This window comes from Aminobacter sp. Piv2-1 (assembly GCF_037625995.1).
GTDB lineage: Bacteria > Pseudomonadota > Alphaproteobacteria > Rhizobiales > Rhizobiaceae > Aminobacter.
In genome coordinates this window covers 114,979-170,127 of the sequence record NZ_JARKMU010000004.1, presented here as the reverse complement: position 1 = coordinate 170,127, position 55,149 = coordinate 114,979, and the positions used below count along the sequence as shown (strand labels likewise).

Genomic DNA, 55,149 nt, shown 5'->3' with positions numbered 1-55,149 from the left:
GCGCGCGTCCGCGTGCCGACGACGATGAACGCCATCTCCGTCGACCGCGCCAACTGGCAGGCGCAGGGCGTCCCGCACGATTTCGGCGATCCGGCCGCACGGCTGGCGGAGGCCTATGTGCGCATGGGCTGCAAGCCGACCTTCACCTGCTCGCCCTATCTGCTCGACAGCGCGCCGGGCAGGGGCGAGGCCATCGCCTGGGCCGAATCCAACGCCGTCATCTTCGCCAACACCGTGCTTGGCGCGCGGACGGCGAAGCATCCCGATTTCCTCGATCTCTGCATCGCGGTGACTGGCCGCGCGCCGCTGTCGGGTGTCTATCTCGACATGCACCGCAAGGCCCGCCGCGTCATCGACGTCGAACTGCCCGCAGCGGTGGACGACGCCTTCTGGCCGCTCATCGGCTATCTCGCCGGCAAGGCCGCACCCGACCGCATCCCGTTGCTGCGCGGGCTCGCTGCCGCCAAGCCGTCGCGCGACGATCTCAAGGCGCTGTGCGCGGCCTACGGCACGACGTCTGCGGCACCGATGCTGCATATCGAGGGCGTGACATCGGAAGCCGAGGGTGCCGCTACCGATGATGCTGATCTCGCGGCGATCACGCGGGCGGACATGCTTGCTGCATGGCAGACGCTGAATGCCGGTCCGGAAGAGGTGGAGCTGGTCGCGATCGGCAGCCCGCATGCCTCGCTCGACGAATGCCGCATGCTGGCCGAGGTTCTCGCCGGTCGCGGCCGCAAGGCGGATGTCGCCGTCATCGTCACCGCCGGCAACCAGGTGATCTCCGACGCCCGTGCCGACGGCACGCTGGCGAAGCTCGAAGCGAGCGGCGTGCAGGTCTTGCCCGACCTCTGCTGGTGCTCGATCTCGGAGCCCGTGTTTCCGACGCGGACGCGGGCGGTGATGACCAATTCTGGCAAGTACGCCCATTACGGTCCCGGCCTGTCGGGCCGCGCGGTGCGCTTCGGCAACCTTGCCGATTGCGTCACGGCGGCGCTGACCGGCTATGTGCCCGAGCGGCTGCCGGACTGGCTTTCCTAGAATGCTTTACGCAATTCCTGGCGAAAGACGCTCCCCAGGAATTGCCCTGAGGAGGTAATATGCGCAGCACCAAGACCATCCACGTGATTTCGGCCCATGCCGAGGGTGAGGTCGGCGACGTCATCGTCGGCGGCGTGACCCCCCCGCCGGGCGACACGATCTGGGAACAGAGCCGCTGGATCGCCCGCGACAACACGCTGCGCAACTTCGTGCTCAACGAGCCGCGCGGCGGCGTCTTCCGGCATGTCAACCTTCTGGTGCCGCCCAAGCATCCGGAGGCCGACGCCGCCTTCATCATCATGGAGCCCGAAGACACCCCGCCGATGTCGGGCTCGAACTCGATCTGCGTGTCGACCGTGCTGCTCGACAGCGGCATCCTGCCGATGCAGGAGCCGGTGACCGAGATCACGCTCGAGGCCCCAGGCGGGCTGGTCCGCGTGCGCGCTGAATGCCGCAACGGCAAGGCCGAGCGCATCTATGTGCGCAACCTGCCGAGCTTCGCCGAGCGTCTCGACGCCAAGCTCGAGGTCGAGGGGCTGGGCACGCTCACCATCGACACCGCCTATGGCGGCGACAGCTTCGTCATCGTCGATGCTGCGGCGCTCGGCTTCGGCCTCAAGGCCGACGAGGCGCATGACATCGCGAAGCTTGGCGTGAAGATCACCAACGCCGCCAACGCCGCGCTCGGCTTCCACCACCCCGAAAACCCCGACTGGAAGCATTTTTCCTTCTGCCTGTTCGCCGGTCCGGTGGAACGCACAGCCGAAGGCCTGCGCGCCGGCGCGGCAGTTGCGATCCAGCCCGGCAAGGTCGACCGCTCTCCGACGGGCACGGCGCTTTCGGCGCGCATGGCGGTGCTGCACGCCCGCGGCCAGATGGGACTGGAAGACAGCCTGACCGCCGTCTCCGTGATCGGCTCAACCTTCACCGGCCGCATCGCCGGCACGACCGCGGTCGGTGGCCAGCCGGCGATCCTGCCCGAGATTTCCGGCCGCGCCTGGATCACCGGCACCCACCAGCACATGCTCGACCCGTCCGACCCCTGGCCGGAAGGCTACCGCCTCACAGACACCTGGGGTGCCCGCTGATGTCGCACCAGCTGCTGGTCTAGAGATCCGCAACGAGTTCTGCAGTCGGCGTCACTGGGCTTGCCGACGCAGGCTGGCGATCGCTTCCGCCCATGCCTGCGGAAACCGACAGCGCGGTGACGGGTCGCGGCTGCTCTTGCCCATCAACGACAATCTTGTCGACGAGTTCGTTCGCAAACGAAACGAGACCGCGAATGCGGCCCGCTTCGTAAACCGGCTCGGGATAGTACCAGACAAGGTCGGGATAGAGCCTGCCCTCCAGCATGACGTTGTAGTAATTCGTCAAGCCTTTGTAGGGACAGCGGCTGACCGTTCCGCTCGGCTGCAGAATGCCAGGCAGCACATCCTCGATCGGCAGGTAGTAGCGTGTCGGCAGCCCCGTCTCGAACAGGAGGTGCGCGCGACGCGTCTCGGCAACCATGCCGCCTCCGAGATAGATCTGGACGTGCCGGCTGGACGGCAGGATATCGACGCGGCGAAACGGATCGCGGGGATGGACGAATATCTCTTCATCCTCCTCGAGCCAGCGATCCGCCTTCGGCCAGTCGAAGCTGGCGTAACCGGAGAGATCCGGGCACCCTGCCACCGATCCGTCGTAGCGCCACATCAGGTTTTCGATCCTGCCCGCCGGTGTCTGAAGGGAATAGTAGGTGGCGGTTCCCTTGAAAGGATCGCGAGCAACCTGACCACTTTCGGCCATCAGATCGGTGCGTATGTCTTCGATCGGAAAATAATAGACGGGCAGGTGGTCCGATTCATAGAGAAGCACGCCGCGGACCGTGTCGGCGATCACGGCGCCGCCGGCTTCCACGCGCAGGCGCTTTTGAACCGCTACGGGAAACAGCACATATCCCGGCTCGAATTCGAACTGAACGACACTGTCGAGTGGCGGAATATGCGGGCCGCGGCCCCTGAGATGTTGCTGGCGCATCCTTCGGTCTCCTTCATTTCGAACGGGGGCATGTCCCGAGAGCCCCGTGAGGAATTTCGCGGCGCGCGATCGGACGACCTGGGATTGTCCGGTCCGACGCGGCGCCGTCCGACCGCATGATCCTTCGACACGAAGGCTGCTTCTTCCGAAATAGCGGCATCGCCTACCACTATCCTCAGCGCAGACGCAGCAGGCTGGCACCCGGAGATTCCGGCGTTGCGGCAACGGCCCGCCTCTCTGCGGTTGGCACAAGGCGCGGCAGTCCGGGGACATCCCGGCCCGGCTGTGATACCATCGCACAGAGCTTGGAGCCCGGCGGGTTGAGGTGTCCGCGCGGCTTGAAAACGTCAGGTGCCTGGCCGGGGCAGGAGAATCGGCTGCGGCACACCTTGTCGCCTCATGGTGCCGCCGAATGGATCTTTTCCTCGCGCTGGGCCTCATCGCACTCAAGGTCGCATTCCTGATCGCGGCGCTGCTTTTGCTGCCGTTGCCCCTGACCTGGCTCGAACGCAAGATCGCCGGGCACATGCAGCAGCGGATGGGGCCGATGCGGGTGGGCTGGCACGGCCTGCTGCAGCCGCTCGCGGACGGGGTCAAGCTTCTGGCGAAGGAGGACCACATCCCGACCGACGCCGACCGGCTGCTGTTCAAGCTGGCGCCGATCCTCGCCCTTGCTCCGCCATTCGTGGTGTTCGTCGCAATTCCCTTCGGCGAAAGCGTTTCGGTGCTCGGCACCGAGATCACGCTCTATGCCTCGAACATGAACGTGGCGCTGCTTTTCATCCTGGCGGTGATCGGCATCGAGGTCTACGGCGTCATCTTCGGCGGCTGGGCCGCAAACAGCAAATACGCCGTGCTCGGCAGCCTCAGGACCTGTGCCCAGATGATCAGCTACGAGATCCCCATGGGCTTTGCGGTCATCGGCGTCGTCATGCTGGCGCAGTCGATGAGCCTGCTCGACATCGTGCGCGCCCAGGCCGATGTCTGGAACATCGTCTACCAGCCGATCGGCTTCTTCGTCTTCTTCGTTGCGGGCCTTGCCGAGGCGCAGCGCATCCCCTTCGACCTGGCGGAAGCGGAAGGCGACCTGGGTGCCGGGTTCCACACAGAATACAGCGGCATCCGCTTCGCTTTCTTCATGGTCAGCGAATACGCCATCATGCTGTTGATCTCGGTGCTCTCGGTGGTGCTGTTCTTCGGCGGCTGGAACGGCGTGCTGATCCCGCTGCCGCCGCTGCTCTGGTTCCTGATCAAGGTGGCGTTCTTCGTCTACCTGTTCATCTGGCTGCGTTTCACTTTGCCGCGCTATCGCTACGATCAGTTGATGGCAATCGGGTGGAAAGTCTTGCTTCCGCTCTCGCTGGCGAACATAATCGTGACTGGTGTTGCCTTCATCTAGGGCCATGGTGTTCCATGGCGGGACGGCGATGTCGCGTGTGGTAGACAGAGGCGGAAGATGGATCGGCTGGGCGTACTTCGCCGATCTCGGCAAAGCGCTGGCCCTGACGCTCAGCTACATGTTCTCCCGATCCGTGACCATGCAGTATCCGGACAAGGAGAAGTGGCTGCCCTACCCGCGTTATCGCGGGCATCACTTCCTGAAACGCGACGACGAGGGCGAAATCAAGTGCGTGGCCTGCGAACTCTGCGCGCGGATCTGCCCCTGCTATTGCATCGAAGTCGTTCCCTACGAGGATGAGAAGGGCAACCGGCGCCCCGCGAAATTCGAGATCGACATGAGCCGCTGCCTGTTCTGCGGGCTGTGCGAGGACGCCTGCCCGGCGGACGCGATCGCGCTCGGCCAGCAATATGAATTCTCGAGCTTTTCCTCGCGCGACCTGGTGGTTGGGCGTGACGATCTGCTCGCAAAGCCAGGCAAGGCGGCGACAGGCGGCGCCGTGGTCGCGGCGCAGCTCCGGACGGTCGAGCAGGATGTGCGCGTCGAGGCCAGCGAGCACCAGGGCTACAACTGGTGGCGCAATATCCGACGGAGGTGAAGGCGTCCAAGCTGCCAAGCCGGAGCCACAGACGGGAGGTTCAGATGTTGATCTGCGAGATATTGAAGACAAAGGCTCCCGGGGTCATTTCGGTTGCCCCGGAAATGACGATCGTGGAGGTGCTGCGGCTGTTCCGCGACAGCAACATAGGCTTCGTGGTCGTCAACCGCTCTCCCGGGGAATATCTCGGCACCCTCTCCGAGCGGGACTGCTGCAATGCGGTGGCCGAATATGGAGCCGCCGCGCCGACGATGGCGGTGACCGACGTCATGAACCGCCGTGTGGCGACCTGTTCGACACGTGACGGCCTCCCCCTGGTGATGGCGATCATGACCAAGCGGCGGACGCGTCATGTGCTGGTCCTCGACGGCAAGACTGTCGTCGGCGTCGTCAGCATCGGCGACGTGGTCAAGCACCGGCTCGACGAATCCCTGCGCAACGAGCAGGCGCTGCACGACTACATCGCCGGCACCGGCTATCATTGATACGCATCCGCGCCGGCGTTGCGGCGCCTGAAGTGTCGGTCGAATTCGCGCCTGAGTTCGTCCGGAATCAACCGCCCAGTTCCAACGGTTGCGTCCCGGATGCGGTCGCGGTGGCGACAGCGATTGCAGGATGCGCCAGCTCGACTTCGACCGGGCACGGATATTCGCCCCATCTCATCAGAGCGTTGAGGCGCAACGCGCCGTAGTTTTCCGGCACGAAGACCAGCCCCTCGGGGAAATGCCGGTTGAGCTTGAGCTTGGCCGACAGTTCGCCCCGGGCCGACCGCACCACCACGGGATCGCCTTCGGCCAAGCCGAGCCGCGCGGCGTCCAGCGGACTCATTTCCGCATATGGCTGATCGGCAATCGTGTTCAGTATATCCGAGCGTTCGGAAAGATAGCCGTTGTGGAACAGGCCGTTGCCGGTGACCAGCGCGAGCCCATCGTAGGCCCTGGCAGCGGGCACCGGAGCGAAGCCGCCAGCTTCCAGCGGAACCGGGACTGCCCCGGTGAACGCGCCATCCGGGCCCAGCGCTTCCCGCGTCAATCCCTGGTAGCCGGGAACGAGCCTGGCGATCTCGTCGACGATCTCGTCCTGCACCGACGGGTGCAGGACCTCGTCGCGAAGTGCGGCGACAAAATCGAATATCGCCAGGTTGCTTCGCGCCTCGAAGGGAGGCTCGCGGAACTTGGACACCTTCTGGACCCGGCCTTCATTGTTGGTGAAGGTCCCGGACTCCTCACCATAGCCCGAGGCGGGCAACACGACGTCGGCGAGGGCAGACGTCTCCGTCAGATATGCGTCCTGCACGATCAGAAGGCTGGCAGCGCCGAGCGCCCGGTGCACGAAACCGCGGTCGGGAAAGGACGCCAGCGGATCGCTTCCGACGATGTAGAGCGCGCCTATCCGACCCTGTTCGCAGAGATCCAGCATGGCGCCGAAATCCGCCCCCGGCGCCGCCGGGAGCTCCGCGCCCCATGCCTGTTCGAAGCCTGCACGCGCCGAACCGTCCTCGATCGCACGCCATCCAGGCAGAGCTGTCGGCAGGGCGCCCATGTCCCAGGCGCCCAGCTGGTTGGCACGGTCGAAGAGGAACTGCATGGCCGGATCCTTGCCGAGGGCCTGAAGGAGTTGCAGGAGGCGATCCAGCTGCTGCAGCGTCGCGCGCTGTTCCGGCGAGCGCAGCAGGTCGACGCTGACGAGGACTGTCGCGCTCCTGCCGTCCAGAAGGGCCGCGGCAAGGCGCTGCGGTCCATCATCGCCGGCGGTCGCGCCGCCATTGGTTACGTGGTCCTGAAGTGCCTTGTCTGGCACGGCTTGGCCCGCGGCGACCGTCAACTCGGCCACCACCGCGGCAAGGGCGGCCGCCTCGGCGCCCGGCCGCACCCGAAGGACCGCACGGGCATCGGCGTCCAGGCGTGACGGCCGTGCCGACAGCATCACCAGTTGGACGCGTCGCCGCCGCGCACTGTCCCGCAGCAGATACTCGGTGACCGGGTTTTCCTCCGTCACGTTGCCGCCCACGACGAGCACCCGGTCGTTGCCGATCACTTCCTCCAGCGGGGCACGGGTGTAGAAGCGGGCCAGCGGGCCGAGCATGTCGAAAGCCGTCGACCAGCGCGAGGAGCAATCGATGCTGTTGGTGTGGAACACTGTGCGCATGAGCTTCTGGAACTGGTAGAGCACCTCGTTGGGCAGGCGCGGCGAAACCAGCCCGCCCGCGCCCATGTCCCCGACCTCCGCGAGGCGCCGGCGAAGGTAGGCGCCGGCCTCGTCCCAGGAGACGGGCACCAGCGCGCCATTTCTGCGGATCATCGGCGACCTGATGCGGTCCCGGCTGGCCACGAAGTCGAGGCCGAAGCGGCCGCGCGCGCAAAGCGTTTCGCGATTGACCCCGTGTTCCCACTTGGAGCGGACCCGCATGAACTCGCCCTTGCGGGAACCGACGGTAAGCTGGCAGCCGGTGCCGCAATGAGGACAGACCGTGTCCGTCTCGACCAGATCCCAGGGCCGCGCCTTGTAGCGATAGGGGAAGCTCATCAGCGCGCCAACGGGGCAGACCTCGACGCAATTGCCGCACTGGTCGCAACTGGCGAGGCTGCCCTCGAAGCCGGTGACCGCGGTATCCATGCCCTTCTCGACCGTGCCCAGGGCGACCGCGCCGACCACCTCCTCGCACATGCGTACGCAGCGCTGGCACTGGATGCAGCGGTTGACGTTCATGATGATGACGGGGCTGAGGCGGATGTCGTGCGAATGGAACACGCGCTTGGGATCGGTGAAGCCGCTTCGGCGCGGCCCATAGGCCATCACCATGTCCTGGAGCTCGCACTCGCCGCCCTTGTCGCAGACCGGGCAGTCGAGCGGATGGTTGGCAAGCAGCATGTCCAGCATCGAGGAGCGCGTCTCGGCGATCAGCGGCGTGTTCGTCCGCACCACCATGCCGTCGGTCACGGCCGTGGCGCAGGCCGGCTGAAGCCGCCTCTGCCCGGCGATCTCCACCAGACACATGCGGCAGGAAGCCAGCGGCGGCAGCCGCTTCAGATAGCAGAAGGTCGGAACCTCGATGCCCAGCGCCTGGGCCGCCTGCAGTATAGTGGAGCCGGCCTCCACTTCGAGCTCATGCTCGTCGATCGTGACGCGTGCCATCGCTTCCTCGCGGCCTTCTCAATGGAAGGGACATCTCCGCTCGTCGATATGGGCGGCGAACTCATGCTCGAAATGCGCCAGCGCCGCGCGCAGGCCCATCGCCGCGCCATCGCCCAAGGCGCAGAAGGTGTTGCCGAAAATGCCCTTGCAGAGCGCCTGCAACTGCTCGATGTCGCCCGGCACGCCCTGCCCCGCCTCGATCCGGCGCAGCACCTTGACGACCCAGTTCAGCCCCTCGCGGCACGGGGTGCACTTGCCGCAGGATTCATGGTGGAAGAACTCGATGATGCGGGTGGCGACCTTCACCATGCAGGTCGTGTCGTCGATCACGATCACGCCGGCCGAGCCCAGCATGGAGCCCACGGCGGCCAGGGAATCGAAGTCCATGCCGACGTCCAGTCCGCTCTCGGGGATGACAGAGGCCGACACCCCGCCCGGGATCACCGCCTTGATCCTGCGTCCCGGCAACGGCCCGCCGGCGTGGTCAGCGACCAATTCGCGCAAAGCTATGCCCATCGGCAGCTCGTAGAGGCCCGGCTTGCGCACCTGTCCGCTCAGGCAATAGAGCTTCGGGCCGGGGCTCTTGTCCGGGCCGATGCCGCGGAACCAGTCGGCGCCGCGGTTCACGATGTGCGGCACGCAGACCAGGGTCTCGACGTTGTTGATCACCGTCGGGCTGGCATAGAGCCCCGCGACCGCGGGAAACGGCGGCTTGAGGCGCGGCTGGGCGCGCTTGCCTTCGAGCGAGTCGAGCATGGCGGTCTCTTCGCCGCAGATATAGGCGCCGGCGCCGCAATGGACGTGCACGGCGAAATTGAAGTCCGACCCCAGGATGCGCTTTCCCAGATAGCCCTTGGCATGGGCTTCGGCGATCGCCTGCTCCAGCCGCCGGATCGCCAGCACATATTCGCCGCGCACGTAGACATAGGCGGTTTCGGCGCCGATCGCGTAGGCGCTGATCGCCATCCCCTCGATCAGCTGGTGGGGATCGCGCTCCATGATGATGCGATCCTTGAAGGTGCCCGGCTCGCCCTCGTCGGCGTTGCAGCACAGATATTTGGGTTTGCTCGTCTGCTTCGGCACGAAGCTCCATTTCAATCCCGTCGGGAAGCCGGCTCCGCCGCGACCGCGCAGGTTGGAGTTCTTGACCAGTTCGATGACCTCGTCGGGCGTGTGCTTGCGAAGCGCCTTGGCCAGCGCCCGGTAGCCGCCGCCGGCCTCGTAGGCCGAGATCAGATGGCCGTCCGGCACGTCCATGTTTTTGAGAAGCACCTGCTCGAACACGGCACTACGCTCCCGTCATGACGGCAGCAGGCACCTCGGCCCCCGCCGCCCGCAGTCTGTCCAGAAGGGCGTCCAGCCGAGCGATGTCCAGCTCGCCGTGATAGTCGTCGCCGACCTGCATCACCGGAGCCATCTCGCAGGCGCCGAGGCATTCGACCGTCGACAAGGTGAACAGGCCGTCGGACGTCGTATCGCCCTTGCCGATCCCCAGCACCGCCTCCATGTGGACCAGGAGAGCCTCCGCTCCGCGCAGCATGCAGGAGACGTTGTCGCACAGCTGCAGATGAAACATCCCCACCGGCTCGGTGTGGAAGAGGGTGTAGAAGGTCGCCAGCTCGTAGACCCAGATCCGCTCGACGCCGAGGACATCGGCCACCTCTTCCAGCACCGGGCCGGGCAAATGGCCATGCTCCTTCTGTGCGATCAGCAGCGCGGGCATGATCGCCGACCGGCGGTCGGGATAGCGCTCCGCCGCTGCCTCGATCCTTTCACGCATGCCCATCGCGGCCGGCTCCCTTGCTACTTGTCCACCTCGGCCATGACCGGGTCGAGGCTGCCCAGGACCGCGATCATGTCTGCCAGGTAGCGCGCATTGCTGACCCCGAAGAGGCCCTGGAGGTTGACGAAGGACGGCGCCCTGACCTTCATCCGGAACGGCTTTTCCGACCCGTCGCTGACGATGTAGAAGCCGAGTTCGCCCTTCGGCGCCTCGATCGCCGAATAGACCTCGCCCTTCGGCACCTTGAAGCCATAGGCGGCCAGGTCGAAATGCTGGATCAGCGCCTCCATCGAGCAGTGCACCCTGTCCTTGTTCACCGGGAACGCGACGGTGGGCATGTCGATCTGGAACGGCCCCTCGGGCATCTGTTCGAGGCACTGTTCGATGATCCGGATGCTCTCGCGCATCTCGTCCACCCGGCACTGCCATCGGGCGTAGCAGTCGCCTTCGTCGCGCGTGACGACCTTGAACTCGAGGCGATCGTAGACCTCGTAGGGCTCGTCGCGGCGGATGTCCCAGTCGACACCCGAGGCGCGCAGGTTCGGTCCGCTCAGGCCGAGATCGATGCCATCTTCGGCAGAGATCACACCGACCCCCTGCGTGCGCTTGAGGAATACCCGGTTGTCCTCGAGCAGCCGCTCATAATCGCGGATCCGGTTCGGGAAGATGTCGCAGAACTCCCTGATCTTCGGGAAGAACTCGGCGGGCAGGTCTTCGCGTACACCGCCGACCCGGCAGAAGGAGGTGTGCATCCTGGCACCGCTGATCATTTCCAGGAGGTCCATGACCATTTCGCGCTCGCGCATGGCGTAGAGCAGCGCGGTCATGGCACCCAGGTCCATGGGTAGCGCGCCGGTGATCAGGAGGTGGCCGGAAATCCGCGCCAGCTCGGCCATCAGCACGCGGATATACTGGGCGCGGATCGGCGCCTCGATGCCCAGCAGCTTCTCCACAGCAAGCGCGAAAGCCAGATTGTTCGAAGGCGGGCAGACGTAGTCGAGCCGGTCGGTCAGCGGAAAGATCTGGGTGTAGGTGAAGCTCTCGGCCAGCTTTTCGGTGCCGCGGTGCAGGTAGCCGATATGCGGGTCGACGCGCGCGACATACTCGCCCTCCAGCTCCAGCACGAGCCGCAACACGCCATGCGTGCTGGGATGCTGCGGGCCGAGGTTGAGGAGCACCTCCTTGAGGGCGGTGGCTTCGCCTTCCGGCCTGCTCAGTTCCGTGACTTCGGTCATCTCAAGGCACCGTCGTTCAGGCAACTCCCTTAGGGTATGTCCCTGGTGGAGAGGTCCGGCTGGGTCGGCGGCGGACCTTCGGCACCAAAGGGATTGAGCTTGTCCCTGTAGCCCCTTAGCGGGAAATCCTTGCGCTGCGGGAAGCCCTCGAAACCTTCCCACATGTAGATCCGGCGCAGGTCGGGGTGGCCTTCGAAGACGATCCCGTACATGTCCCAGGCCTCGCGCTCATGCCAGTTGGCGGTGCGCCAGACCCCCGTCACCGAAGCGACGCGCGGCGGGTCGCCGAGGCGGCACTTGATGCGGACGCGCCATTTGTTGGGCAGCGAATAGAGATGGTAGACGGCCTCGTAGCGCGGCCTTTCGGGGTAATGATCCACCCCGCAAATGTCGGACAGGAAATCGAAGCGAAGGGCCGGATTTTCCTTCAGGAACCGGCAAAGCTCGACGATCGTTTCCGGCGGGGCGGCCAGGACCTGGATGCCATGCGCGAAGCCGCGATCCTCGATCGCTCCGCCGAAGCGTTCCGCAACCAGCGCGCAGATGAGGGGCGTCTCCTCGCTCATGACGCAACGACCCGCTCCAGGGGCGTCCCGGCCAACGCCCTGGAATTCTTGATTTTCTCCTGAAGCAGCAGGAAGCCGTGCATCAGTGCCTCGGGCCGCGGCGGGCAGCCGGGCACATGCACGTCCACCGGCACGAACGTCTCCGCCCCCTGCACCACGGCATAGGTGTTGTAGACCCCGCCCGAGATCGCGCAGGTGCCCATCGCGATGACCCAGCGCGGCTCGGGCATCTGGTCGTAAAGCCGTCGTACGACCGGCGCGAACTTCCGCGTCACGGTGCCGGCGATGATCATGACGTCGGACTGGCGCGGCGACGGCCTGAAGACGACGCCAAAGCGATCCAGGTCATAGCGGGCGCAACCGGCCGAGATCATCTCGATGGCGCAGCAGGCGATGCCGAAAGTCTCCGGCCACAGCGCCGACCTGCGGCCCCAACTGATCAGGCTGTCGGCCGTCGTGAACAGCACGCTGTCCCGAATGGTGCCGCCTACCTCTCCCATTCCAGGGCTCCCTTCATCCAGGCGTAGGCGAACCCCACGAGCAGCAGCAGCACGAAGACGAACATCTCGATGTAGCCGACGAGGCCGATCTCCTTCAGCACGACCGCCCAGGGGAAGAGGAACATCGTCTCCACGTCGAAGACCACGAGCAGAATGGCGAGGACGAAGAACTGAACCCTGAAATTGCCGCCGGCGGCTTCGCCCGCGGGATCCATGCCGCATTCATAGGGCATGTTCTTGGCAGGATAGGGATTGGCAGGACGCAGCAGGGAGGAAACGAACAGCGTCGCCGCTGCCACCAGGACAATTCCGGCGGTCATGAAAAGAACCGGCAGGAATTCCATTCCAGCCATGATGCGTTGTCCAAGTCGGCGCCGACGGCTCCCGCATGGAACGGCTGCCCCCTCAGGGCCGGCCAGGCTGGCCTAAGGAAGCGACTTGGGCTTTCCTTTCGTCCATCTTCGAAGATATTCGGTTGGGTTAGGCATTGCAAACTCAATCGGTCAGCCGCCGAACACGGAGTCTTGGGCAAGCTTCAGAAACCACGCCGGAAACAGTCCTATGCCGATCGTTCCGGCGGCGGTGAGGGCGAGCGTGGCGCGGACCGAAGGCGTCAGTGCCGGATAGGTTTGCTCCCCAGGCTCACGCATGTAGATCACCATGACGATGCGGATGTAGAAATAGGCGGCAATCGCGCTCAGCAGCACGGCCACCACCGCCAGCGCGACGAACCCCCGCTCGACCAGCGCCACCAGAACGTAGAACTTGGCGAAGAACCCCGCCGTCGGAGGAATGCCGGCCAGCGAGAAGAGATAGAGCAGCATCAGCAGTGCGAGCCCCGGATGCGACTTGGCGAGGCCCCCGTAGTCGTCGATCGCCTCGCCCGAGAAATCGCCGTTCCGCATCAGGATGACCGTGGCGAAGATGCCCAGGTTCATGAACGCATAGATCAGCAGGTAGAGCATGACGCTGGCGATGCCGTCCGCCCCGCCGGCCACGACGCCGAACATGGCGAAGCCCGCATGGGCGATGCTGGAATAGGCGAGCAGGCGCTTGAAGTTGTCTTGGACCAGCGCCACGAAGCTGCCGAGCGCCATCGTTACCACCGCGATGACCGCAATGACGATCCACGCGTTCGAGGCAGCGACCAGCGGATTGAGGAAAACGCGCAGGATCACCGCGAAGCCGGCCGCCTTCGGAGCCACCGACATGAAGGCCGTGACCGTCGTCGGCGCGCCCTCGTAGACGTCCGGCACCCACATGTGAAACGGCACCGCGCCGACCTTGAAGGCCAGTCCGGCAACGATGAAGACCACCGCCAGCAGCAATCCGGGATCGCCCGCGTTGTTGGCCACGGCGGTGGCCATCCCGTCCAGGCTGGTCGTTCCGGTGAGGCCGTAGACCAGCGAGACGCCGTAGAGGAATATCCCCGTCGCTGCCCCGCCGAGGATCACATATTTCAGCGCCGCCTCGTTCGAGCGCCGATCCCTTCGCAGGAAGCCGGTCAGCACGTAGGTGCACAGCGCCATCAGTTCGAGGCCCACATAGATCGACAGCAGGTCCGTCGCCGAGGCCATGATCATCATGCCGGAAAGCGCGAACAGCAGGAGCACGTAATATTCGCTGCTCTCGATCCCTTCGATCTCGGCATATTTTCGCGACAGGAGGAACGTAAGCACGGTGGCTAGGTAGAACACGCCCTTGAAGAAGACCGCAAAGCGGTCGGAGATGAACATGCCCGAATAGGCCGGCCGCACCTCGCCGGCGAGTAGAAGCGTCGCCAGGGCAGCCGCCAGCACGATCGCGACGGACCCCCAGACCAAGAGATGCCCCTGCCCCTTCGGCAGCAGCTGCCCCAAAATCAGCAGGGCGCAGGCCCCGACGACCACCACGATCTCGGGCAGGCTCGCAAGCGCCGACTGGAGCAGCAGCGAGGCGGTCATGGGCCACTCCCCCCGCCGTGCACCCGCACGAGCAGATGTTTCACCGATGCATCGATGATCGACAGAAAAGGCTTCGGGTAGAGCCCGACCCAGAACACGAGCACGGCCAGCGGCACGATCGCCACCAGTTCACGGGCGTTCACGTCGCGAACCTTCGAACCCGCAGCCAGCCGAACCGGGCCCAGTGCTACCTTCCGGTACATCCCGAGCAGGTAGGCCGCACCCAGCAGCGCGCCGAGGACTGCCGCGGCAGCGATGGCGGCATTGGCCGCAAACCCGCCCGACAGCACCAGCAACTCACCGACGAACGAATTGGTGCCCGGCAACGCCATCGACGACAGGACGAACAGCGCGAGAAACGACGTGTAGACCGGTGCCAGCTTCATCAACCCGCCATAGGCGGCGATGCTGCGCGAGTGCGTGCGCTCGTAGATCAGGCCGACGAACAGGAACAGCGCGCCAGTCGTCACCCCGTGATTGAACATCTGCAGCAGGGCGCCCTCGAGCCCGCGCAGGTTCAGCGTGAAGATGCCCAGCGTCACGAACCCCATGTGGCTGATGCTGGAATAGGCGACCAGCTTCTTCAAATCGTCCTGCGCCAGGGCGAGCAGCCCGCCATAGACGATCGCCAGCGCCGACAGCATCAGCATCGGCGTCGCGTAATACACCGAGGCCTCCGGCAGCATCGGCAACGAGAACCGCAGGAAGCCGTAGGCGCCCATCTTCAGCAATACGGCGGCGAGGATGATGCTGCCCGCGGTGGGCGCCTGCACATGGGCGTCTGGCAGCCAGGTATGGACCGGAACCATCGGCACCTTGACGGCGAAGGCAACCAGGAACGCGAGGAATAGCCAGGACTGGACCGAGAACGGTATGGTCTGGGTGCTCAGTGCGACGATGTCGAAGGTCTGGCCGCCCTGGAAATAGAGCACGATGACGCCGACGAGGAACAGCAGGCTGCCGGCCAGCGTGTAGAGAAAGAACTTGAAGGCCGCGTAGACCCTGCCCTCCCCGCCCCAGACGCCGATGATGACATACATCGGGATCAGCATGGCCTCCCAGAAGACGTAGAACAGGAACAGGTCGAGCGCGCAGAACACCCCCAGCATCAGCGACTGCATGACCAGCAGGCTGATCATGAACTCCTTGACCTTGCTGTCGATCGCGGTCCACGAGGCGAGCACGCAGATCCAGCCCAGCAGCGCGGTGAGGAACACGAAGAGCGCGCTGATCCCGTCGACGCCGAGCGCGTAGGTGATGCCGAGCGCGGGCACCCAGGGGCGTGCCTCGGTGAACTGCATTGCGGGGGTGGTCGTGTCAAAGCCGGTCAGCATGGCCACGGCCAAGGCGAAATCGAGCACCGTAAAGCCAAGTGCGGTCCACCGCACCGTCTGGTCGTTGCGCATGAACGCCAGAACCGCCGCCCCCACCACCGGCGTGAACACGATGAGGCTGAGCAGCGGCAGCGCCATCGCCCCCCCTATTGCCACACGACGGCGAAGACGGCGGTGGCGCCGATCAGTCCGGCGATCATGGCCAGGGCGTAGTGGTTGACGACGCCGGTCTGGAGGCGCCGCAGCGTGCCTCCACCGCGCAGGATCGAGCGGGCAACGCCGTTCACGATGCCGTCGACGCCATTGAGGTCGATGCGCAGGCCGATACGCGCCATCCCATGCATCAACGGCAGAACAACGGTCTCGGAGACGTTGCTCACCGCCCTCTCCCAGGCCGCCACCGGCTTCTCAGCGAACCACATGAAAGACCGTGCGCCCTTGCGGTAGAACCAGTCCGTGTCGATGCTGATCGTGGCCTCGGGGTCGAGAGCCTTGAGGAAGATCACAAAGCCCAACGCGGTGAACAACAGCAGGCCCAGGCTCTCGGTGATGTGGACGCCGGTATAGGGCTCGAAGTCGACCGGATAGGGCAGCAGCGCGTAGAGCGGCTGAGGATACACGCCTATCGCGATGCAGAGCGCGGCCGCCATCGCCATCGCGATGAGCATGTTGCGGGGCGGCTCGCGCGCCTCAAGCCCGCGGTCCGTGCCGAAGAACATGTAGTAGGGAAGCTTGAGCCCGGTGTGCAGGAACGTCCCCGACGACGCCATCGTCAGCGCCAGCACCACCAGCGCACGCTGGTCCTGCCCGGCGGCAGCCACCACCATGGACTTGGTGACGAAGCCCGAAAAGAACGGGAATGCCGAGATCGCAAATGCGCCGATCATGTAGAGCGCAACGGTGATCGGCATCGACTTGTAGAGGCCGCCCAATTCGGTGAGCTTGCGCCGCCCGGTGACGTAGATCACGGCCCCCGCGCCCATGAACAGGAGCGCCTTGTAGAGGATGTGGGCGAAGGCGTGGCTGGCGGCGCCATTGATCGCCATTTCGGTACCGATCCCGACGCCCGCCACCATGTAGCCCACCTGGCTGACGATGTGATAGGCGAGCAGCCGCCGGCAGTCGTTCTCGAGCACGGCGTAGATGACGCCGTAGAGCGCCATCGCGATGCCGAACCAGACCAGCAGCTCGGTTCCGGGAAACGCGCGCGCCAGCACATAGACCGCGGTCTTCGTCGTGAAGGCGCTCATGAACACCGCCCCGGTCACCGTCGCCTCCGGGTAGGCGTCGGTCAGCCAGGCATTGAGCGGCGGCACCGCCGCGTTGAGCATGAAACTGGCGAGGATCAAAAGGGCGGCAGCGCCCATCTGCCCTTCGATCGGACCGAACAGCAGCGAGCCGGTGCCAATCCCCTGGAGAACGATGCCGCCGAGCAGTACGACGCCGCCGGTGATGTGGACCATCAGATAGCGAAACCCGGCGCGGATCGCAGGCCCGCCGCCCTGGGCGAAGACCAGATAGGCGGAGGCGACCGCCATCGCCTCCCAGAACACGTAGAGGGTCAGGTAGTCGCCGGCGAAGACCACGCCAAGAGCGCTGCCGACATAGACGAATGCAGCCACGTGCTGGCCGGGGCGCGTGACGTGAAGCGCATAGACCGTGCCGATCAGCGCCATGATCGTGAAGACGGTGGCAAAGACGATGCTCAGCCTGTCGACCCTGGCCACCAGGATGTCCTGGCCGATGAACCGCGCCGCACCGTAGTCGCCCGGCTGCATGGCGAGCACGGCGACGATCGCCAGTGCCGGGATCGCCACCAGATAGGCCTTGCGGATGGTCGGCGGCAGGAAGGGGATCGGCACGGCGCCGAGGATGAACAAGGCAGCGGGATGGACGAAGTCAGTCATAATAGTCCTCGCGCCGCATCAGACCGCATCGATGGCCGAGGAATTTCGAGACGAAGATCAGCAGCACGCAGGAGCCGAAGCCGTAGACGGCCGACCAGCCCGGCAAGCGGTCCCAGAGGTATTCGGCGTGTTCGCGAAAAACCAGGAAGTCGGCGATGACGATCGCGGCAAGGGCCAGGTAGAACAGCCGGCGGCGGCGGACGGCATATGCCTCGTCGCCAAAGAAATCGACGATGTACCTGATCATCCGACCACCCTTTCGGCGAGAGCGATGAAGTAGCCGGGGAACAGGCCCACGGCCACCGACAGGATGGCGGTCGCCACCAGCGGGATGGCGATCATCGGAATCTCGCGGACCGGCGCGGCATTGTCCGGCTCTGCTCCGAAAAAGGCGACATAGCTGACCGGCAGGAAATAGGCGGCGTTCAGGACAGAACTCACCAGCAGCACGACCAGGAACGCGACCTCGCCCGCCTCCACCGAGCCCAGCGCCAGGTACCACTTGCTGACGAAGCCCCCCGTGGGCGGTATTCCGATCATGCTGAGCGAGCCGACGAAGAAGGCACCCATCGTCCAGGGCAGCCTGCGGCCGATGCCAGCCATGTCGCTGATGTTGCGCTTGCCGGATGCGCAGTAGATCGACCCGGCGCAAAAAAAGAGCGTGATCTTGGAGAAGGCATGCACGGCGATGTGGATGATCCCGCCTACCATCGCGACCGGCGACAAGAGAACCGCGCCGAGCACGATGTAGGAGAGCTGGCTGACCGTCGAATAGGCGAGCCGCGCCTTGAGGTCGTCTCGGGTCAGCGCGTAGATCGACGCCGTCAGGATCGTGAACGAGACGAGGTAAGCGGTGGCCACGCCGAGCCCCAGGGCGGCGACCAGCCCGGTGCCGAAGACATCGAAGATCACCCTGAGCACGCAGAACACGCCCATCTTGACCACGGCAACTGCATGCAACAGCGCACTGACGGGCGTTGGCGCCACCATGGCGGCGGGCAGCCAGGCGTGCATCGGCATGACCGCCGACTTGGCAAAGCCGAAGAGATAGCAGAAGTAGACGGCCGTCAGCAGCGGCGCCGAGGCACCCGTTCCCGCCAGCAGTCCCCCCGGCGTGAAGTCGAGCGATCCGGCAATGCTGTAGGTCAGAGCGAGCGCGGCGAGAAGCACGCTCTTCGACGCTCCCATCAGGTAGACGAGATACTTGCGGCTGCCGGTCCAGGCCTCCTCGTCCTCGTGATGGTAGACGAGTGGATAGGTGACGAGGCTGAGCGCCTCGTAGAAGATCACCAGCGTAAACAGATTGGCGGCGAAGGCGCCGCCGACGGCCGCCGCCAGGCTGGTGGCGAAGCAGGCGTAGAACCGGGTCTGGGCGTGCTCGTTCAGGGCCCGCATGTAGCCGATCGAATAGATCGACGCCGCGATCCACAGCAGCGACGAAACGGTGGCGAACACCATGCCGAGCGCATCGACCCGGAAGGCGAAATCGACCCCCGGCAGGATCTCGAACAGCTTCAGATCGACCGTCCGGCCCGCCAACACCGCGGGGGCCATGGAGGCGACGATCGCAAACATGACCACCGCCGCCACCGGCGAGACCGCGTCACGATAGCGTTCGCGGTTCTTCAGGAAGAGCACGGCAAGGGCGGCGAGGCCCGCGACAGCGACGGCAAGCAATGGCCGGATCGATGTCACCGGGTCCAAGCCGCTACCCCTTCAGCAACGTCACATCGTCGGCCCTCAGCGTGGACTTGTTCCTCACGAGGGCGACCAAAATGCCAAGGGCGACGGCGACTTCGGCCGCGGTGATCGCGATGACGAAGATCGCGAAGATCTGTCCGCGGCTGTCGGCGTAATAATGCCCGAAGGCGATGAAATTGATGTTGACCGAGTTGAGCAGAAGCTCGAGCGACATCAGCACGACGAGGATGTTGCGCCTCAGCAGCACGCCCCCCGCCCCGATGACGAACAGGGCAACGCCGAGCACGATGCTCCACCAGAGCGGCACCATCAGCGTGGCTCCTTCTGCGCCAATACGATGGCGCCCACCAGGGCGGCGAGCAGGATGACGGAGGTGACCTCGAACGGCAGCAGATACTCGGCAAAAAGGGTCGTGCCGAGTTGCCTGAGCCCGATGCCCTCGCCCCCGGCGGGTGGCGGCGTGACCGAGAAGGCGCCGCTCCAGAGCACCAGGACCAGCATCTCGGTGCCCAGAAGGACGAGCAGCACCAGCGCCGGAAGATTGCTGCCCGGCAGGAAGCGCTGCAGCACCGCCTCGCGCACGTCGACCATCATGATCACGAAGATGAACAGGACCATGATCGCGCCGACATAGACGAAGATCTGGATGACGGCGAGAAGCGGCGCCTCAAGCAGGACGAAGATGGCAGAGACTTGCAGGAAGCACGCCATCAGCGCCAAGGCGCTGTGGACCGGGTTCCGCGCCAGGACCAGGATAAGGGCCGTGACCACGGACGCCGCGCCGAACAGAAGATACAGCCCCTGAACCATCGACGCCGCCCCTCCACGCGAGCCGTCACTCGGTGTCGGCCGGCCGCATATGAGACAGTTGCGCACTTCCGATGCGTACGTGAATTGTGCCCTAATCTTGGATGTTTCTCAAGATTGTCGGGGCGAACGCTGCGTCAGCGCCGGTTCGGCGGGCTGCCTGGTCGAAGCCTACGCGTCGAGCCATACCTTCTCCGAGACGAGCATCCTCTTCTCGGACGCCATCCAGACTTTCGGCCTCGATGCTTCGGATGATCGCAACGCGCCATGAGGCTGCGAGACTCGCGAGCCGGCCTCGCGGCTTTCGCGCTTCTGTTTGACCTTGGTCAAACATGCCGTCCAGGCACGCACCTATGCTGCAGTGAATGATTTGAAATAGGAACGGAGCGCCGGACTTGGTCGCCGAAGGAGAATTGCCGACGTTCGTGCGGCGCCTATTCCCAAGCTTCATGGGCCGGCCGCTCGGACCGATACTGACGCTATCGCTGCGTTCGCTGGCCCGGCGGCGGCCGCAGTTGTTCGACCGGCTCGGCGGGCACCGCGGGGCGAGCTACCGCATCGGTCCCAACGACCTGGCCTTCTCGTTCATCGTCGTGCCGGACGGTGCAATGGCGTCCGTCCGGGTCGTTGGCAGGGACGATCCCGCAACGGCCGACGTCACCATCAAGGGTCCGATCCTGATGCTGCTCGGCTTGCTGGACGGCACGCTCGACGGCGATGCCCTGTTCTTCCATCGGGTGATCTCGGTCAGCGGCCGCACCGAAGCCGTGGTCGCCCTGCGCAATGCCATCGAGGACGCCGAACTGCGCCCATCCGACCTGCTTGGGCTGCGCGGCACCCTGGCGCGACTGGCCGATGCAGGCGTGCTCGGCGGGCTGAGCGCGGCGCGCCATCTGGCCGAACGAACCGCCGTCCGGTCGAGGGCGGAAGTATGAGCGACCCCGGACGCATGGAACTCGTCTGCCCTGCCGGCACGCCGGCAACGCTGAGGGCGGCCGTACTCGCTGGCGCGGATTCCATCTATTGCGGTTTCCGCAACGAGACGAATGCGCGCAATTTTCCGGGCCTGAACTTCTCGACCGAGGAGCTCGCCGAGGGCGCGCGCTTCGCTCACGCGCATGGCAAGAAGGTGCTGGTCGCGATCAACACCTTCGCGCAGGTCGACCGAGTTGATCTCTGGCGCAAGGCGGTCGATGACGCGGTCGCCAGCGGCGCCGACGCCATCATCGCCGCAGACATCGCCGTGCTCGACCATGTGGCACGCAACCACGAGGTCCGGCTGCACCTGTCCGTGCAGGCCGCCGCGGCGACGCCGGAAGCGATCGGCTTCTACGCCAAGGCCTTCGGCGTGCGTCGCGTGGTGCTGCCGCGCGTGCTTTCGGTGCAGGAGATAGCTGCGCTCAACCGGCAGATCGACGTGGAAACCGAAGCCTTCGTCTTCGGTGGCCTCTGCGTGATGGTCGAGGGCCGCTGCTACCTCTCGTCCTATGCCACCGGCAAATCGCCCAATCTCAACGGCGTCTGCTCGCCGCCGGAGTGGGTGAACTATGTCGAGGACGGCAACGGCACCACCGCCCGGCTCGCGGGCTTTGCCATCGACCGCTATGCGCCCGGCGAACCGGCCGGCTACCCGACACTCTGCAAGGGCCGCTTCAAGGCAGGCGACAAGACCTCCTACCTGTTCGAGGACCCGGTCAGCCTGAATGCCGGCAGCATGCTGGCCGGCTTGAAATCGGCAGGCGTGACGGCGCTGAAGATCGAAGGACGCCAGCGCGGCAAGGGTTATGTCACGGAGGTCGTGGGCGCTTTCCGCCGCGCGGTCGACGCGGTGGAGACCGGCGGCGACGCCATCGAGATCGACCGCATCCTGGCCGGCATGTCGGAAGGCGGCAGGCAGACGGCAGGCGCTTACCGGAAAACGTGGAGATAGACGAATGTGGCCGACGAAACTGACCCTGGGACCGGTGTTTTACCATTGGCCCGCCGAGCGCCTTAAAGATTTCTATAGGCGCATCGCCGACGAGGCTCCCGTCGACCGGGTCCACGTCGGCGAGGTCGTTTGCGGCAAGCGGCTGCCGTTCTCCGATCCGATCTGGCCGGATGTCATCGAGCGGCTGGAACGCGGCGGCAAGGAGGTGGTCCTGTCCACGCTCGCTGCTCCGGCAAACGTGCGCGAATGCAAGGTCGTCAGGGAATTCTGCCATGACACCCGCATGGTCGAGATCAACGACCTGACGGCCCTGCCGAGCCGGCGCGGCCAATCCTTCATCGCCGGTCCCTTCATCAACGTCTACAACGAAGGGACGGCACGTTACCTCATCGGCCAGGGCGCCCTGACGATCTGTCCGCCGGTGGAACTGTCGCTGGCCAGTATCGGCAGCCTTGCGCGCGCCTGCCCGGAAGCGGAGTTCGAGGTCTTCGCATTCGGGCGCCTGCCGCTGGCGCTGTCGGGGCGCTGCTACCACGCGCGGCTGCACGGCCTGCACAAGGATGCGTGCCGCTTCACCTGCGAGAAGGATCTCGACGGGCTGGCGGTGGACACCGCCGAGGACCAGGAATTCCTGGCCATCAACGGGGTGCAGACGCTGTCCAACCAGGTGCAGGCCGCCTGCCCTAGCCCGGACAAGCTCGCAGCACTCGGTATCAGGCGGCTGAGGCTGTCGCCGCAGAGCTGCGACATGGTCGCGGTAGCGAAGGTCTATCGTGACCTGATCGACGGCAACGAAGACGCCGATGGAGCGCGCTTCCTGCTGTCCTGCCTCGAACTGCCCGGCAAGATGGTGGACGGCTTCTTCCACAGCAAACCCGGAGTTCAGCTGGTCGCCTTGCGTTGAGGCGACCAGCCGTCACCTCGTCAGTGGCCGCTGCCGCAGCAGCAGTCGCAACCCGAACCGTCCTTGCGGCCGACCTCGACGCGCCAGACCTCCGGCCCCTGTTCCAGGTACTCCCAGGTGAGCTGGCCGGGGAACGCCATTTCGAGCTGGTAATGCAGCGGACGTGGATCGTGGTCGCTGGCTATAACGAAGGCGGCGCCGGGTGCCAGCGAATCGACCGTGGCGAATATCCTCGGATGACGCTCCATCCGCGGAATGGTCCTGACATCGAGAACGGGGATGGTCGCAGCTTCGGCAGTTGCCATGTCTCTTCTTTCCTTCGGCCCGAAAAGGGAAGCCGGGAGAAGCGGCCGCCCTCCCCCGGAAGCGGGGACCCTAGGGCGGCGCGTGTGCAGCGAGATTGCCGAAACGCAAACAAATGCGGGAAACGGCACCTCCTTGGCATTTCGCAAAGAGGCCGGACGGCCTCGGGGCTAGAACCGTGGCCAGGCAAACGCGACAGAACTGGAAATGCCATGCCCGCAACCATCCTGGAGAAGTACGGCGAGGCGCGCCTGCCCCGCTATACGAGCTATCCGACGGCCCCACGCTTTTCGCCAGCCATCGGAGCCGGTTCCTATGGCGACTGGCTCGGCCAGCTGCCCGCCGGCGACCCGGTGTCGCTCTACCTGCACATCCCGTTCTGCCGGTCGATGTGCTGGTATTGCGGCTGCCACACCACGATCACGAGACAAGACCAGCCGATCCTCGACTATCTCGCCGTGCTGCGCGACGAGATCCGCATGGTGGCGGGCCGCATCCCGCATCGCCTGCCCGTGGAAGAGGTGCATTTCGGCGGCGGCACGCCGACCATCATGGAGCCGGCGGAATTCCTCTCGCTCATGGCGCTGCTGCGCGAACACTATGCTTTTGCAGACAGCACCGGCATTGCCGTCGAGATCGACCCGCGCCGACTGACGGCCGAGATGGCGCAGGCACTGGGCGCGGCGGGCGTCACCCGCGCCAGCCTCGGCGTGCAGAGCTTCGATCCCGTGGTGCAGAAGGCGATCAACCGCATCCAGACCGAGAAGCAGACGGCGGAAGCCACCGACAATCTCCGCCGCGCCGGAGTCGGCGGCATCAATTTCGACCTGATCTACGGCCTGCCGCACCAGACAGTGCAGTCTTGCATCGACACGGCCAACGCGGCCATCGCCATGCTGCCGGACCGTTTCGCGGTGTTCGGATATGCGCACATCCCATCCTTCAAGAAGCACCAGCGCATGATCGACGAGGCCGCCCTGCCCGATGGTGCTGCGCGCAACGAACAGGCCGAGGCGATCGCCGGGACGCTGGTCGCCGCAGGCTACAGGCAGATCGGCCTCGACCATTTCGCGCTGCCGGGCGACGGCCTCGTGCGGGTTCAGGAAGCGGGTCGGCTCCGGCGCAACTTCCAGGGCTACACGACGGACAATTGCGAGACGCTGATCGGCTTCGGCGCCTCGGCCATCGGGCGCATGAAGGACGGCTACGTACAGAACGAGGTGGCGCCCGGTCTCTACGCCCAGCACATCGCCTCCCGCCGGCTGGCAACCGCCAAGGGCTATCGCCTGACGGAAGAAGACCGGCTGCGCGCCAAGATCATCGAACGCCTGATGTGCGATTTCAGCGCCGATGTCGGCGCGATCTGCAAGGCCCACGGCGTCGACCCGTCGGCACTGCTCGCCGGCAACGACCGGCTGGCGGACTTGGCAGTCGACGGAGTGGTCACCATCGCCGACGGCGTGTTGCGCGTCAGCCAGGAACATCGCTTCGTCATTCGTGCAGTGGCCGCCGCCTTCGACGCCTATATCGACCATTTGACTCGGACGCATAGCAAGGCGGCCTGACCGCCGATCAGGAAGCGAAAAGGCCCGACGTGGGAGCGCCGGGCCCTCCGCCATCGTAGCCTTGTTCCCCTAACCTGCAAGGCTGCGATAGATGGCGGGAAGTGCTGCCGGCAGCTTCGATATGTCGCCGACCACGGCATGGCCGTTCTGGCCGAACAGCGCCGGTATGTAGGACTTCGCCTCCCGGTCGACCGTCACGCCGAACACGCTAAGGCCGCTGCGCCGTGCCTCGATCACGGCCCGGCGGCTGTCTTCGAGCGCGAAGCGGCCCTCATAGTGGTCGATGTCGTTGGGCTTGCCGTCGGTCAGCACCAGAAGCAGCTTCTTGCGGTTGGGCTGCTTTGCCAGCTCCGCCGAAGCGTGCCTGATGGCCGCGCCGATGCGGGTGTAGTAGCCCGGCTTGAGCGCCGCGATTCGCCTCTCGACCGTCGCACCCATCGGCTCGTCGAAGGCCTTGACTGTCTCGATGCGCACCCAGTCGCGGCGACGCGAGGTGAAGGTCAGGATCGCATGGTTGTCGCCGCAGGCGGCGAGCCCGTTGGCCAGGATCAGCAGAGCCTCCTTCTCGACGTCGAGCACCCGGCGGTTGTCGAACCAGGCGTCGGTCGACAGCGAAACGTCGACGAGGATGGTAACCGCCAGATCGTGTGCCTGGGGCCGGCTCATCAGGTGGATGCGGTCGCTGCCCTGGCCGCCCGCGGCGAGATCGCAACGGGCCCGCACCACCGCGTCGAGGTCGAGCTCAGCGCCGTCGAGCTGGGCGCGAAGCATCTCGCGGCGCGGCCTGAGCACCTCGAACTGACGTCGGACGCGCCGCATGAGGCGCCGCGTCTCGAGATCCGGCTCGCCGGCCTTCCCGGTTTCCGCTGCCGGTGCTGCCAGCACGCGGCAATGATTGGCAAGATAGGCGCCGGACCGGAAATCCCATTCCGGATATGTGCATTCCGCCGTCAGCGACGTGCGGTCCAGCGCTTCCGGCGGCAGGTCGAGATCGAAGCGGAAGCGCGACGCCGGCCGGCCCTTGCGCTCGCCGAGCGTCATGTCGTCGAGGTCCTCGGCAGCCTTGGCATCGTCGTCGCTGTCGTCGGAGGGCCGGTCGACGTTGACCATCTCGGCCATTGCCAGGATCTTCTCGAAGCGATTGAGGATGAAGGGGCTGCGCTCGTCCTGGCGCGTCTCCTGGTTCTCGCGGACCGCGACCTGGCGCTCCTTTTCGGCGCCGGCGACGTCCTTTCCACCGCTGACGGGCTCGTCCTCGCCACGGCGGGGCGCGGTTTCCTGGCGGAACAAGGCATCGGGCCAGAGCGGCACCGGAAGCATCGGCAGGTAGCCCGCTGGGGCGCGGTGCGGAAAGATCACCGGCAGCGCGTCGTCGGGCAATTCCGCGGCCTGCCTGAGAAGGCTGACAAGCTTGCCCTCGACCTGCGCCTCGACCGACGGCAACGGACCGCGATGGCGCGCGGCAAGCGTTGCCCCGGCCAGGCGCCGGTAGCGGCGGCCAAGCCCCGGAAAGCTCGCGATCACGCTGGCCACCGTCGCCTCCGCGCGCCGCAGCGCTGCAAGGTCGCGCAGCAAGGGACCCGTTTCCACGATGGGGTCCAGCGGCATGACCGCCATGTAGGCGGCAAGCCAGACATAGAGGTCGCGGTTGAGTGCCTTGTCGGGGAACAGGTCGATCACAGCAGGCAGCATCAGGGAGGAGCCGTCGCGCGCGGGCTGGACGAGCTTTTCCTCGCCGAGCCCCATGCGCTGGCGCCAGCCGAGGCGATGGCCCGATGTCTTGCCCCGCACGGTGGTCATCTGGACCGCCCCTTCGCCGCCGAAACCGCGGAAGCAGACCGCCAGCACCGGCTGCACGGCGGCCAAGCACACTGCATGTTCCGGATAGCGCGGCCAGGTCTGCACATGCCCGATAAGGCGGTGCCAGGCGCGGCCGACCGTCTCCTCGATCTCAAGGAAATCCAGCATGGCCGCGCCTCAGCGGATCAGGGAGTCGGCCAACTCGACCAGTGCCGTCTTGACGTCGGGCTCGTCGGTCAGCGGCTCGATCAGCGCGGCAAGCACGGCTTCGCGCATCGGTACGCCGGCGTCGACGAGGCTGGCGCAGTAGACGAGCAGTCGGGTCGACGCGCCCTCCTCCAGGTCGTGGCCCTTGAGGGCCCGGATACGCCGTGCCAGTTCGACCAACGGCGCGACCTGCCCCTCGGCCAATCCGCTCTCGGTCGACACGACGGCGATCTCCTCGGCCTTGGGCAGGAAATCGAACTCGATGGCGACGAAGCGCTGGCGGGTGCTCGGCTTCAGGCTTTTGAGCAGGTTCTGGTAGCCCGGGTTGTAGGACACGACGAGCATGAAACTCGCCGGCGCAACCAACTGCTCGCCGGTACGCTCGAGCGGCAGGATGCGACGGTCGTCGGTCAAGGGATGCAGTACCACGGCGACGTCCTTGCGCGCCTCGACGATCTCGTCGAGGTAGCAGATGCCGCCTTCGCGAACCGCACGGGTGAGAGGTCCGTCGACCCAGACGGTGTTGCCACCCATCAGGAGGTAGCGCCCAGTGAGATCGGCGGCGGCGAGATCGTCATGGCAGGAGACGGTGGAAAGCGGCAGGCCGAGTTTCGCCGCCATGTAGCTGACAAAGCGGGTCTTGCCGCAGCCGGTCGGCCCCTTGAGCAGCAGCGGCAGCCGTCGCGCCCAGGCGCGCTCGAACAGGATGCATTCGTTGCCCGACGGGCTGTAGTAGGCGGGGCTGTCGGCAACTGGGCGGACAGCAGGCAACTTGGTGGTGACAGAGGCGACGGTCATTGGGGGAACTCCACGGGAAGCAGGTATGGGGGTGCATGGCCTCGGACGCCTCCGGAGCCATGCGTTCAACATCACTCGGCTGGGTGGAGGACACGGGCAGCTTTTTCGCTGCGCTCGCGACCCGGCACCAGCACAGCCCACATGAACAGCAGCGCGGAGACGACCACGACGACGCCCGACCCGAGACGCACCCAGTAGAACAGCGCGAGCTGATCCTGGACGTCCATGTAGCTCTCGCCCAGCACGCGCTGGAGATGCACCTGGACGACGCCGGCGAAAGTCAGCGCAAAGGTCATCACCGACATGGCCGTGACCATCATCCAGAAGCTCGCGACGGAGAGCCACTGGTTGTAGGGCGCGCGGCCCTTAATCTCGGGAATGGCGTAGGCCATCATCGCCAGGTTGAGCATCACATAGGCGCCGAAGAAGGCGAGGTGCCCGTGGGCGGCCGTCACCTGCGTGCCGTGGGTGTAGTAGTTCACCGAGGACAGCGTGTGCAGGAAGCCCCAGACGCCGGCGCCGAAGAAGGCCATGACCGAGCAGCCGATCGACCACAGCAGGGCGGCCTTGTTGGGATGGTTGCGGCCCGCCTTCCAGGTCATGTGGAAGGTGAAGACCACCATGGAGAAGAACGGCGCCACCTCGAGCGTCGAGAACAGCGAGCCGATCCACTGCCAGTAGCCGGGCGCGCCGATCCAGTAGTAGTGGTGGCCGGTGCCGAGGATGCCCGAGAACAGGGCCAGTCCGACGATGATGTAGAGCCACTTCTCGACCACCTCGCGGTCGACGCCGTTGAGCTTGATCATCAGGAACGCCAGCACCGACGCCATGATCAGCTCCCACACGCCTTCGACCCAGAGGTGGATGACATACCACCAGTACATCTTGTCGAGCGCGAGGTTGGACGGGTTGTAGAAGGAGAACAGGAAGAAGATCGCCAGCGCCCACAGTCCGAAGAGCAGGATGTTGGTGACCGTGGTCTTGCGGCCCTTCAGCGACGTCATGGTGATGTTGAAAAGGAACATCAGCACCACGACGACGATTCCCACCTTGATGACGAAGGGCTGCTCGAGGAACTCGCGGCCCTCGTGGATCCTGAACAGGTAGCCGACCACGGCGACGCCCGCCGCGACGAAGAACATCCAGAACTGCACGATCGCCAGCTTGGGGCTGAACAGTTCCGTCTCCGCCTCCTCCGGCAGCAGGTAGTAGGTCGCGCCCATGAAGCCCATCAGCAGCCACACCACCAGCGCGTTGGTGTGGATCATGCGGATGATGTTGAACGGCAGAAGCTCGGACAGCGTGTTGGGCAGGACATAGATGGTGCCGGCGAGCACGCCAAAGGCGACCTGAGCCAGGAACAGCACGAGCGCGCCGTAGAAATAGGTCATCGCGACCTTTTGCGTTTGGTATTTCATGTCTCTCTCCTGGCGTTCAGCCGGCCTCGTTCGGCGGCCAGTTCTGGGTGTTGATGCGGCTCGTCCATTCGAGGAAGTCGGCGAGGTCGTTGAGTTCCTGGTCGGTCAGGTTGAACTGCGGCATCTGGCGCCGTCCCTCGATCCCCGACGGTTGCGCGGCCATCCAGGCCTTGAACGTCTCGCGGGCACCCTCGGGATCGGCTTCGCCGCCGTAGCGCTTCCACACATTGCCGAGTTCCGGCGCGAAATAGGCGCCTTCGCCCAGGATCGTGTGACAGTTGATGCAGGAGTTCTTCTCCCAGACGTGCTTGCCGCGCGCGACCGAGTCCGTCAGCGTCTTCTCGTCCGTCGAGGTCGTCCGCATGTAGAAATGGCTGTGCGCGGTAAGCCCCACGAAAATTGCGAAGAAGAAGAACGAACCGCCGTAGAAGACGTTTCGAGCCCCCGTTTTGGTGAGGCGTTCTGCCATCACGAGATCCTTTCCAGTCAGATTTCCGCGAGCGGAATTGTCCGATCGATTCATCCCGGCGGCTGGCCGCCAGTCTCCGGAAGCCGTCCCGGTTCGGAACCTTCTATGGGTTTGGTGAAGGCGTTCTTTGCGATTTGGCAAACAAAGCGGCTCAGCCGAGGCTGGCGGCAAACAAGGCCTTGGCGGCGGCCGAGACGGCAAACACCAGGCACCAGCCTGTCAGCGCGCGCCGCATCGCAGCCTGCCGCCGCAGATCCATGAAATCGAGGATGACGAAGCGGGCCTTGAAAAGGGCAAAGCAGAGGACCAGTGCCAGCCCAGCAGCGTTGCCTCCGTAGCGAACCGCAAGCACGCTCGCGCCGGTTAGCACGATCAGCGTCAGCCAGGTTCGCAGCAGCTGTCGGTTGGATCCGCCGGTCATGCCGGTCACGCCAAGTAGATGATCGGGAACATGACGATCCAGATCAGATCGAATACGTGCCAGAGCGTGGTGATGAGGATCACGTTCGACCGCTCCATCCGCCACGCGACCAGCAGAAGCACCAGCGCGCCGAACAACACGTGCAGCAGGTGGAAGCCGGTGAGCAGGAAATAGAGTTCGAAGAACACGCCATAGCCGGCGTCGCCGGCGTGGCCGATCTCGCCACCATATTCGAACAGCTTGATTGCGACGAACAGGAAGCCGAGCAGCGCCGCAAGCGCGAGCGCCAACCGCGCTGCCCCGCGCGAGGCATCCGGGCGCGCCGCGCGCGCCGCCTGCCAACCGCTGGTGAGAAGCACTGCAGTGTTAAGGGCAGCGAGTGGGGCATTGAGATGCTGCCGCGCCGCCGCGAATTGGTCCAGTTGGACGATGCCGGCGACCATGAAGGCAACGAGCAGGATGCCGAATGCGGCAAGCTCGCTCCACGCCAATATCCAAAGCAGGAAATCTCCGGCGTCCGGCGCCTCTTCTTCCTGCCGGCTCGTCGAAACCGTCATGTCCATATCGCTTCTTAGGCACGGCCACGCCGGGCTTCTTTGCGATTGCACAAGGTAGCGGGGATGAAAGAGCGGCACGATCGCGACGTGACAACTTCAAAGGAGCCCCGCGATGAGCAACGCACAATTCGGCCTGTCGGTCGCCACGCCGATCATCGTCGGCTTCGCACTGCTGCTCTATCGCATGGGCGTTCTGCAGCGCACCGGAGCGACTTCCGCAGTGCTCGCCTCGGTCGCGATCGCGGCGATCCTCTTCTTCAATCAGTAGAGCTGACTGCAGGCCGGGGCGATGAACCACTCTATGGTATCGGACGGCATCGCCGCGCTTGACCGTCTTTATGCAAGGGCGCTCCGGGTCTGCGACGACCTCGAGACGGTCGCCGACACCTTGCCCAATCCCGATCGGCGATTCTGCAGGCGGCTGGCCATCGAGCTCGACACGACAGTTGCGGTCGTCAACCGGCGCGAAGAAAGTGACTTGTTTCCCCTCTTGGCCGAGCAAGCCGGCGCGATGGTAGTCGCCAGGCTGCGCGAGGAACACGAGCAGGACCACACGGCCACTGCCGAGATCGTCCGTGCGCTCGTCAGCATTTCCCGTGGCCGCGCCATAGGATCGCATGAGGCGACCGGTTACATGCTGCGCGCCTATTTCCTCGCCGTCCGCCGGCATATTGCCTTCGAGCAAGCCATGCTCGCATCGCTGAAATCCGTCTCCGAACCCCGCTGATCGCTGGAACCTTGCTGGCAAGCCGGGCACACGCGCTCGGCTGCGCTTGCGTGCCCGCGCGCCAAGTATTCGCCGAACGCCTGCCAAAATGTCGCACCGCAACATCTGTTTGCGCTGCAACAAAGAAGGGTTGCCGACAAGCCTCTAGTCTCTGGATCGTAACAACAGGCAACGCCACGCCAGAAGGAGATTTAGAAAATGTTGACGCGACGCGAAGCACTCCTGGGTACGGCCACAGGTGCGGCAGCGGCCGCGATCCTGGGCTCGATCATCGCCACGCCCGCACTGGCTCAGGCGCGCGCAGCCGATATCGCCGGCCTGCCGCGGGTGAAGGTCGACCTCGTGGCCCCGCCCTTCGCCCACCCCCACGACCAGATCGCCAAGGACGGCCCGAAGGTCATCGAATACCGGATGACCATCAAGGAGCAGCCCATGGTGATCGACGACGAGGGCACGACGCTCAGGGCCATGACCTATGAAGGCTCCATGCCCGGGCCGCTGATGATCGTGCATGAGGGCGACTATGTGGAACTCACGCTGGTCAATCCCGAGACCAACGAGATGCCGCACAACATCGACTTCCATGCCGCCACCGGGGCGCTGGGCGGCGGGGCACTGACCCACGTCAATCCGGGCGAACAGGCGGTGCTGCGCTGGAAGGCGACCCGCACCGGCACATTCGTCTACCACTGCGCGCCGACAGGCATGATCCCCTGGCATGTCGTGTCCGGCATGAGCGGCGCGGTCATGGTGCTGCCGCGCGACGGGTTGAAGGACGAGAACGGCAAGCCGCTGAAATATGACCGTATCTTCTACATCGGCGAGCACGACCTCTATGTCCCCCGTGACGCGAACGGCAAGTACAAGCAGTACGAGTCCCTCGGCGACAGCTATGACGACACGCTGAAGGTGATGCGCGGCCTGATCCCGACCCACGTCGTCTTCAACGGCAAGGTCGGTTCGCTGACCGGCGACCGGGCTCTCAAGGCCAAGGTCGGCGAAACGGTGCTGTTCGTGCATGCCCAGGCCAACAGGGACTCCAGGCCCCACCTCATCGGCGGCCATGGCGACCATGTCTGGGAGGAAGGCAAGTTCGGCAACGCACCCGCCAAGGATCTCGAGACCTGGTTCATCCGTGGAGGTTCGGCAGGGGCCGCCCTCTACACCTTCCTGCAGCCGGGGGTCTACGCCTACGTCAACCACAACCTGATCGAGGCGGCCGAACTCGGCGCGACCGCCCATGTGATGGTCGAAGGCGAATGGAATGACGACCTGATGAAGCAGGTCCAGGCACCCGGCCCAATCCCGACCAACTGACCGGCGGGCACCTTTCACTGTCCAACTCGGCCCGCCGGCATGCCTGCGGGCCTTTTTCTTGAAACGGTAAGAACAGGAGCCGAACCATGAAACTGGGCAGCTTGCTTCTGACCACGGCAGCCGTCGGGCCGGCACTCGCGCTGGCGAGCTACCTGCCCTTCCGCGAACCCGTCGGGCCAGCGGCCACGCCTGCAATGGCGTCCCCGCAGACTGTCGCCGTCGCTCCGGGCCGGCTGGCCTACAGGCTGCCGGGCGAATTCCTCACCGCCGACCGCCCCGTCGATGCGCCGGAGAGCGAGATACGGTTTCGCCGTTCGTTCGACATCATGACCTACCAGGTCAGCGCCGCCGACTATGCGCTCTGCGCCGCGGACGGCGTCTGCGACGCGGCCGACGGGGCCGCCGATCAGGCCGGGAACCTGCCAGCCACGGGCATCAGCTTCCGCGACGCCAACGCCTATGCGCAGTGGCTGTCGGAGCGGACGGGAGAAAGCTGGCGGCTGCCGACCGACGAGGAATGGGCCTACGCGGCGGCCGAACGGTTCAGCGAAGAGGCACTGGGTGAGGACGGCGACACCATCGCACGCTGGCTGGCGCGCTACCGCAGCGAGTCCGAAGCCGCCAGGGGCCGCGATCCCGAGCCCAAGCCGCAGGGCCACTTCGGCGCCAACTCCAACGGCCTCTATGACGTCGGCGGCAATGTCTGGGAATGGACCACGACCTGCTATCGCAGGACCTCACTCGACGGGCGCGGGCGCGTCGATACCAGCACCGACAACTGCGGCGTGCGCGTCGTCGGCGGCAAGCATCGCGGCTACATGTCGTTCTTCATCCGCGACGGCAAGAGCGGCGGTTGCGCGGCCGGCTTGCCGCCCGATAACCTCGGCATCCGCCTGGTCAGGGAGCGCCCGTCAATGCTCTCGGCGATCAAGGCGTTGTGGCGCGGCGCAGCCGGCTAGCCTGGCTCACACAAAGGCCCGGATTTCCTGTCGGAGATCCGGGCCCTTCTCGTTCAAACGCAAGGCAAGTCCGAGCGTCTTCACGACGGCGCCGGGTTGGGCTGGCGAGGCCGGAGGCGCGGGCGCACGAGCATGCCGCCATAGAGCGCCGTATAGCCGAGGAAGGCCAGCGTCCAGGCCCCGGCCGAGGCGTGCAGCAACGCCGTGGTACCGGGCATGAAGGAATAGGCAACGCGCAGCGCGGCCGAAACGACAACCGCCACAAAGACTAGGCAAGTGGCATTGCTGGCATGCAGATCGCGCCCCGTATGACCGAGCGTCGCCCGAGCCATCACCGCCAGCGTCATCGCCCCGATCGCGCCCGTGCCGAAAGCATGGAGGCCTGCAGCCGGCGGCACCGCGTCGGGCAGAAGGGCCGCAAGGCCGGCCAGCATGAAGCCCGCCGGCACGAAGGCGTATGCCACGTGCAGGACCAGCACCAGCGGATCGCGCCAGCTGCGCTCGCCGGCCCACCGGCAAAGCCGTGCAATGTTGAGCCCGCCTGCGCCCACGAGAAGCAGGCCGCTCGCAATGTGGTCGGGCACAAACGTCCAGGCAGCGATTGCAAGCGCCGAGACGCCGATGGTCGCGGCGTCGAAGCGATTGAACGGCACCGGCAGCCGGCCGGGATTCTGGCGCACCAGCCAGTTGCGGGTGAAGCTCGGGATGATGCGCCCGCCGATGATCATGACGAGCAGGACTGCCGCACCGATGCCGAGCCTGCGCGCCATGTCGGCACCGCCCGCGAAGCGCACCTCCAGATGGAACATGACATTGGCAGCGAACAGGACGCTGACCGGCGCCAGCACCTTGAGGTTGCGCCAGTTGCGGCCGGCGACGATCTCGACCGCGGCCGCCGCAGCGACCGCAAGCAGGAAGGCGCTGTCGATCACGGCCGCGGCCAGCCAGCCGATTTCGGCCGAGAAGAACACCGCCAGGCGGCCAGCCAGCCAGAGCAGCGCCAGAGCCAGAAGCGGCAGACCCTGCACCGGCAGCCGGCCGGTCCAGTTGGGGATGGCCGTAAGCAGGAAGCCGGTGATGATGGCCACTACATATCCGAAGATCATCTCATGGATATGCCAGTCGACCGGAGCAAAGCCGCTCGCGGTCTCGAGCCGACCGGAAAGCATCGGCAGCCACGCCAGGATAGTGAGGGCGGCATAGAGCGAGCCGAGCAGGAAAAATGGTCGGAACCCGTAGGACAGGATCGCAGGATAGTTGCCCGGCCGGACGCGAGGAATGGCCATGATACGCTCCTTTGAAAAGCAAAGGCCGGGCAGAGCCTGTCTACCCGGCCGTTTCTGAAAATCCGTTCGGCGTGACCGCCAGGGCTCAGTTGCCCGCGGGCACCTGAGCCAGCAGCGCCTCGAATGCCTTCTTGGCCTTGCCGGTCTGCTTGACCGCCTTGGCCTGGTCGAGATTGGCCGGCTTGCCCACCACGATCAGCGCCACCATGCCCATGCCATAATGCGGCGAGCACTTGACGCCGTAGACGCCCTCCTTGTCGAGGGTGACGGAAATCTGTTCGTTCATCTTGCCCTTGAACGGCGTGGCGCCCTCGGGGATCATGTCCTTGATGCTCTCGGCGTCATGCGACTTGTCGGTGGGCACGAAGGTGATCGTGTCGCCAGGCTGCGCGACGACGAAATCGGGCTGGAATACCATTGCACCCTTCTCGCCCTTGTTGAGCATCTCGATCCTGATCTCTGCTGCCTGGGCGGCACCGGCCAGGAGGGCGGCGGCAAACGCGGCCGCAATGGCAACTGCATGTTTCATCGTGTTTTTCCTTTGTCCTTGCATGACGGCTCCAGCCGTTGGCCCTCTCTAGGGCGCGTGTGCGTCGAGAACTTTGATCCAACGCAAACTTGACTGGAATTTCAGGAATTCTGCGCCGCTTGCCGCAGTCCGCCGGCCTGTGACATTCTGGCGCTCGACAGCGGTTGGTGAATTCGAGCACTGGGTCCGCGCACCGACCAGGAGGGACACTTGAGCCGATTAGATCGCTCGCTGATTGCCGGCATGCCGATATTCCAGGGAATGGCCCCGGCCGACCTGGACCGCATACTCCAGAAAGCGCGATCACTGCGTATCGCCAAGGACCAGACCGTATTCGAACAGGAAGGCGAGGCGCATTCCTTCTTCCTGCTGCTCGACGGACATGTCCGCGTGGTCAAGACCACGCCCGACGGCCAGCAGGTGATCGTCCGCTACATCAGCCCGGGCGAGCTGATGGGCATTGCGCACGCGCTCGGGCGCACCACCTATCCGGCCAGTGCCGTCGCCGCCGTGGATTGCGTGGTGCTCGCCTGGCCGGGGAATCTCTGGCCGGAAATGGCCGCGAGCTTCCCGAACTTCGGTTCCGGCACCTACAGGACGGTCGGCGCCCGCCTCCAGGAAACGCAGGCACGCGTCGTCGAACTCGCCACCGAGCAGGTCGAGCAGCGTGTCGCCCACGCCCTGCTCAGGCTGGTCAAGCAGACGGGGAGGAAGACCGAGGAAGGCATCCTCATCGATTTCCCGATTTCGCGGCAGGATATCGCCGAGATGACCGGCACGACGCTGCACACGGTCAGCCGGCTCCTCACCGCCTGGGAGGAGAAGGGACTGGTCAAGAGCGGCCGTCAGAAGGTGACCGTGGTTGAACCGCACCGGCTGTTCGCGCTCGCCGAAGGCCAGGCCGACAAGGGCTGACCTTCGGCCCCTACTTCATCACCTTCGTCAGATCGTCGATCAGCATGTCCTCGTCCAGGGAATGCTCGCGCGCGGCGTCCATTACCGTATGGAACGAGGCTATCGGGCAACCGACGCAAAGCAGGCCATGACCGAGGATGACCCTGATCGTGCCTGGCCATCGCCGCATGATGACATCCATCGTCATGTCGTAGTCGAAACGTGACTTCATCGTCGTTCACCGCTTTTGAAGCCAGACGATGAACGAAGCGGCGCGCCGTTTCGTTGCGCGCCGACAAACAGGCAAGCGATCGCGCGGCACCTCAGCCCAGGGGCATGACCTGCATCGGCAGGCCGGCACGTGCGCCCTCTCCCGCTACGGCGGACATCGGCTCCTGCCCCTTGCACCGACGACGCGTTGCAGGCCATCTAGGCCGGACAGAAAGAGGCAACGCATGAAGTTCGAAGTCACCGACGCGCCATCGTCCGAAGACCTCAGCACGGTCGGCGACCACCTGACCGACTTCAATGCGGCGGATGTCGGACCGGCCGACAAGCGCCCGCTGGCAGTGTTCGTTCGCGGCGAGGATGGTTCAGTCGTCGCCGGCATTTCCGGCTACACCGCCTGGGGCTGGCTCTATGTCCAGTGGCTGTGGGTGGACGAAAGCCTGCGCGGACAGAACGCGGCTTCGCGCATGCTGCAGGCGGCCGAGGACGAAGCCGCGGCGCGCGGCTGCCATGGCGCTTACATCGACACGTTCAATCCGACTGCGCTGAAGGTCTATCAGCGCCAGGGCTACAAGCCGTTCGGCGAGTTGCCAGACTTTCCGAAGGGCCGCACGCGTACCTTCCTGGCGAAGCCCCTGCAGCAAGCCTGAAAAGGAAGCATCGGCGGCCATCGGGCCGCCGACGGTCGTCCATCTCGATCGCTTCGTACGGCCCGCAGATCAGTCGGCGATACGACCGCCGGTCATCGGTTGCGGCACGCCCGTCGTGCTCGGGAAGCTTATCGGCAGGCCGCGCAGGACGCGCGCGGCGAGAAACGCGAAGCATTCGGCCTCCACCGCGTCGCCGCGCCAGCCGATGGTGTCGGCCGAGACCGCGTCGACGCCGGCGCGCTCGCGCAGCATGGCCATGAAGGTCGGGTTGTGGCGGCCGCCGCCGGAGACGAAGAGTTTGGTCGGGCGCTGCGGCAGAAGGTCGAGCGCCTTGCCGACGCAAGCAGCGCTGAAGGCGGTGAGCAGGGCAGCACCGTCCTCGTTGCTCAGGCCGTCGGCCATCGCGGCGGTAAAGTCGAAGCGGTCGAGCGACTTGGGATAAGGTGCGGCGAGATAGGGATGCTCGAGCAGGCGCGCGAGCCGCGCCTCGTCGACGGTGCCGGCGGCAGCGAGCGCCCCGCCCTTGTCCATCTCGCCCAGGCCCCTCGCCTTGACGAAATCGTTGATCGGCGCGTTGGCGGGGCCGGTGTCGAAGGCGACGAGATCGGACTTGCCGTCCCACCAGGTGACGTTGCCGACGCCGCCGAGATTGAGGATGGCGCTGTCGCCGCGCGCGCCGGCCGTGCCGAGCAGTGCGGCGTGGTAGGCCGCGGCCAGCGGCGCCCCCTGCCCTCCCGCACGGATGTCGGCGGTGCGGAAGTCGTAGACCACCTTGGTGCCGAGCAGCGACTGCATCAGCTGGCCATCGCCCAGCTGGCGGGTCTCGCCGCGCAGGCCGCCCTCCTGCGGGCCGCGATGCAGCACGGTCTGGCCGTGGAAGCCGACGACGCCGATGTCGGCCATCGTCATGCCGGCGCCCTCGACGACCTGCCTGACGGCGGCCGATTGCGCCCGGGTCAGCGCTTCCTCCGCCTCGGCGAAGATCGCCGGCTCGGGACCTTCGAAATTCCACACGCGGGCTTCGGCCTGCGCCTGCTCCAGCATCGGCCGCACCGACGCCTCGTAAGGCACGAGCGAGTAGGGACCGAAGGCCTCGATGCGCTCGCCGTCGGTCTTGAGCAGCGCGACGTCGATGTTGCCGTCGAGCACGGTCCCGGTCATCAGCCCGACCGACCAGATGGGGTTCATGTTCAAGCTCCGTTGATGATGTCGCCGGTTCGGCAGCGAAGATCGACGATCCCGCTGTCGAAATGGCGGGTCGGGTGGATGCGGTTGGTGAGCAGGGTCCAGGCGCGGCCGGCATCGAAATCGATCCATAGGCCGGTGCCAGTGAAGCCGGTATGGCCGATCGTTCCAGGGCTGCAGCGGTCGCCGCCGGACCAGCCGGCATAGGGGTGTTCCCAGCCGTGGGTGCGCTTGTCCGACAGCGGCGCACGTATCAGGCCGATGGCCTCCGGCGAAGCGCCGCTGCCGTCGAGCAGGCCCTGCGCGAAGTCGAGCACCGAGGCAGCCGTGCCGAACAGCCCGGCATGGCCGGCGCCCTGAAGGGCCGAGCAATTGTCGTCGTGGACTTCGCCCGACAGCACGCGGTGGCGCCAGGTGCAGTCCTCGGTCGCCGCCGACCGGTCGGAATCGGCAGCAAAGGCAAAGCCCGGGCCGGCATCCATGTCGCGGATCCACCGGCCCGACAGGCGCTCCATGGCAAGGCCGAGCAGGATGAAGTTGATGTCGGAATAGACGGGTTGTGCCAGCTTGCGCCATTCGCGCTGCAAGACGAAGGTGCGCAGCAAGTCCGGATCGCTGCCATAGGTGTAGATCGGCTCGACTGCGGGAAACGGCGTCTGGTGGCCGAGGCACTGGCGGAAGGTGACCTGCCGCTCCCAGGCGTTGGGGTCGTACTGGCGCAGATCCGGAAGCACCGTAGTCAGCGGCGCATCGAGATCGATGCTGCCCGCCTCGGCCAGCGCCAGGATGTGCGGCGTGGTGAAGATGACCTTGGTCAGCGACGCCAGGTCGAACCAGGTGTCGTCGCGCATCGGCCGCTCATGGGGAACGCGCTGCGCAAGACCGATCGACCTGGTGATGCGCTGGCCATCCTTGTCGACGATGCCCAGTACGCCGCCGGGGATGCGCCCGTCCTCGACGGACTGCGCCAGCAAGGCGAAAGCACGGTCGAAACGGTTGGGCAGGTCGTCCGTTGCCATCTCCGTCCCCTCAGGCCTCGGCCCGCACCTTGTGGTCGCCGCCGACCTCGAGCCATTTCGCAGCCGGCGGCTCGTAGCCAACGGGGCGCACCAGCGACGGAACCTGGCGGGTATCTAGCTCGAAATGCTGCTTGCGGCGATCGATGGTGGGCACGGCGGCGATGAGCTTCTTGGTGTACGGGTGCTGCGGGTCGGCGAGAACCGACTTCGCGTCGCCGATCTCGACGATCTGTCCGGCGTACATGACCGCGACGCGATGCGCGATGCGCTCGACCACCGCCATGTCATGGGAGATGAACAAGTAGGCGAGACCGTATTCGCGCTGCAGGTCGACCAGCAATTCGAGTACGCGTGCCTGCACGGAAACGTCGAGCGCCGAGACCGCCTCGTCGAGCACCACGACCGACGGGTTCAGCATCAGCGAACGGGCAATGCACAGGCGCTGGCGCTGACCGCCGGAGAACTGGTGCGGATAGCGCGCCAGGCTGTCCTCGGGCAGGCCGACACGCTTGAGCAGCGTTATCATCCTGGTGCGGACCGTTGCATCGATGCGCTGGCCGGTGGCGATCACCGGCTCGGCCAGGGTCTGCTCGACATTGAGGCGCGGGTTGAGCGAGGCATAGGGGTTCTGGAACACCATCTGCACCGGCAGCCGGCTCTGGCCGGGCCGTGCCGCCTGGGCCTCCACCGAAAAGGCGCCGCGCGTCGGCGAGACGAGGCCGAGCACGGCGCGCGCCGTGGTCGACTTGCCCGAGCCGCTCTCGCCGACGATCGCCAGCGTTTCGCCGGGCATCAGGTCGAAGGCGATGCCGTCAACGGCGTGCACCGCCCCGACCGGCTTGCTGAACCAGCCGCCCTTCAGCGGATAGCGCACGACGAGGTCGTCGACTTCGAGCGTCGGCTTGGGCAGCGGCGCAGTGGCGCGCGCACCGTCCGTTCTCGTCGCCACGCCGCTGGAGAAATGCGGCACCGCGTGCAGCAGGTGCTTGGTATAGGGGTGCTGCGGGGAGTCGAGGATCTGGCCGAGCTCGCCCTGCTCCACCACCCGGCCGTCCTGCATCACCATCACGCGGTCGGCGATGCCGGCGACGAGGCCGATGTCATGGCTGATGAAGATCATCGACATACCAGTCTCGCGCCGGAGCTCGGCCAGCAGCGCCATGATCTGCGCCTGCACGGTGACGTCGAGTGCCGTCGTCGGCTCGTCGGCGATCAAAAGGCGCGGGTTGCAGGCCAGCGCCATGGCGATCATCACGCGCTGCAGCATGCCGCCGGACAACTCATTGGGGGTCGCCTTGAGCCGCCGCTCGGCATCGGGGATGCGCACCCGCTCGAGCGCCTCGCGGGCGGCGGCCCTGGCCTGGTTGCCCGTCAGGCCGCGATGCAGCCGGAACGACTCCTCGATCTGGGTGCCGATGGTCAGCACCGGATTGAGCGACGTCATCGGCTCCTGGAAGATCACGCCGATCTCAGCGCCGCGGATGCCGACAAGCTCCTGCTTGCCGGCGGCGGTGACATCAAGCACGCTGCCGTCGGCGCGCAGCAGCTCGATCTTGCCGCTGGTGATGCGGCCGCCGGCATAGTCGATCAGGCGGTTGCTGGAGAGCGCGGTCACCGACTTGCCCGATCCGCTCTCGCCGACGATCGCCAGAACCTCGCCGACGCCGACATCGAAGCTGACGCCATGCACCACTTCCTTGGCGCTGGCTGCCGGACCGAAGCTGACGTGGAGGTCGCGGACCGAAAGGATCGGCTTCATCTCGTTTCGCTCCATGTCACGCCCTCCTCGTCTTGGGGTCGAGGATGTCGCGCAGCGCATCGCCGAGCAGGTTGAAGCCGAGGATCGACAGCATGATGGCGACGGCCGGGAAGGCCAGCAGCCAGGGCGCCTGCTCCATCAGGTTGCGGCTGTCGCTCAGCATCAGGCCGAGCGATGAGGCCGGCGGCTGGGTGCCGAGACCGAGGAAGCTGAGGCCGGCTTCGGTGAGCAGCGCCCAGGCGAGCGCCAGCGTCACCTGCACGGTGAGCGGCGCCACAAGGTTGAGCAGCAGGTGCCGGGTCAGGATGTAGGAGCGGCTCGAACCGAAGGTGCGGGCGGCGTCGACGAAGTCTCGCGCCTTCAGCGACAGTGCCGGTCCGCGCACGACGCGGGTGAAGATCGGCGTGTAGACGATGCTGATGGCGGCGACGCTCGTCCAGGTGCCGGGGCCGACGATGGTGACGATCAGCAGCGCCAGCAGGATTGCCGGAAACGCCAAGAGCACGTCCATCAGGCGCATCATCACCGTGTCCCAGCGCTTGCCGTACCAGGCGGCGGTGAGGCCGAGCACGGTGCCGGCGAGCGTTGCCAGAGCGACGGAAAAGAAGGCGACGGTGAAGGACTGGCCGACGCCCTTCATCAGGCGACTCATCACGTCGCGGCCGAACAGGTCGGTGCCCATCCAGTAGGAGGACGTCGGCGCATGCAGGCGGTCGATGCGGTACTGCATCAGCGGGTCGTGCGGGGTCAGGCCGACCGCGCCCAGCAAGGCGACGAACAGGTAGACCAGCACGATGGCGCCGCCGATGCGACCGCTGGGATGCGAAAAGATGGCCTTCACGACACGCATCAACGGCCCTCCAGGCGAATCCGGGGGTCGAGCGCGGCGTAAGCGAGGTCGACGAGCAGATTGACGATCATGAAGTTGAGGGCGATGAACAGCACCGCACCCTGGACCAGGGCATAGTCGCGCTGCAGGATCGCCTCGAGCACCATGCGCCCCAGACCCGGCAAGGCGTAGATCTGCTCGACGATGACGGCGCCGCCGAGCAGATAGCCGAACTCGATGCCACTCAGCGTGACCACGGGCACGAGCGCGTTGGGCAGTGCATGGCGCCAGATGACGCGGCGTTCGGGGGCGCCCTTGCTCCGCGCCGTGCGCACGTAGTCGTCGCTCAGCACGTCGAGCATGGCCGAGCGCGAGACGCGCGTGACCGAAGCAGCGAACGCCAGGCCAAGCGTGATCGCAGGCAGGATCATCTGGCCGAGGTTCTGCAACGGATCCTGCCAGAAGGGCGTGAAGACACCCATCGTCGGCAGCACGCCGAAGCCGGCCGAGAGAATGTAGATGAGGACGAGGCCGACCACGAAGCTCGGCGTCGACTGGCCGATCATGGCCGCGATGCGGACGCCGAGGTCGGCGGGACGTTCGTTGCGGGTGGCGGCGTAAACGCCTGCGGGAACGCCGATCGACAGGGCGATCAGCATCGACAGCAGTGCAAGTTCAAGCGTCAGCGGGAAGCGTTCGAGGATGACCGTCAGCACCGGCTTGCCGTAGGTCACGGAGATGCCGAGATCGCCGCTGAACAGGCCGGTGAACCAGCGCCAGTATTGGACCGGCCACGGTTGGTCGATGCCGAAATAGATAGCCAGCGAATCCCGCTGCTGCGGGGTCAGGAGGCCTGCCTCGGTTCCGAGCATGGCGGTGATGGAATCGCCCGGCACGAGCCGTATGGCGATGAAGACGACGACCGAGACCCCGACCAGGACCAATGGGAAGGCCTGAAGGCGACGTATCACGTAGTTCATGTCATGCGTCCCATCTGGAGTTAGGGAACCGTGCCGGTTCTGGAGCGGTGTCGGCCAACGCCGGACTTGCGCCGCAGGGCGGTCGCCATCTTGCCGATGGCGACCGCCTTCGGGCGACGACAGGGAGAGCGCGCCGCCCGAAGCTCTTGCTACTGCTGCACGGTCACCTTGCCGAGGCTGAACAGCGAGCCGGTCGGCATCGGAACGAAGCCCTGCACGTTCTTCTGCTGCGCGGTGTAGCCATAGCCGGTGTAGAGCCAGACCCACGGCGACTTCTCGGCGAGCTGCTTGTCGAAGTCGGCGAAGATGACCTTGCGCTTTTCCGGATCAGTCTCGGCGCGGCCATCCTGCAGGAGCTTGTCGAGCGTGTCGTCGGCGAAGTTGGAGACCTTCTGCAGGTTGCCGCTCTTGGTCCAGTAGCGGTTGTACATGGTGTAGGGGTCGGGACGGCCGCCGTTCAGCGCAACCGCCATGTCGAAGTCGCCCTTCAGCCAGGTGTCGACATAGACGTTGAGCTCCATCATCTTGATGTCGAGCTTCACGCCGATCTCGGCCAGCTGCGACTGCAGCACCTGGGCCTCGGCGGCTGCCGTGGGCGGCTCGGCGGTCGCGGCAATCACGGTGGCGGTGAAGCCATCGGCGAAGCCGGCATCGGCCATCAGCTTCTTGGCCTTCTCGACATCCTGCTTGTAGCAGAACAGCGAGTTGGGATCGGACGCGAAGAACGGCATCGTCAGCGGGCCGGTGACCCGGCCTTCGCCGAGCGAAGCGGTGTCGAGCACGGCCTGGCGGTCGACGGCGCAAGAAATCGCCTGGCGCACCGCCAGCTCGTTCATCGGCTTGCGCGCCGGGTTGAGCTGGAGCACGTGATAGGCGAGCAGCGGCGCCCGGTTGAGCTGGAGCTTGGGCTCCTTGGGCACCAGCGTCGCGATCAGCGGATCGTTGAGCAGGGCGAAGTCGACCTGGCCAGTACGCATGGCTGCGAGGATTGCGGTTTCGTCCGGCAGGACACTGATCTCGATGCCGTCCACGCCGGTCGCACCACCAGCCCAGTCCTTGTTGGCGACGAGCACTTCCTTGGAATTGGGATCCCACTTCTCGAGCTTGAACGGACCCGAGCCGATCGCCTTGGTGCCAATCGTGCCGGCGGCGATCTCGCTTGCCGGAACGATCGACGAATTGGTGTCGGTCATGGCGGTCAGGATCGGCGCATCGGGCTGCTTCAGCTTGAACACGACGGTCCCGGCGTCGGGCGTGTCGATGGCCTCGATGGAGAGATAGTTGGCGCGGTTTGCGGCACCCGTCTTCTCATCGAGGATGCGCTCGAACGATGCCTTGACATCGGCCGAGGTCACGGCGGAGCCGTTCTGGAACTTCGCCTTGTGGTCGAGCTTGAAGGTGAGCTGCTTGCCGTCGGCGGAAAACTCCCAGCTCGTGGCAATGCCGGGAACGATCTTCAGGTCCGCGTCGAGGCGCACCAGCGGCTCGTAGATCAGTTCGAGCAGACGCAGTGACGAGAACGCCGTCTGCTTGTGCGGGTCGAGGCCGGTCGCGTCCTGCGCCCAGGCCATGCGCAGCGTGGCCGCGTCGGCATGCCCCGCAACGGCCGAGAGGCCGATCATCGTGGCAGTCGTCAACCCAAGGAAATACTTGAACTTGCTGGTCATTTCATCCTCCCTGTTGCTCTCTCCCGTGGCACGGCCGGAATAGCCGCTCCCGGATCACTCGGACGCTTGTCTCGCGTCCTGGATTGCTTGTCGCAAGAAGCCGTTCGACCCCTTCAGCGCTGATCGCGCATCGGCAAGGTTCATCCCTGTCATGACGATGAGGATCGCCAGCTTCACGTCATTTTCGGTCTGGGCCAGTGCCAGTTGCGCCTCTTCCAGGGTGCAGTCGGTCGCCTGCATGACGATGCGGGCGGCGCGTGCCACCAGCTTCTTGTTCGACGCCTTCAGGTCGACCATCAGGTTTTCGTAGGTCTTGCCGATGCGGATCATGCTGGCGGTGGTCAGCATGTTGAGCACGAGCTTCTCGGCCGTGCCCGACTTCATTCGCGTCGACCCGGTCAATGCCTCGGGGCCGACGACCGGCGAAATGGCGATGTCGGCTATGGCAGCGATTGCCGACTGAGGATTGCACGACAGGGCGACGGCGGTCGCGCCGATCTCTTTTGCATAGTTAAGACCGCCGATGACGTAGGGCGTGCGGCCGCTCGCGGCGATACCCACCACGACGTCTTTGGCCGACAGCCCGATCTCGGCCAGCGCCTCTGCACCCTTGGCCTGGCTGTCCTCGGCACCTTCCGTCGCCTTGAGCAGCGCGCTGTAGCCACCGGCGATGAGACCGACGACCATCGTCGGCGGAACGCGGAATGTCGGCGGGCACTCGGAAGCATCGAGCACGCCTATGCGGCCGCTGGTGCCGGCACCCATGTAGATCAGACGCCCGCCCTGACGGAAGGCAATGGTGATGCGGTCGACGCAGGCGGCGATCTCGGAGATCACCTTCTCCACGGCAAAGGCGACGCTCTTGTCCTCCTCGTTGATCTTCCTGAGGACGTCGACCGTCGACAGAAGGTCGATGTCCATGGTGCGCGGGTTCCGCTCCTCGGAAACCAACCGTCCCAACTCCGAAATCAAGGCTTGTTCCGACACGCTCGCCACCTGCCCGGTTTCTGAAATCGCAAGTGCCTCTCAGAGCCGGATCCCTTGAGGCCTTCTTAATTTTCTAGAATGTAATATTCCTATTGTCAACACAAATTGGAATGGAATATTCCTCTTCGGCAGGCGCTCCCGCCTACCGGTCGAGCCGCCGCGCCAGGATGATCGCCCCCGACACCGCGTCGCCATCAGCCGGCTTGAGGCGACGGCGAACGTCGGGCGCGAGCCAAGGCTCCAGCGGGCTCGCCAGTCCACCAAGGAGGGTCACGCGCGGCGCACCCTTGTCAAAGAGCGTGCGCACTAGGGTGTCGATCTGCTCGGCGGCAGCCTGAACGATGCGGCGGCCGGCCGCGTCGCCCTGGTCGGCATGGCGCATGACCGTCGGCGCGAGCGCGGCGTAGTCGGTGGCGGTTGCCCGATCCATCCAGGCCACCGCCTCCATCGGATCGTCGTGGAACCGCTGCATGACCTCGGTCAGCAGCGCCGAACGGTCGTGCCGGCCGTCATGCGACCGGAGCGCGAGTTGCACCGCCTTCAAGCCCAGATCGGCGCCGCTGCCTTCATCCGAGATCGGGAATCCGTAGCCGCCAACCCTGAGGTCCCAACCCTCGACGAAGCCCAGTCCGATCGAGCCGGTGCCGGCGATGACGATCGCCCCGTCCCTGCCGGAATGGGCGCCGAGGCAAGCGCCCATGCCGTCGCTGGTGAAGTCGATTGCCGCAAACGGATGCTCGATCGCCTTCAGCGCCTCCAGTGCGCCCTTGCGGCCAATGCCGGCAAGGCCGATGCCGGCCAAGGTGCGCGCCAGCTCGGCGTCACCGAAGCCGGCCTCCTCGACGGCCGCGCCAAACGCACGCGCGATCGACGCCCATGCGACATCGATGCCGAGCCGCGTCGTCGCCGGACCCGACAGGCCCTGGCCGAGCACATTGCCGGCCTCATCGACGATGCGGGCACGGCAACCGGTGCCGCCGCCATCGACGCCGAGGAAAAAGCGAGGCACGGCGCTGGTCATCCTGCTATCCGCTCGATGGTCGCGCCGCACATGCGCAGCTTGCGGTCGAGGCTCTCGTAGCCCCGGTCGAGATGGTAGACGCGGTTGACGATGCTTTCGCCGTCCGCGACCAGCGCGGCAAGCACCAGCGATACGGATGCGCGGAGGTCGGTGGCCATGACCTGCGCCCCGCGCAGCGGAGTTCCGCCGCGCACCAGGGCCGTCGTGCCTTGCAAGGTGATGTTGGCGCCGAGGCGAACCAGCTCGGGAACATGCATGAAGCGGTTTTCGAACACCGTCTCGCGCAACAGCGACGCGCCCGGCGCGCAGCACATCAACGCCATGAACTGCGCCTGGAGATCGGTCGGAAAGCCGGGATACGGCTCGGTCGTGATATCGACCGGCGACAACGGGCCGTCCCGCGAGACGATCAGGCCACGGTCTCCGGGCCAGACGCTGACGCCCGCCGCTTCCAGCACCTGCACGACCGACGCGAGGTGCTCGAGACGTGCATTCGTCAGCTCGAGCTGGCCGCCGGTGATGGCAGCGGCAATCGCATAGGTTCCGGCCTCGATGCGGTCGGGAATCGTGTGGTGGCTGGCCGCGCGCCAGGAGGTGCCGCCCTGGACGAGGATGCGGTGCGTCCCTGCCCCTTCGATGTTGGCGCCCATGGCGATGAGGCAGGCGGCAAGATCCATCACCTCGGGCTCGCGCGCGGCGTTGACGATCTCCGTCTCGCCCTTGGCCGTGGTCGCGGCCATCATCGCCGTCTCGGTCGCGCCGACCGACGGCGAGCCGAGCACGATGCGTGCCCCGGTCAGGCCCTCTCGCGCAGCAGCGACGATCGAGCCGCCCTGGATGCCGATGTCCGCCCCGAGCTGGCCAAGGGCCTTGATGTGCATGTCGACGGGCCGCGCGCCGATCGCGCAGCCGCCGGGCAGCGATACCTGAGCCTGTCCGAACCGCGCCAGCAACGGCCCGAGCACAAGTACCGTCGCACGCATCTTGCGCACCGTGTCGTAGCTGGTCTCCTTGGAAAAGGCGGCGCTCGCATCGATGACGACGGAACGGCCCTGGCGCGTGACCCCTGCCCCGTGCTGGGCAATGACGCCGAGCATGTTCTCGACGTCGCTCACCGCCGGCAGATTGGTCAATTCGAGCGGTTCGGGGCTCAGCAGCGAGGCCGCGATCTGCGGCAGCGCCGCATTCTTGGCGCCGGAAATGGCGACTGCTCCCTGCAGCCTCTGGCCACCGACGATTCGCAACTTGTCCATGTTCAAGATCCGTTCAGCAGCCGGTCGAAACCAGCCGAACTGACAAGAGAGTTGATCGGATTATTCTTCCCTGTCAACATCGGATGGAATATTCTATTCCCATCTCTTCGCTGGACGAGAGGGCTCGAGGAGCTTCATGTCGGTTCTCACGAAAATCCTTGCGACGCTCGACACCATGGCGCCCGCCGACCGGCAAATCGGCCAGTTCATCGTCGACAATCCGGACGAGATGCTGCGCCTGTCTTCCGTCGCGCTTGCCGAACAGACCGGCCGCAGCCAGTCCAGCGTGGTGAAGTTCGCGCAGAAGCTGGGCTATCCGAGCTACCAGCAGCTGAAGCTCGCCGTCAGCGAGGCCAAGGCCCAGCAATGGCAGGCCCCTCCCGGCATGGTGCACGGCAGCATCGACCGCGCCGACGGCTATGTCGCCGTGCAGCAGAAGCTCGTGGCGGGCAAGCTGGCCGCCATGCAGCAGACCATGTCGGTGAACAGCGAGCAGACCGTGGCCAAGGTTCTTGACCTGCTCGACCAGGCCGACCGGATCCACCTCGCCGGCGTCAGTTCCTCTTCGCTGGTGGCACGCGACTTCGCCATCAAGCTGATGAAGCTCGGCCGCAACGTGCTGCACGACAGCGACAGCCACGTGCAACTGGCGAGCGCCGCATCGCTGGGGCCGCGGGACGTGATGCTCGCCCTTTCTCATTCCGGCACCAGCATCGAGACGCTGCGCATCGCCGAACTCGCCAGCGAAGGCGGTGCGACCGTCGTGGCCGTTGCGTCGCTGAGGGACAATCCGCTGAGCGCGATCGCCGACGTCGTGCTGCACACGGCAAGCGACGAGGACGACGTCCGCTCGTCATCGATCACCGTCCGCGACGCCCAGCTGGCCCTGACGGACCTGTTGTTCATCCTTTTGGTGCAGCGGCAGGCCGACGCCGGCGATCACATCCGTAAGAGCGAGGCCGCCGTGGCGGCCCTCAAGCTGGACGGAAGATTGCGCTGAGCGCAGTACCTATTGGCGCATCAGTTCCAGCTGCCGATAGAAATCGACCCCAGCCAAGGCCGAATAGCTCTCGCGAAACAGGCCGTAAAGGTTGTCGAGGACGACCCGGTGCTCGATGTTCGGCTCGAGTGAATGCGTAGCGCAGACCATTTCCGCCGCCGCCTCCTCGATCGAGGCGAAATGGGCGGAACCCACGGCACCCAGCAGTGCTGCACCGAGTACACTGCATTCGCGTTCGCGCAGCAGCCTCACCGGACGATCCAGGACGTCTGCGATCGTCTGCGCAAAAAGCGAGGATCGCGTGCCGCCGCCGGTGAGGCGCAGGTCGGTGATGCCGGATTTGAGGTCGGCATCGAAGGCGTCGACCATCAAGCGTATTTCGCAGGCGAAACCTTCGAGCATGGCCCGGATGAGGTCCGCGCGCGCGTGTTTCAGCGTCAGGCCGAGAAACGCCCCGCGGGCGGTGGCGTCGTAGTGCGGTGTGATCTGCCCGGCGAAGAAGGGGTGGAACACCAGCCCCTGGCTCCCGACCGGCGCCTTGGCCGCCTCCGCCATCATCTGCTCATATCCGGACGCCGGACCTTCGAACTGGTCGCGCCACCATTGCAGGCAGGCGCCGACGGCAAAGCAACCGCCTTCCAGGTCCCACTTGCCGGGAATGGCGTGTGCCCCAATGTAAGTCTGCTCTCCGACCGCGAGGTCGGGATGGTCGAGGTGGGCCACCATCATCGCCGAGGTGCCTATGGTGATCTCTGCCATGCCTTGCCGCACCACGCCCGCACCCAGCGCGGCGCATTGCTGGTCGCCCGCGCCACGGCAAAGTGCGGTGCCGGCGGGCAGTCCAGTCAACGCCGCCGCCTGCTTCGAAATCACACCGACCGCGGCACCCGGCGCGCCCAGCGGCGGAAGCTTGGCGAGATCGATGCCAGCGGCCTTGCAGACCTCGTCGCTCCACCCAAGCCGGTGTATGTCGAGCATGCCGTTCAAGGTCAGGCTGGACGGGTCGCCTTCGAACCGCTCGGCTCCCAGCAGGCGAAGCAGATATTCCTGTCCGTTGCAGATCCACCTCGTGGCGTCGAGAAGTCTGGGTCTGTGCGCAGCCAGCCAGGCGATCTTGGCCACGGCCCAAGAAGCTGCGATCGGCATACCGGTGAGCGAGCGGAACCTTGCCGGCGAGATGTTCGCCGCAATCATCGCTTCCATGTCTTTGGCACGCGCGTCATTCCAGACGATGGCAGGCGCCAGCGGGCGGAACTGCTCATCGAGCAGAGCAAAGGTGCCGCGCTGGCTGGACAGCCCTACCGAAACGATCCGGCCGGGATCGATCCCCGCCATGGCCTGGCGGCTGGCTTCGCACAAGGCGCGCCAGACGACGTCCATGTCCTGTTCGACCCAGCCAGGCTGAGGAAAGATGCAGGGATAGTCGCGGTCGCCGCTGGCGACCATGAGGCCGCGCCTGTCGAACAAGGCGACGGTGACGCCGGTCGTTCCGGCGTCGATGCCGACGAACAGCGGCTCGCCACTCATCCGTGCACGCCGGGGGTACTGGCTATCCAGGCGCTGAGCAGCGCGAAATAGCGGCTGCGCCTTTCGGCCTGCTCGTGCGTGAGCGTTGCGACCAGCCTGATCTTCAACGCGATAAGATCCTCCTCGGGTTCAAACAGTTCGAGCGGCACCGACGCAAGCTCGGTATTGGTCTCGCCGGACCAGTTCGAATTTACCGGAAAACCATATTTCTCGAGGCCGTCCTGCCAGGTCGCATCGAGCTCCAGGCCGCCCTCGTCGCCGACCCGCACGAAGTGATGGAAATCGCAGACCTCGCCCTCCCCGATCATGTCGTTCAGTTCGGCCGGAAAGGATGGGTTGGGCGACAGCTTGGAATCGAAATAGGTGAACATGGTCACGACCCCTGCCTCATAGCCGGCGCGGCGCAGCAGGTTGCGCAGGAGCACGTGCTTGCCAGAGCAGGAACCGCTTCGCTGCTTCATCACGACCAACGGGTCCCGCGTGCCGACCGAGCCGTAAGGTATGTTGCGGACAGCGTGATATATGGCGGCAAGCCGGTTCGGCGTTTCGCCTATGCCTGCCAGGAATTCATCATACGCGTCCAGATTCATCGGTATTCTCCAATTAAACAGAAAGGTGGCGGAGCATCCGCTCGCGATCGGCAACGTCGGCCGCGGTAAGCTCTGTGACGCAGCGCCCGCGATCCAGTACGTAGGCCCGCTGCGCGGTTGCTCGGATGAGACTGAAATTGTTCTCGACCAGGATGATCGTCAGACCATGGTCGCGGTTGAGGCGCTGCAGGATCTGGCCGATTTCCTGGATGATGTTCGGCTGTATGCTCTCCGACGGCTCATCCAGGATGAGCAGTTGCGGATTGCCCGCCAGCGCCCTCGCAAGCGCGAGTGCCTGCTGCTGGCCTCCGCTCAGCGTTCCGCCATGCTGGCCGAGCCGCTCGCGCAGGATCGGAAACATTTCGAACACGCGATCCAGCGCCCCAGCCCCTCCACCGATGCGCTCGCCCATCCTGAGGTTTTCGGCAACCGTCAGGAACGGGAAGATCATCTTTCCCTGCGGCACGTAGCCGAAGCCGGCGCGCGCACGCTTCTGCGGAGCGTCCGAGGCAACCGAGACGCCTTTGAAACGGATGTCCCCGGCGCGCAGCGGCAGCAGCCCCATGATCGTGCGCATCAGCGTCGTCTTGCCGACGCCGTTGCGGCCGACGACGGCGACCATCTCCCCCTTGTACACCTGCATGGAGACGTCGTTCAGGATATCGCCGCCGCGATAGCCGCTCCGTACATGGTCGACACTAAGCAACGGCTCAGCCATGAGCGTCCCCCAGATAGATGCGCTGAATGTCCGGATCGCGTTCGATTTCCGCGATGCTGCCGTGCCGGAAGACCCGCCCCTGGTGCAGCACCGTCGTCGGCGCCTCCAGGCCGCGCACGAAACCCATGTCATGTTCGATGACGATCGCGGCGATGCCGCGGTCGCCGAGCTCCTTGATGAATTGCGCGGTCCGCTGGCTTTCCTGCGGCGTCATGCCGGCGGTAGGTTCGTCCATCAGCACGACGCGTGGCGCGTTGCCGAGCGCCATGCACATTTCCAGCCAATGCTGTTGTCCGTAGCTCAGCTCCCCCGCCGGGCGGGCTGCGTTGCGCGCCAGCTCGAGCCGATCGAGACCCCATGCGGCCACCTCCGACAGCTTGCCGCCGGGACTTGCGATGAACATGTTCTGGGCGACGGTGAGCGTCGGGAAGATGCGGGTCGTCTGATATTTCATGCTGACGCCGCGCTGAACGCGGCGAAACGGTTCATCACGGCTGATATCGGAGCCGTCGAGATGGATGCTTCCCGAGTCCGGCTTTATCAAGCCCATGATGAGCTTGAAGAATGTCGACTTACCCGCACCGTTTGGCCCGATCAGGCAGCGGCGCTCGCCAGCCGCCAGCGAGAAGTCGATTCCATCGGCCGCCACGATGCCGCCGAACGCGCGGCGGACTGCCTTGAGTTCCAGCAAAGACATCATTTCCTCGCGCGGGAGAGACGGGCAATGCCCCGAAGCAGCGTAATGACCATGCCGTTGGGCGCTGCCATCATTCCAAACAGCAGGATCGCGCCCATCACGACAAAGGCGAGCTCGCCGCTGTACACCGCAAGCGTGTCGGACAGCGCCGACAGCGCGACGGTACCGATCGCCACCGATGTCAGGCTACGACGGCCGCTGACAGCGACCCACAGCACCGGGAAGGTGGAGGCGAGCAGCCCGACCGACGTCGGCTGGATGAAATTGCCCCAGCTGGCGTAGAGGATGCCGCTGAGCCCGGCCAGCAAGCCGGCGATCACGAAGATCGTGAGCTGATAGCGGCGAATGTCGTAGCCCAGCAGCTCGGCGCGCTCCTGGTCTTCCTGGATGGCCATCGACACATGTCCGAAATGGCTGTTGGCGAGCATCCGCAGTCCCGCCAGGGTCAAGGCTACCAAGGCAAGCACGAGATAGAAAAGCGGCAGGCTGAAGCCGTCGAAGCTGAATGGGCCGACCGTGATCGAGGGAATGTTGGTCATGCCGTTGAAGCCGCCGAGCTGGGCATCGCCGATCCGCCATTCCAACCCGGCGGTCTGGCCGAGAAAAGTCTCCAGCATGAGCGTGAGGACGAGTGTCAGCACCGGGATGATCCAGGCGCTGACGCGGCCATAGAACAGGAAATAGCCGAACGCGGCAGCCGCCAGCGCCGTCAGGCCGAGAGCGCAGACCGCCGCGCCCACCGTGGCAGCACCCAGGCCCCAGTTGATGGCGAGAACGCCATAGGCATAGCCGCCGATGCCGAAGAAGGCGACCTGCCCAAAGCTGAGCACCCCGCAGTAACCCCACAGAAGTGCCAGTCCGAGCGCCAGTGGAACGTTGATGAGGAAACTGGTGAAGTTGAGCGCCGTAAAGACGGAGCCATAGATGGGGAACGTCGCAGCGGCGCCAAAGACGAGGACGAACAGCGACCAGTACCAGCGGCCGCCGAAGACGGTCAGTTGACCGTCGAGACCTGTCCTCTCCAGAAAACTGCGCGGCGAAGCCGAGGTGCCGGGCGCGGCAAGGGAATTGTAGCTGCTCATCGGCTTTTCTCCGCGCGTGCCCTGCGCCGGTTCAGAAAGGCCGCCTGAATGTAGTGGGACAGACCGTCGGGCAGGAAACGCATCATCAGCAACGCGGCGAACATCAGACCGATGCGACCGGCGAAAGCACTGAATTCCGATGACAGCGGTGTCTGGACCAGCGCCAGCAGCGACGAACTCGCCAATGCACCAATGAGCGGATTGGCGCCGCCGCCGATCACGACCGTGATGAACGCGGGCGCTATGAAAGAGGACCCGAACAAGGGAACGATGGTCGTGGTCGGGGCATAGAGCGCCCCGGTCAGGCCGGCCAGTGCCGCGCCGAGGGCGAAGCTGAACATGTAGATCCGGCTGGTGTTGACGCCGAGGGCACGTGCCATGTCCGGATTCTGCATCGTTGCGCGCATGTCGACACCGAGGCGCGTGCGGTAAAACAAGAACCAGAGCGCGCCCAGCACCACGAAGGCGAGGCCGGCGATCACCAGGAGATAGGTCGCGTAGGAATAATCGCCGACCTTGAAACCGCCCAGCGGCATCTTTATGCCCTGCAGAAATGGACCGAACAGCAGCAGCGTGCCCTGGCTGATGATCAGGCTGAGCCCGAAGGTCGCCACCAGCGCATTGAGCTTGTTTCCGTAGAAGCGGCGGATCACCAGCCGCTCGATGACCGCTCCGAAGATGCCGACCGCGAACGTGGCGAGCATTACGGCCAGAACGAATGGAACGCCGTTGTGCACGGCAATCGTCGCCGTATATGCGCCCATCATGATGAACTCGCCATGCGCGAGATTGATGATGTTGAGCATGCCCAACACGATGGTGAGGCCCATCGCGGCGAACATCAAAAACGAGATGTTCACCAGGAACTGATAGCCGAGATTGAACAGATCACTGGTCATAACTGGTTCCCGTCGCGACGGTCGCCAAGCGACCGTCGCGGGTGACATTGCAATCAGATGAATTGCTTGAAGGCCGGATCGTCGGCAGGCGTGTACTGCTTGAATTCCGGGTTCTTCACGAGATTCACCCCGAGCCTGCGGGTCCACCAAGGCTCGATGGACGGCCATTCCTGCACGAAGGTGATGTTGTGGCTCTCGTCGCACGAAGCCATGCGGATGTGCTGGCTCATGTGATGCGTCGCCGGGTCCATGAACATCCATCCCGCGGGCGCCTCGATACCGATGCCGCTTTCCAGCACCTCCATCACCGCCCCTTGCTCCGTCGTCTTGGCGAGCCGGCAGGCGACCGCATAGAGGTGCGTCGCGACATAGGCGCTGTGCGCCTCCTGCTGGATGTAGGGCTCGTCCGGGAACATGGCGCGGAAGCGCTTGACGAACGCCTGGTTACGCGGCGTCGGTATCTCCTCCATGTAGCTGACCGCCACGTTCATTCCCGCAAGGGCCGGCGCGGCAAATCGCTTGTGCTCGTAGCCCTGGGCAAGGTTGATGCTTGATCCCATTGGCCGCTTGAGGCCCGCGGCGTTGGCTTGCGGGTAGAAATTGGCGTGGTTCTGACCGGTGATGTACATCATCAGCCAGTCGGCCTTGGCCTGTTCGATGCGGGCGATCGTCGAGGTGAAGTCGGTGACGCTCAGCGGAATGAACTCCTGCCCGACCACCTCGCCGCCGAGCAGCGGGGCCATCGCGCGTGTCCACATGGCGCTGAGTTGCCCGAAATTGTAGTCAGCTGCCGGAATGTAGATGCGCTTGCCGAACTTGCTGATGCAGTACTGCATCGCCGGGATGATCTGCTGCTCTGCAACGGCACCCGTGCAGAACGTGTACTTGTCGGCGACGCCGCCCTCGTACTGGTTGTTGTACCAGTACATCTTCTTCATCTGGTCGATCACCGGCCGCATCGCTTCGCGGTTGGCGCTTGCGAAGGCGCCCATGATGACATCGACCT

General features: G+C 65.4%; 57 protein-coding genes (2 of these 57 cut by a window edge). 16 read left to right on the top strand and 41 right to left on the bottom strand.

Annotated elements, in window-relative coordinates; genetic code table 11:
- Positions 1–1,041: the 3' portion of a cis-3-hydroxy-L-proline dehydratase gene (gene lhpI / locus AmiPiv_RS09105; protein WP_340037063.1), read on the top strand. Its footprint begins 651 nt before the window's first position; only the last 1,041 of its 1,692 coding nucleotides appear in the window; its start codon lies beyond the left edge, outside the window; its stop codon occupies positions 1,039–1,041.
- Positions 1,042–1,100: 59 nt separating this feature from the next.
- A complete protein-coding gene (locus AmiPiv_RS09100; RefSeq protein ID WP_340037062.1) occupies positions 1,101–2,129 on the top strand; it encodes a trans-3-hydroxy-L-proline dehydratase in 1,029 nt (342 codons plus the stop codon).
- Positions 2,130–2,148: 19 nt separating this feature from the next.
- Here AmiPiv_RS09100 and AmiPiv_RS09095 read toward each other — a convergent pair whose 3' ends face one another.
- Positions 2,149–3,060 carry a DUF427 domain-containing protein gene (locus AmiPiv_RS09095; RefSeq protein ID WP_340037060.1) on the bottom strand — a complete coding sequence of 304 codons (912 nt, stop codon included), beginning with the start codon at positions 3,058–3,060 and terminating at the stop codon, positions 2,149–2,151.
- A gap of 412 nt (positions 3,061–3,472) precedes the next feature.
- Between AmiPiv_RS09095 and nuoH the strand changes: the two genes are divergently transcribed.
- The 3 genes from nuoH to AmiPiv_RS09080 are packed head-to-tail and all read left to right on the top strand — an operon-like array spanning position 3,473 to position 5,542.
- A complete protein-coding gene (nuoH, locus tag AmiPiv_RS09090; protein WP_340037059.1) occupies positions 3,473–4,459 on the top strand; it encodes an NADH-quinone oxidoreductase subunit NuoH in 987 nt (328 codons plus the stop codon).
- Positions 4,460–4,487: 28 nt separating this feature from the next.
- A complete protein-coding gene (locus tag AmiPiv_RS09085) occupies positions 4,488–5,057 on the top strand; it encodes an NADH-quinone oxidoreductase subunit I (protein ID WP_340037310.1) in 570 nt (189 codons plus the stop codon).
- A gap of 44 nt (positions 5,058–5,101) precedes the next feature.
- A complete protein-coding gene (locus tag AmiPiv_RS09080) occupies positions 5,102–5,542 on the top strand; it encodes a CBS domain-containing protein (RefSeq protein ID WP_340037058.1) in 441 nt (146 codons plus the stop codon).
- Between the two features lie 67 nt (positions 5,543–5,609).
- Here AmiPiv_RS09080 and nuoG read toward each other — a convergent pair whose 3' ends face one another.
- The 14 genes from nuoG to AmiPiv_RS09010 all read right to left on the bottom strand — a co-directional run bounded on the left by nuoG (position 5,610) and on the right by AmiPiv_RS09010 (position 19,971).
- A complete protein-coding gene (nuoG, locus tag AmiPiv_RS09075; protein ID WP_340037057.1) occupies positions 5,610–8,192 on the bottom strand; it encodes an NADH-quinone oxidoreductase subunit NuoG in 2,583 nt (860 codons plus the stop codon).
- A gap of 18 nt (positions 8,193–8,210) precedes the next feature.
- Positions 8,211–9,476, bottom strand: coding sequence for an NADH-quinone oxidoreductase subunit NuoF (gene nuoF, locus AmiPiv_RS09070; protein WP_340037056.1), 1,266 nt, complete (start codon positions 9,474–9,476; stop codon positions 8,211–8,213).
- A gap of 4 nt (positions 9,477–9,480) precedes the next feature.
- A complete protein-coding gene (nuoE, locus tag AmiPiv_RS09065; protein ID WP_340037055.1) occupies positions 9,481–9,978 on the bottom strand; it encodes an NADH-quinone oxidoreductase subunit NuoE in 498 nt (165 codons plus the stop codon).
- Positions 9,979–9,995: 17 nt separating this feature from the next.
- Positions 9,996–11,210, bottom strand: coding sequence for an NADH dehydrogenase (quinone) subunit D (gene nuoD / locus AmiPiv_RS09060; protein WP_340037054.1), 1,215 nt, complete (start codon positions 11,208–11,210; stop codon positions 9,996–9,998).
- Positions 11,211–11,239: 29 nt separating this feature from the next.
- The gene (locus AmiPiv_RS09055) at positions 11,240–11,776 is read right to left on the bottom strand and encodes an NADH-quinone oxidoreductase subunit C (protein ID WP_340037053.1); all 537 of its coding nucleotides are present in this window, start codon (positions 11,774–11,776) and stop codon (positions 11,240–11,242) included.
- Positions 11,773–12,276 (bottom strand): NuoB/complex I 20 kDa subunit family protein, encoded by a 504-nt coding sequence (locus tag AmiPiv_RS09050; protein ID WP_340037052.1) that lies wholly within the window; start codon positions 12,274–12,276, stop codon positions 11,773–11,775. The genes AmiPiv_RS09055 and AmiPiv_RS09050 overlap by 4 nt, the downstream gene beginning before the upstream one ends.
- Complete coding sequence (locus tag AmiPiv_RS09045) at positions 12,264–12,629, bottom strand: NADH-quinone oxidoreductase subunit A (RefSeq protein ID WP_340037051.1); 366 nt, start codon at positions 12,627–12,629, stop codon at positions 12,264–12,266. The genes AmiPiv_RS09050 and AmiPiv_RS09045 overlap by 13 nt, the downstream gene beginning before the upstream one ends.
- 150 nt (positions 12,630–12,779) lie before the next feature.
- Complete coding sequence (locus AmiPiv_RS09040) at positions 12,780–14,219, bottom strand: NADH-quinone oxidoreductase subunit N (RefSeq protein ID WP_340037050.1); 1,440 nt, start codon at positions 14,217–14,219, stop codon at positions 12,780–12,782.
- Positions 14,216–15,691 (bottom strand): NADH-quinone oxidoreductase subunit M, encoded by a 1,476-nt coding sequence (locus AmiPiv_RS09035; RefSeq protein WP_340037049.1) that lies wholly within the window; start codon positions 15,689–15,691, stop codon positions 14,216–14,218. Before AmiPiv_RS09035 ends, AmiPiv_RS09040 begins: the two co-directional genes overlap by 4 nt.
- Positions 15,692–15,699: 8 nt before the next feature.
- Complete coding sequence (locus AmiPiv_RS09030) at positions 15,700–17,460, bottom strand: Na(+)/H(+) antiporter subunit D (RefSeq protein ID WP_340037048.1); 1,761 nt, start codon at positions 17,458–17,460, stop codon at positions 15,700–15,702.
- Positions 17,453–17,707: a hypothetical protein gene (locus tag AmiPiv_RS09025; RefSeq protein ID WP_340037046.1), complete on the bottom strand. Its 255-nt coding sequence runs from the start codon at positions 17,705–17,707 to the stop codon at positions 17,453–17,455. The genes AmiPiv_RS09030 and AmiPiv_RS09025 overlap by 8 nt, the downstream gene beginning before the upstream one ends.
- Entirely contained in the window at positions 17,704–19,164 is a 1,461-nt protein-coding gene (locus AmiPiv_RS09020; protein ID WP_340037045.1) for a monovalent cation/H+ antiporter subunit D family protein, read from the bottom strand. The genes AmiPiv_RS09025 and AmiPiv_RS09020 overlap by 4 nt, the downstream gene beginning before the upstream one ends.
- Positions 19,165–19,168: 4 nt before the next feature.
- A complete protein-coding gene (gene nuoK, locus AmiPiv_RS09015) occupies positions 19,169–19,471 on the bottom strand; it encodes an NADH-quinone oxidoreductase subunit NuoK (protein WP_340037044.1) in 303 nt (100 codons plus the stop codon).
- Positions 19,471–19,971 (bottom strand): NADH-quinone oxidoreductase subunit J family protein, encoded by a 501-nt coding sequence (locus AmiPiv_RS09010; RefSeq protein ID WP_340037043.1) that lies wholly within the window; start codon positions 19,969–19,971, stop codon positions 19,471–19,473. The genes nuoK and AmiPiv_RS09010 overlap by 1 nt, the downstream gene beginning before the upstream one ends.
- 422 nt (positions 19,972–20,393) lie before the next feature.
- On the opposite strand from AmiPiv_RS09010, the gene ubiT reads away from it, so the two are divergent.
- The 3 genes from ubiT to ubiV are packed head-to-tail and all read left to right on the top strand — an operon-like array spanning position 20,394 to position 22,802.
- Positions 20,394–20,903 (top strand): ubiquinone anaerobic biosynthesis accessory factor UbiT, encoded by a 510-nt coding sequence (gene ubiT / locus AmiPiv_RS09005; protein ID WP_340037042.1) that lies wholly within the window; start codon positions 20,394–20,396, stop codon positions 20,901–20,903.
- A 14-nt stretch (positions 20,904–20,917) separates the two neighbouring features.
- Positions 20,918–21,898 (top strand): ubiquinone anaerobic biosynthesis protein UbiU, encoded by a 981-nt coding sequence (gene ubiU / locus AmiPiv_RS09000; RefSeq protein ID WP_445206935.1) that lies wholly within the window; start codon positions 20,918–20,920, stop codon positions 21,896–21,898.
- Between the two features lie 4 nt (positions 21,899–21,902).
- A complete protein-coding gene (gene ubiV, locus AmiPiv_RS08995; protein WP_340037040.1) occupies positions 21,903–22,802 on the top strand; it encodes a ubiquinone anaerobic biosynthesis protein UbiV in 900 nt (299 codons plus the stop codon).
- A gap of 20 nt (positions 22,803–22,822) precedes the next feature.
- On the opposite strand, the gene AmiPiv_RS08990 is transcribed toward ubiV, so the two are convergent.
- A complete protein-coding gene (locus AmiPiv_RS08990) occupies positions 22,823–23,107 on the bottom strand; it encodes a DUF2249 domain-containing protein (protein ID WP_340037039.1) in 285 nt (94 codons plus the stop codon).
- A gap of 210 nt (positions 23,108–23,317) precedes the next feature.
- On the opposite strand from AmiPiv_RS08990, the gene hemN reads away from it, so the two are divergent.
- The gene (hemN, locus tag AmiPiv_RS08985; RefSeq protein ID WP_340037038.1) at positions 23,318–24,670 is read left to right on the top strand and encodes an oxygen-independent coproporphyrinogen III oxidase; all 1,353 of its coding nucleotides are present in this window, start codon (positions 23,318–23,320) and stop codon (positions 24,668–24,670) included.
- A 69-nt stretch (positions 24,671–24,739) separates the two neighbouring features.
- On the opposite strand, the gene AmiPiv_RS08980 is transcribed toward hemN, so the two are convergent.
- From AmiPiv_RS08980 to AmiPiv_RS08955, 6 genes are all read right to left on the bottom strand, one after another.
- The gene (locus AmiPiv_RS08980; RefSeq protein WP_340037037.1) at positions 24,740–26,638 is read right to left on the bottom strand and encodes a nitric oxide reductase activation protein NorD; all 1,899 of its coding nucleotides are present in this window, start codon (positions 26,636–26,638) and stop codon (positions 24,740–24,742) included.
- 9 nt (positions 26,639–26,647) lie between these two features.
- The gene (locus AmiPiv_RS08975; RefSeq protein WP_340037036.1) at positions 26,648–27,475 is read right to left on the bottom strand and encodes a CbbQ/NirQ/NorQ/GpvN family protein; all 828 of its coding nucleotides are present in this window, start codon (positions 27,473–27,475) and stop codon (positions 26,648–26,650) included.
- Positions 27,476–27,546: 71 nt separating this feature from the next.
- Positions 27,547–28,893, bottom strand: coding sequence for a cbb3-type cytochrome c oxidase subunit I (locus AmiPiv_RS08970; protein ID WP_340037035.1), 1,347 nt, complete (start codon positions 28,891–28,893; stop codon positions 27,547–27,549).
- 16 nt (positions 28,894–28,909) lie between these two features.
- Positions 28,910–29,362 carry a c-type cytochrome gene (locus tag AmiPiv_RS08965; protein ID WP_340037034.1) on the bottom strand — a complete coding sequence of 151 codons (453 nt, stop codon included), beginning with the start codon at positions 29,360–29,362 and terminating at the stop codon, positions 28,910–28,912.
- 151 nt (positions 29,363–29,513) lie between these two features.
- Complete coding sequence (locus AmiPiv_RS08960) at positions 29,514–29,783, bottom strand: cytochrome C oxidase subunit IV family protein (RefSeq protein WP_340037309.1); 270 nt, start codon at positions 29,781–29,783, stop codon at positions 29,514–29,516.
- A 5-nt stretch (positions 29,784–29,788) separates the two neighbouring features.
- On the bottom strand, positions 29,789–30,346 hold the full coding sequence (locus AmiPiv_RS08955; RefSeq protein WP_340037033.1) for a cytochrome c oxidase subunit 3: 558 nt from the start codon (positions 30,344–30,346) through the stop codon (positions 29,789–29,791).
- Positions 30,347–30,452: 106 nt separating this feature from the next.
- Between AmiPiv_RS08955 and AmiPiv_RS08950 the strand changes: the two genes are divergently transcribed.
- The 4 genes from AmiPiv_RS08950 (at position 30,453) to AmiPiv_RS08935 (ending at position 33,343) form a co-directional block, all read left to right on the top strand.
- On the top strand, positions 30,453–30,608 hold the full coding sequence (locus AmiPiv_RS08950) for a hypothetical protein (RefSeq protein ID WP_340037032.1): 156 nt from the start codon (positions 30,453–30,455) through the stop codon (positions 30,606–30,608).
- 21 nt (positions 30,609–30,629) lie between these two features.
- Positions 30,630–31,067, top strand: a complete 438-nt coding sequence (locus tag AmiPiv_RS08945; RefSeq protein WP_340037031.1) for a hemerythrin domain-containing protein — start codon at positions 30,630–30,632, stop codon at positions 31,065–31,067.
- A 198-nt stretch (positions 31,068–31,265) separates the two neighbouring features.
- Complete coding sequence (gene nirK, locus AmiPiv_RS08940; RefSeq protein ID WP_340037030.1) at positions 31,266–32,384, top strand: copper-containing nitrite reductase; 1,119 nt, start codon at positions 31,266–31,268, stop codon at positions 32,382–32,384.
- An 86-nt stretch (positions 32,385–32,470) separates the two neighbouring features.
- Positions 32,471–33,343 (top strand): SUMF1/EgtB/PvdO family nonheme iron enzyme, encoded by an 873-nt coding sequence (locus AmiPiv_RS08935; RefSeq protein WP_340037029.1) that lies wholly within the window; start codon positions 32,471–32,473, stop codon positions 33,341–33,343.
- 80 nt (positions 33,344–33,423) lie between these two features.
- Here AmiPiv_RS08935 and AmiPiv_RS08930 read toward each other — a convergent pair whose 3' ends face one another.
- Positions 33,424–34,629 (bottom strand): NnrS family protein, encoded by a 1,206-nt coding sequence (locus AmiPiv_RS08930; RefSeq protein ID WP_340037028.1) that lies wholly within the window; start codon positions 34,627–34,629, stop codon positions 33,424–33,426.
- Positions 34,630–34,714: 85 nt separating this feature from the next.
- Entirely contained in the window at positions 34,715–35,158 is a 444-nt protein-coding gene (locus AmiPiv_RS08925) for a pseudoazurin (RefSeq protein ID WP_340037027.1), read from the bottom strand.
- Positions 35,159–35,368: 210 nt separating this feature from the next.
- On the opposite strand from AmiPiv_RS08925, the gene AmiPiv_RS08920 reads away from it, so the two are divergent.
- Complete coding sequence (locus AmiPiv_RS08920; RefSeq protein ID WP_340037026.1) at positions 35,369–36,073, top strand: Crp/Fnr family transcriptional regulator; 705 nt, start codon at positions 35,369–35,371, stop codon at positions 36,071–36,073.
- A 10-nt stretch (positions 36,074–36,083) separates the two neighbouring features.
- Here AmiPiv_RS08920 and AmiPiv_RS08915 read toward each other — a convergent pair whose 3' ends face one another.
- Positions 36,084–36,284, bottom strand: a complete 201-nt coding sequence (locus AmiPiv_RS08915) for a DUF1858 domain-containing protein (RefSeq protein ID WP_340037025.1) — start codon at positions 36,282–36,284, stop codon at positions 36,084–36,086.
- A 223-nt stretch (positions 36,285–36,507) separates the two neighbouring features.
- On the opposite strand from AmiPiv_RS08915, the gene AmiPiv_RS08910 reads away from it, so the two are divergent.
- Positions 36,508–36,930 (top strand): GNAT family N-acetyltransferase, encoded by a 423-nt coding sequence (locus tag AmiPiv_RS08910; protein ID WP_340037024.1) that lies wholly within the window; start codon positions 36,508–36,510, stop codon positions 36,928–36,930.
- Between the two features lie 69 nt (positions 36,931–36,999).
- Here AmiPiv_RS08910 and AmiPiv_RS08905 read toward each other — a convergent pair whose 3' ends face one another.
- The 9 genes from AmiPiv_RS08905 to murA form a co-directional block, all read right to left on the bottom strand.
- Positions 37,000–38,118 carry an anhydro-N-acetylmuramic acid kinase gene (locus AmiPiv_RS08905; RefSeq protein ID WP_340037023.1) on the bottom strand — a complete coding sequence of 373 codons (1,119 nt, stop codon included), beginning with the start codon at positions 38,116–38,118 and terminating at the stop codon, positions 37,000–37,002.
- A 2-nt stretch (positions 38,119–38,120) separates the two neighbouring features.
- Positions 38,121–39,134: a serine hydrolase domain-containing protein gene (locus tag AmiPiv_RS08900; protein ID WP_340037022.1), complete on the bottom strand. Its 1,014-nt coding sequence runs from the start codon at positions 39,132–39,134 to the stop codon at positions 38,121–38,123.
- A 10-nt stretch (positions 39,135–39,144) separates the two neighbouring features.
- Positions 39,145–40,893, bottom strand: a complete 1,749-nt coding sequence (locus tag AmiPiv_RS08895; RefSeq protein ID WP_340037307.1) for an ABC transporter ATP-binding protein — start codon at positions 40,891–40,893, stop codon at positions 39,145–39,147.
- 16 nt (positions 40,894–40,909) lie between these two features.
- Complete coding sequence (locus AmiPiv_RS08890; protein ID WP_340037021.1) at positions 40,910–41,743, bottom strand: ABC transporter permease; 834 nt, start codon at positions 41,741–41,743, stop codon at positions 40,910–40,912.
- The gene (locus AmiPiv_RS08885; RefSeq protein ID WP_340037020.1) at positions 41,743–42,702 is read right to left on the bottom strand and encodes an ABC transporter permease; all 960 of its coding nucleotides are present in this window, start codon (positions 42,700–42,702) and stop codon (positions 41,743–41,745) included. Before AmiPiv_RS08885 ends, AmiPiv_RS08890 begins: the two co-directional genes overlap by 1 nt.
- Positions 42,703–42,851: 149 nt before the next feature.
- The gene (locus AmiPiv_RS08880; protein ID WP_340037019.1) at positions 42,852–44,369 is read right to left on the bottom strand and encodes an ABC transporter substrate-binding protein; all 1,518 of its coding nucleotides are present in this window, start codon (positions 44,367–44,369) and stop codon (positions 42,852–42,854) included.
- Between the two features lie 54 nt (positions 44,370–44,423).
- Entirely contained in the window at positions 44,424–45,356 is a 933-nt protein-coding gene (gene murQ / locus AmiPiv_RS08875; RefSeq protein ID WP_340037018.1) for an N-acetylmuramic acid 6-phosphate etherase, read from the bottom strand.
- A gap of 142 nt (positions 45,357–45,498) precedes the next feature.
- Positions 45,499–46,377, bottom strand: coding sequence for an N-acetylglucosamine kinase (locus tag AmiPiv_RS08870; protein ID WP_340037017.1), 879 nt, complete (start codon positions 46,375–46,377; stop codon positions 45,499–45,501).
- Positions 46,374–47,630 carry a UDP-N-acetylglucosamine 1-carboxyvinyltransferase gene (gene murA, locus AmiPiv_RS08865; RefSeq protein WP_340037016.1) on the bottom strand — a complete coding sequence of 419 codons (1,257 nt, stop codon included), beginning with the start codon at positions 47,628–47,630 and terminating at the stop codon, positions 46,374–46,376. The genes AmiPiv_RS08870 and murA overlap by 4 nt, the downstream gene beginning before the upstream one ends.
- Before the next feature lie 136 nt (positions 47,631–47,766).
- Between murA and AmiPiv_RS08860 the strand changes: the two genes are divergently transcribed.
- Entirely contained in the window at positions 47,767–48,630 is an 864-nt protein-coding gene (locus AmiPiv_RS08860) for a MurR/RpiR family transcriptional regulator (RefSeq protein WP_340037015.1), read from the top strand.
- Between the two features lie 9 nt (positions 48,631–48,639).
- On the opposite strand, the gene AmiPiv_RS08855 is transcribed toward AmiPiv_RS08860, so the two are convergent.
- The 7 genes in view from AmiPiv_RS08855 to AmiPiv_RS08825 are tightly spaced (at most 53 nt apart) and all read right to left on the bottom strand, a layout consistent with a single transcriptional unit that may run on beyond the window.
- Positions 48,640–50,157 carry a xylulokinase gene (locus AmiPiv_RS08855; RefSeq protein WP_340037014.1) on the bottom strand — a complete coding sequence of 506 codons (1,518 nt, stop codon included), beginning with the start codon at positions 50,155–50,157 and terminating at the stop codon, positions 48,640–48,642.
- Positions 50,154–50,747, bottom strand: a complete 594-nt coding sequence (locus AmiPiv_RS08850; RefSeq protein ID WP_340037013.1) for a transglutaminase domain-containing protein — start codon at positions 50,745–50,747, stop codon at positions 50,154–50,156. The genes AmiPiv_RS08855 and AmiPiv_RS08850 overlap by 4 nt, the downstream gene beginning before the upstream one ends.
- 13 nt (positions 50,748–50,760) lie before the next feature.
- On the bottom strand, positions 50,761–51,465 hold the full coding sequence (locus AmiPiv_RS08845; protein ID WP_340037012.1) for an ABC transporter ATP-binding protein: 705 nt from the start codon (positions 51,463–51,465) through the stop codon (positions 50,761–50,763).
- Positions 51,458–52,156, bottom strand: coding sequence for an ABC transporter ATP-binding protein (locus AmiPiv_RS08840; protein WP_340037011.1), 699 nt, complete (start codon positions 52,154–52,156; stop codon positions 51,458–51,460). Before AmiPiv_RS08840 ends, AmiPiv_RS08845 begins: the two co-directional genes overlap by 8 nt.
- Positions 52,157–52,161: 5 nt before the next feature.
- Entirely contained in the window at positions 52,162–53,244 is a 1,083-nt protein-coding gene (locus AmiPiv_RS08835) for an ABC transporter permease subunit (RefSeq protein WP_340037010.1), read from the bottom strand.
- Positions 53,241–54,143 carry a branched-chain amino acid ABC transporter permease gene (locus tag AmiPiv_RS08830; protein ID WP_340037009.1) on the bottom strand — a complete coding sequence of 301 codons (903 nt, stop codon included), beginning with the start codon at positions 54,141–54,143 and terminating at the stop codon, positions 53,241–53,243. Before AmiPiv_RS08830 ends, AmiPiv_RS08835 begins: the two co-directional genes overlap by 4 nt.
- A 53-nt stretch (positions 54,144–54,196) precedes the next feature.
- Positions 54,197–55,149: the 3' portion of an ABC transporter substrate-binding protein gene (locus AmiPiv_RS08825; RefSeq protein ID WP_340037008.1), read on the bottom strand. 406 nt of this gene lie beyond the right edge of the window; the window shows 953 of its 1,359 coding nt (coding positions 407–1,359); its start codon lies beyond the right edge, outside the window — the gene reads right to left on this strand; the stop codon is at positions 54,197–54,199.

Coding starts and splice junctions, on each gene's coding strand:
- AmiPiv_RS08835 (WP_340037010.1), bottom strand. CDS start 53,244: ATGAGCAGCTACAATTCCCTTGCCGCGCCCGGCACCTCGGCTTCGCCG.
- AmiPiv_RS08900 (WP_340037022.1), bottom strand. CDS start 39,134: ATGGCAACGGACGACCTGCCCAACCGTTTCGACCGTGCTTTCGCCTTG.
- AmiPiv_RS09085 (WP_340037310.1), top strand. CDS start 4,488: ATGTCGCGTGTGGTAGACAGAGGCGGAAGATGGATCGGCTGGGCGTAC.
- AmiPiv_RS09040 (WP_340037050.1), bottom strand. CDS start 14,219: ATGACCGCCTCGCTGCTGCTCCAGTCGGCGCTTGCGAGCCTGCCCGAG.
- nuoD (WP_340037054.1), bottom strand. CDS start 11,210: ATGACCGAAGTCACGGAACTGAGCAGGCCGGAAGGCGAAGCCACCGCC.
- AmiPiv_RS08960 (WP_340037309.1), bottom strand. CDS start 29,783: ATGACCGGCGGATCCAACCGACAGCTGCTGCGAACCTGGCTGACGCTG.
- AmiPiv_RS08910 (WP_340037024.1), top strand. CDS start 36,508: ATGAAGTTCGAAGTCACCGACGCGCCATCGTCCGAAGACCTCAGCACG.
- AmiPiv_RS08905 (WP_340037023.1), bottom strand. CDS start 38,118: ATGAACCCCATCTGGTCGGTCGGGCTGATGACCGGGACCGTGCTCGAC.
- AmiPiv_RS09045 (WP_340037051.1), bottom strand. CDS start 12,629: ATGGCTGGAATGGAATTCCTGCCGGTTCTTTTCATGACCGCCGGAATT.
- AmiPiv_RS08850 (WP_340037013.1), bottom strand. CDS start 50,747: ATGAATCTGGACGCGTATGATGAATTCCTGGCAGGCATAGGCGAAACG.
- AmiPiv_RS08975 (WP_340037036.1), bottom strand. CDS start 27,475: ATGACCGTCGCCTCTGTCACCACCAAGTTGCCTGCTGTCCGCCCAGTT.
- murA (WP_340037016.1), bottom strand. CDS start 47,630: ATGGACAAGTTGCGAATCGTCGGTGGCCAGAGGCTGCAGGGAGCAGTC.
- nuoK (WP_340037044.1), bottom strand. CDS start 19,471: ATGGTGCCGCTCTGGTGGAGCATCGTGCTCGGCGTTGCCCTGTTCGTC.
- AmiPiv_RS08890 (WP_340037021.1), bottom strand. CDS start 41,743: ATGCGTGTCGTGAAGGCCATCTTTTCGCATCCCAGCGGTCGCATCGGC.
- AmiPiv_RS09025 (WP_340037046.1), bottom strand. CDS start 17,707: ATGATCAGGTACATCGTCGATTTCTTTGGCGACGAGGCATATGCCGTC.
- AmiPiv_RS09055 (WP_340037053.1), bottom strand. CDS start 11,776: ATGAGCGAGGAGACGCCCCTCATCTGCGCGCTGGTTGCGGAACGCTTC.
- hemN (WP_340037038.1), top strand. CDS start 23,318: ATGCCCGCAACCATCCTGGAGAAGTACGGCGAGGCGCGCCTGCCCCGC.
- AmiPiv_RS09035 (WP_340037049.1), bottom strand. CDS start 15,691: ATGGCGCTGCCGCTGCTCAGCCTCATCGTGTTCACGCCGGTGGTGGGG.
- AmiPiv_RS08880 (WP_340037019.1), bottom strand. CDS start 44,369: ATGACCAGCAAGTTCAAGTATTTCCTTGGGTTGACGACTGCCACGATG.
- AmiPiv_RS08955 (WP_340037033.1), bottom strand. CDS start 30,346: ATGGACATGACGGTTTCGACGAGCCGGCAGGAAGAAGAGGCGCCGGAC.
- AmiPiv_RS09095 (WP_340037060.1), bottom strand. CDS start 3,060: ATGCGCCAGCAACATCTCAGGGGCCGCGGCCCGCATATTCCGCCACTC.
- AmiPiv_RS09080 (WP_340037058.1), top strand. CDS start 5,102: ATGTTGATCTGCGAGATATTGAAGACAAAGGCTCCCGGGGTCATTTCG.
- AmiPiv_RS08885 (WP_340037020.1), bottom strand. CDS start 42,702: ATGAACTACGTGATACGTCGCCTTCAGGCCTTCCCATTGGTCCTGGTC.
- AmiPiv_RS09100 (WP_340037062.1), top strand. CDS start 1,101: ATGCGCAGCACCAAGACCATCCACGTGATTTCGGCCCATGCCGAGGGT.
- AmiPiv_RS08980 (WP_340037037.1), bottom strand. CDS start 26,638: ATGCTGGATTTCCTTGAGATCGAGGAGACGGTCGGCCGCGCCTGGCAC.
- AmiPiv_RS09050 (WP_340037052.1), bottom strand. CDS start 12,276: ATGGGAGAGGTAGGCGGCACCATTCGGGACAGCGTGCTGTTCACGACG.
- ubiU (WP_445206935.1), top strand. CDS start 20,918: ATGGAACTCGTCTGCCCTGCCGGCACGCCGGCAACGCTGAGGGCGGCC.
- AmiPiv_RS09010 (WP_340037043.1), bottom strand. CDS start 19,971: ATGGTTCAGGGGCTGTATCTTCTGTTCGGCGCGGCGTCCGTGGTCACG.
- AmiPiv_RS08845 (WP_340037012.1), bottom strand. CDS start 51,465: ATGGCTGAGCCGTTGCTTAGTGTCGACCATGTACGGAGCGGCTATCGC.
- nuoH (WP_340037059.1), top strand. CDS start 3,473: ATGGATCTTTTCCTCGCGCTGGGCCTCATCGCACTCAAGGTCGCATTC.
- AmiPiv_RS08935 (WP_340037029.1), top strand. CDS start 32,471: ATGAAACTGGGCAGCTTGCTTCTGACCACGGCAGCCGTCGGGCCGGCA.
- AmiPiv_RS08950 (WP_340037032.1), top strand. CDS start 30,453: ATGAGCAACGCACAATTCGGCCTGTCGGTCGCCACGCCGATCATCGTC.
- AmiPiv_RS08930 (WP_340037028.1), bottom strand. CDS start 34,629: ATGGCCATTCCTCGCGTCCGGCCGGGCAACTATCCTGCGATCCTGTCC.
- AmiPiv_RS08965 (WP_340037034.1), bottom strand. CDS start 29,362: ATGGCAGAACGCCTCACCAAAACGGGGGCTCGAAACGTCTTCTACGGC.
- AmiPiv_RS09030 (WP_340037048.1), bottom strand. CDS start 17,460: ATGACTGACTTCGTCCATCCCGCTGCCTTGTTCATCCTCGGCGCCGTG.
- AmiPiv_RS08915 (WP_340037025.1), bottom strand. CDS start 36,284: ATGAAGTCACGTTTCGACTACGACATGACGATGGATGTCATCATGCGG.
- AmiPiv_RS08895 (WP_340037307.1), bottom strand. CDS start 40,893: ATGAAGCCGATCCTTTCGGTCCGCGACCTCCACGTCAGCTTCGGTCCG.
- nuoG (WP_340037057.1), bottom strand. CDS start 8,192: ATGGCACGCGTCACGATCGACGAGCATGAGCTCGAAGTGGAGGCCGGC.
- AmiPiv_RS08860 (WP_340037015.1), top strand. CDS start 47,767: ATGTCGGTTCTCACGAAAATCCTTGCGACGCTCGACACCATGGCGCCC.
- AmiPiv_RS08945 (WP_340037031.1), top strand. CDS start 30,630: ATGAACCACTCTATGGTATCGGACGGCATCGCCGCGCTTGACCGTCTT.
- AmiPiv_RS08990 (WP_340037039.1), bottom strand. CDS start 23,107: ATGGCAACTGCCGAAGCTGCGACCATCCCCGTTCTCGATGTCAGGACC.
- AmiPiv_RS08855 (WP_340037014.1), bottom strand. CDS start 50,157: ATGAGTGGCGAGCCGCTGTTCGTCGGCATCGACGCCGGAACGACCGGC.
- AmiPiv_RS08925 (WP_340037027.1), bottom strand. CDS start 35,158: ATGAAACATGCAGTTGCCATTGCGGCCGCGTTTGCCGCCGCCCTCCTG.
- AmiPiv_RS08870 (WP_340037017.1), bottom strand. CDS start 46,377: ATGACCAGCGCCGTGCCTCGCTTTTTCCTCGGCGTCGATGGCGGCGGC.
- AmiPiv_RS08970 (WP_340037035.1), bottom strand. CDS start 28,893: ATGAAATACCAAACGCAAAAGGTCGCGATGACCTATTTCTACGGCGCG.
- AmiPiv_RS08830 (WP_340037009.1), bottom strand. CDS start 54,143: ATGACCAGTGATCTGTTCAATCTCGGCTATCAGTTCCTGGTGAACATC.
- nirK (WP_340037030.1), top strand. CDS start 31,266: ATGTTGACGCGACGCGAAGCACTCCTGGGTACGGCCACAGGTGCGGCA.
- nuoE (WP_340037055.1), bottom strand. CDS start 9,978: ATGGGCATGCGTGAAAGGATCGAGGCAGCGGCGGAGCGCTATCCCGAC.
- ubiV (WP_340037040.1), top strand. CDS start 21,903: ATGTGGCCGACGAAACTGACCCTGGGACCGGTGTTTTACCATTGGCCC.